The organism is Allocoprococcus comes, from assembly GCF_013300725.1.
Taxonomy (GTDB): domain Bacteria; phylum Bacillota; class Clostridia; order Lachnospirales; family Lachnospiraceae; genus Allocoprococcus; species Allocoprococcus comes_A.
In genome coordinates this window covers 57,672-115,342 of sequence record NZ_JAAIMM010000005.1, presented here as the reverse complement: position 1 = coordinate 115,342, position 57,671 = coordinate 57,672, and the positions used below count along the sequence as shown (strand labels likewise).

Sequence of the window (57,671 nt, the reverse complement as noted above, 5' to 3'; positions counted from 1 at the left end):
TCAAAAGTATGTACGGCATCTTCAGGATCGTAAGTCCAAAGAAGCAAAGCACTCCGATAATCATGGAATCAATAATCTTTCCAATAATAAATCCACCGAAAATCTCATTGCTTTTCTTTGTCAGATGCAGGATCATATTGGCATGATCTGTACGGAACACTGCATAGACGATCTTTTTACTCTGTGCGGAAAAAGTTTCCTTACTGAACAGAATATAGACTGATACAATAAGACCAATCAGAAAATTCAGGATCTCACTGACAAAATTGATTATCCCAACCGTCAGGTTTGACATCACTTCATTAACCTTGGTTAAAAGATCCTGTTTGATCCAGTTCTGTAACGCATCCGATCCCTTTTCTAACAGGTTACGTACCATGACTCCGGCCGGACTGGTATCTTTCTGGATACTTGTGATCTTCGTAACCATATCACTGATCTGTCCCGGCAGAGTCTGAACCATGTCACGGATACTTTTATAAAGTTCCGGAATCAGCATATTGCACAGTGCCAGAATCAAAGCAAGCAGCATAACCAACGCTGCAAAAACACCGACACTACGCGAAACTTTCTTCGCCTTTTCCAGAGACATTTTCTTTTTTAATTGTGGAATCAGCCACCGGTCAATCTGCTTTACGATCGGATTCAGCAAATATGCGATCACCATTCCGTATAGGATCGGCTTTAGCACATCAATTACTTTACTGACATCTACTGATATATCCTCTATTCGGAGTAGAAGAAAATAAAAGATCACACAAGCCGCAATTACAAGAAAAAAGGTAAGCCCCTTCCTGAAATGCAGCAAAATCTTTGATGGTCCTCTGTTACCAAATTCCGGACGCTTCTCATAATACGCTGCAGATTTCTTCGCTTCCGGCTTCTCCGAAACCCCTTTCTCTACATTGTCTTTTTTTTCCATTTAATTTCCCTGTCTTTCTTCAAAAGTCTATTTTTTATTATACCTTCTTTCTGACACCCCCGTCAACCTCCCCAACCATCCTTTTCACACCTTTTCTCTCAATCTTACTCCATCTTTTCTGAATCACACTCCCACTTGCATCTCCACAGCCCGAAGATGGCTGTGGAAACCATTCTCCTCCCAAATCATTCAACTCTCTTTTGTCTTGAAAAGCCAGAAGAAAATGGAAAACAAATCGATGGGGCTTACTTTTTGCACTACGTAAAGGAGACTCAGAGAATTGTGGAAGCCATTGCTGACACAATTCTCGCTTTCAGAGGCTCCTTGGAGTGGTTAGTGCAATGAAGCCCCATCGATTTGTTTTCCATTTTCTTCGTCCCTTCCTCAAAAACAAAAACAGGTGCAGGAGAAACTCTCCCACACCCATCAATCTCATCTACGCACATCCACAACTGAAAGTTGCACATTCTGTCTCATCACAGCTGCATGCCTGGCTGCCCTCCACACTGATCTTTCCTGCATGGCACTGGCATTTCTTATTATACTGGCACTCCGTGGCCTTGCAGTCGATCTTGCTTGTCGGACTCGCCTCACCGGTCACATTGCTGTAAGTTCCGCCTTTTCTTTCTTCAAAGCTGTCACAGCATGTCTCTGCAGCTTTCCGTGCAGATTTTCCTCCCACCGTAATTGCGTTCAGATCACAATAAAAATCTTTGTTGTGCATACATGTCTGTACTGTACATTTTAATTCAGGCATAATGTTACCTCCTTTTTGAAAATCAGTATCATTATGCCCGAAAATTTTATTTCTTATTCAGATTTTATTTGAAACTCTATTTGTCGTCTTCTTTTTTTACTTCTCTTGCTGTCTTGGCCTGGATCTCCATCTTGATTGCTGCAAGGAAGTCAGACAGTGTCTTCTGTCCTTCATCCCCTTCAAAACGGCTTCTTACAGATACCAGTCCGTCCTCTTCTTCTTTTGCTCCGACAACCAGCATGTACGGGATCTTCTTCATCTGCGCTTCACGGATCTTGTATCCGATCTTCTCTGCACGTGTATCAATCTCTGCACGAACACCTGAATTGTTCAGTTCATCCAAAACCTTCTGTGCGTAATCCATATATTTGTCTGAAATCGGAAGTACCTTAACCTGTACCGGTGCAAGCCATGTCGGGAATGCTCCTGCAAAATGCTCGATCAGGATACCGATAAATCTTTCGATCGATCCGAAGATTACACGGTGGATCATGATCGGACGATGCTTCTCACCATCTGCTCCTGTATATTCAAGGTTAAATCTAAGCGGAAGCTGGAAATCAAGCTGGATGGTTCCACACTGCCATGTTCTTCCGATAGAGTCTTCCAGATGGAAGTCGATCTTCGGTCCGTAGAACGCTCCATCTCCTTCATTTACTACATATGGAAGTCCCAGATCGTCCAATGCACCGCGAAGGGCTTCTGTAGCCATATCCCAGTCTTCATCGCTTCCCATACTGTCTTCCGGTCTTGTAGAAAGTTCTACATGGTATTTAAATCCAAACAGGCTGTAAACTTCATTGATCAGTTTTACAACGCCTTTGATCTCATCACGTACCTGCTCCGGTGTCATGAAGATATGTGCATCATCCTGTGTAAAGCATCTTACACGCATCAGTCCATGAAGCTGTCCTGATTTTTCATGACGGTGGACCAGTCCGAGTTCTCCCATACGAAGCGGAAGGTCACGGTATGAACGTGGTTCAGATTCATATACAAGAATTCCTCCCGGACAGTTCATCGGTTTGATAGCGAAATCTTCATCATCGATCACCGTTGTATACATGTTGTCTTTGTAGTGATCCCAGTGTCCTGATGTTTCCCAGAGATGGCGGCTTAACATGATTGGTGTCGAAATTTCAACATATCCGGCTTTTTTGTGGATCTCTCTCCAGTAATCAAGCAGCTGGTTCTTCAGTTCCATTCCTTTTGGAAGGAAGAATGGGAATCCTGGTCCTTCTTCTCTCATCATGAAAAGTCCAAGTTCTTTTCCAAGTTTTCTATGGTCACGCTTCTTTGCTTCTTCCATCATGTGCAGATATTCTTCAAGCTCTGCTTTCTTTGGATAAGAAGTACCATAAACTCTCTGAAGCATCTTATTTTTTTCACTTCCACGCCAGTAAGCTCCTGCAAGGCTTGTAAGTTTGAATGCTTTTACCGGTTTTGTGCTCATCAGGTGAGGTCCTGCACAAAGATCTGTAAATTCTCCCTGTGAGTAAAAACTGATAACAGAATCTTCCGGAAGGTCTTCGATCAGTTCTACTTTATATGGTTCATCTTTTTCTTTGAAATATGCAATTGCCTCAGATCTTGGCATTGTATACTGCTTGATCGGAAGATCTTCCTTGACGATCTTCTTCATCTCAGCTTCGATCTTTTCCAGATCTTCTGCTACAAGCGGAGTCTCACGGTCGATATCGTAATAGAATCCATCCTCAATAGAAGGTCCGATTGCAAGCTTTGTATCCGGGTACAGTCTCTTGATCGCCTGTGCCATAATGTGGGATGTTGTATGACGGAATGCGCCTTTTCCTTTTTCATCATTGAATGTAAGAATGTTCAGCTCGCAGTCTTTGTCGATCACAGTTCTTAAATCAACAACTTCTCCGTCAACTTCTCCTGCTGTTGCAACCCTTGCAAGTCCTTCACTGATATCTTTTGCAATATCAATTACAGACATGCTCTGTGCATATTCTTTGCTTGATCCATCTTTTAATGTGATTTTCATAGTCTTTTTGTTCCTCTCTTTATTTTATAAGTTCTGATTATACAACATTTTTCTGTGCAAGCTCCGGATCCGGATGTTCTCCTGACCATCCTGCCTGTGGCATAGTTGCCAGTCTGGATACATCCTCTTCGCTGATCTCAAAATGGAACAGATCCATGTTCTGTTTCATCCGTTCCATCGAAGATGACTTCGGAAGCGGAATGATATCATTCTGAAGTAAAAATCTCAGACACAGCTGTGCCGGTGAAACCTGATATTTTCCTGCAAGCTCCAAAATCAGCTTATCTTCCAGAATCCGCCGTCTTCCGATCGGGCTCCATGCCTGCATCTGGATACCATGCTCTTTACAATACTGCACAGCAGCCTGCTGCATATAACCCGGATGCAGTTCCAATTGGTTGACAACTGGTTTTACCGTTCCATTCTCCAGAATGTTCTTAATATGGTGCGGAAGGAAGTTGCTGAGTCCAAGTCCCCGGATCTTCCCTTCTTTCTGAAGCTCTTCCATCGCCCTCCAGGTCTCAAGATCCAGTTCTTTCCAGTTCTCACAGTCAGCCGACGGTCTTGGCCAGTGGATCAGATAGATGTCCAGATAATCGGTACCAAGTCTTTTCAGACTCTTTTCTAATGCATCCTTTGTCTGCTGATATCCCATTTCATCTTTCCACATCTTGGATACAAGGAAGAAATCCTCTCTTGGAAGATTGCTTTCACGGATCGCCTGTCCTACAAATTCTTCGGTCTGATAAAAGGATGCGGTATCAAAATAGCGATATCCTGCTTCTATGGCAGTCTTTAAAATCTCCACGTTATTCCCTTCTGCTGCTTTGTAGGTTCCAAAACCAACGCATGGGATTTTCATATCATTGTTCAGCTTGAAACAATCGTAAATACTTTCCATTAGATCATCCTTTCTGTAAATAAAAAACCTCTGCAACAGAAATATCTGCTGCAGAGGACGAGTTACTTTGTGTACCCGCGGTTCCACCCCGCTTGTCCTGATTTCCAGGACCTCTTTGTGGATGATAACGGTATCCAGCCGGACTGTTTTACAGCCGCTCGGAGGTGGTCTTCAAACGCTTCTGTAATAAGAGGCTCTCAGCCTAAGACCTCTCTCTCTGGGATTTTTCTGCGCTCTACTCTTCTCTTCATCGCATTTGCTAACATTATACCATGGGATTTTCATTTGTCAACACGTTCAAAAAAATGTATTGAAAATTTCTATCAGAACTTATTTGTTCTTACCACAGCATTTTTTATATTTTTTACCGCTTCCGCACGGACATGGATCGTTTGGATAAACTTTCTTTTCTACGTGGATTGTACGTGCGTTTTTCTGTTCTTTGTAAAGGACTTTTTTCTTTTCTTCTGTAAAGATCTTATCCCACTGTGGCAGTTCATACAGCCAGTCAGCTTTTGCATCTACCATGTTCTTGTAAAGCAGTTCTTTATCAAAAGCAAGACTTACCTCAGTGTCCTCATCCATTGTCTCAATTGGATTAGCCACTTTCAGGCTGTCATTGATTCCATCAAGGAATCCTGTCATTGTAAATACATTAATGCCATATTTTTCAGCAAGTTCCTTTACAGTTCCTTTTACTTCTTCGTCCGGATTCTCAAGCAGCTTTTCATAGATCTCTTTTTCAGTCTGGAAATAGGTTCCCCAGAACTTCTGCAGAGAAGCTTTATCCATCTCTTTCGAGTAAGCGGTATCTCTCCACTGTTCTAATAATGTACTCATACTGTAAATTCTCCTTTTTGTTCTTTATCACTCCATATATCATACAGCATTTTTCGACTGTTTGCAAAACATTTTCTTGTAGAAATTGTTTTTTATCTATATAATAGAGGGATTATCGAACTGGTTTATATTGTGTTACAAAGTGTTGTAAAGCCCGGAATTACAGGCTTTTTTAAAATTGACTTACATATAAAGTGTTATATTTATTTATCCTGATTTGACCGAAATTTGCCCCGAGATTCTTTGTTTGGATTTGTTTGAAAATAGTTTGATAAAAATAAAATAGAATGAAATATTTGAAATAAACATAAAAAAATATAGACAAAATAGGGAATAAGATATAATATTAAAGTAAATATATAATCTAAGGAGGAAGGATATTTATGAGAAAAATTTTTAAACGATTTGCTTCACTTTTGACAATCTTTATATTGACTATTATGTCAATAGTTCCTGTCCATGCATCGGAGAATACTTCTGTTGTAAATGTTACGGATGATTTGGCGATACAGATGGCAGAACGTTTTGCAAAGGGAATAGGAGAAAATAGCAATATTGTTGCTAATAATCCGAGAAAATTTTATGATACAACAGGTCAAGCTATTGGATATATTGTAAATTACAATTTAGAAAACAAACCATATGGATATGTAGTTTTTGATACTACGTGTGAATCTTTGATATCAGAATACTCATTTGGTAATAATTCAGCAAATCCATATGAGGTGATTTATCAAAGTGAAGCAAATGTATTTAGTGAAAAAGCAAATACCTCTGAAATATATAAAATAGCTCCGTTTGAATATGGTATTGTTGATAATTTGGGAAAGATTAGAACGAATTATGGTGAAACATTAGAAAAAACAGTACTGTCCTTGAATGAGAGTAGGGGAAAAGACCCAGCTACTTGGGATGAGGTTTTGCTAGATATTGATGAAGTTTATGAAAACTACACGCTTGTTTCAACAAATCATCTTCAAGAATTTATTTCCTTTAATGAGCCGTATATAGAAAGTGTAACAGGACATTATGCATGTGCAGTTAGTGCATTATTAGCATGTGGTGCATATTATAATGCTGTTGATTATACAGATATTGCAGGTGATTATATGGATATTTGGGATTCAACAGGAACGACAGTTTCATCGGAGAGTGGAGGAATAACATATGGTTCAACAACTATTGGCAATATTGGACCTGGATTTGTGGACTTTTGTGCTGGAAAGAATGTTTCTGTAACACAAAATACTGACTATAGTCCCAATTATAATTTTTTCACTAATTGCATTGATAGAGGAGATATAGCAGTTGTCCATTGTGGTATAATTAGCAGTGATACTGGAGAACGTGCGGGGCATTCAATGGCAGCAGAGGGATATGCAACTTTGCGAGCATATAATTCTGGAAATACAGTACATACATTGATGGTATTTGATGGATGGGGGGATACAGTACGTTATTTGAATTTTGATTTTGATAGTTGGACAGACATATCGGGGACTACATTTAATGGATAAGAAACGATTGATTTTGTTAATCATACTTTTGCTTGCAATAGTATTAATTGTGCTTGGCGTAAAAGGAAATGTTTTTAAGGAGAATCGTCAAAATATGGAGTTGCGTTCTAGTGGAGATGATAATTCTCATTGGTTTCATTTGAGTGGGGTTGTTGTAGAGAAAACTTTTGATACACTTTTAATAGAACTAAATGAGAAGGAAGAAAGTAGTCTATTTTTTGATACGACAAAAGTTAGTTTAGATTGTACTAAGTGTAAAGGTGATCTAGAACAAGTATCAGAAGGAAATGTTATTAAATTTTATTTTTTTAAGTATAATATTGATGGTGAAACGGTAAAAATTGAAAGAATAGTAAGATAAAAGTATAAGTAAGAGTTCTGCTATCAGAACATTATTATTAGTGAGGTAAAGGAACAAGGCGAAGCCGAGACGCCGTAGGGCAGTCCTTTACGGAACGGACACAGCCAATACCATCATGATACATAAGAGGACTTGAAAGGTCACAAACCTTGCAAGTCCTCTTGTTTATCTTATGGGTTACTTCTGTCGGATTGCATTTTCCGATAGACCGCTTCTTTCGTGGCTTCTCGGAAAAAGCTATCCTGTCTGGTATATGCCAGATGTTCATTCTGGATATAAGCGTCTGATTCGCAATCATATTCGTAAGGGATTACCTGTGTTGTTCCCTGTTTTTCATCAATTCCATAGATAATTACTTTGGAATCTCTCAATGCCAGTCCGAGTGTCAGAAAGCCGGAAGTGAAATAATTGTTGTTGTGTGGAGCGGTTATGCTTTTCAGTGCATGAAAGAAGTCTGCTACTTCCTCAGTCTGTCCATTCTCAAAAGCCGGAATGATATGTAAGGTGTTGTTTGCCTTATCTGCATATGCCCGGCAGACCAGAACGGAAGAATCCGCTTTTTGTATGATACCGTCAAAATAATCGCCGGAGTATGCAGTTGGCTGATAGAAAATGGCGGTTTCTTTTGTTGTAAGGTTATGATAAGTCAGAAAGCCGTTTACAAGCCGGACAATCTCGATATCATCCCCGTAGGTAAATCCGTTCTGCTCTAAAAGAGAATAGAAAGTTCTGGTAAATTCTTCCGGCAGTTCAATCCCCAGTTTTTCTGTGATAAGCATATCTACATATTCTTTAAATGAACCATACAGAAGTTCATTCAGCGTCATATTGCCCAACGTGGCAATCTGCTTCAAGCGTTTCTCATTGGGAAGATTCACACCCTTTTCCCAACTGTTTACAGAGCCTTTCGGGGCATTATCTATGATTTCCCCAAACTTCTGCATACTGTAACCGTATTTCTTGCGTATCTGTAAAATTCGTTTTCCTACTGCTTCTTTATTCACAAACATATGCACACCTCGTTTCTGTTTTCATCATAACACAAGATAAGGATAAATGTAAGGGTAAAATTATAATAAGTTATAAAAAGATATAGTTAAGCGTTTGAAATACAAAAATAAAAAGTAAGGGAAAAAGTAAAATAATTGTTGACAAGAAGAAAAAACAGGTCTATGATGAGGTTAAGAGGTAAGGAGAAAAGTAATGAAATAAATATAGACGTGGATATGAAAAGGACTTGTCACACTTACCAGACACTCATTCACCATGATTTCAAAAAAGGAGAAATGTAGCATGCAGATTACATTGAAAAAAGAACAGGTCAGAGAAGCGTTCGGGGAACTCCGTTACATGGGAGCAGACTACTGCTACAAGTATGATAAGGAAACCCGGAAGAAAACCGAGGAAGTGGAAGCATTGAAACTTCACCTCGGAAGCATGAAACTTGGAAACAGCGTAGATATCCGTCTGGAAGCAACAGAACTTCCAAAGGTAGAGCCTTACACAGTGGTAGAACTAGAAGAAGCGGTATATGCCCCTTATGTGCAGAGAGGAAACTTCCCGGTATTGGTGGACAGAATCTCCTGCAAGGGTATCCGTGTTGTTACCGGAAAAGGAAACGTGTAGAGACTGTTCCCGGAAATTCTCTGCGGACTGCTCCGTACAGCGTGAAAGGAGCAAAGGGAGTAGAGGAAGTTCCGGGAACGTGGCGAAAGCCACGGCATACTACGAAAGGCAGGGATGATGATAACAGAGGTAATGAAAATTTCAGAACCCCCCTATACTAACAGGGGGGTAACTCGTCAGAAAGAAGATTTGACAGCACTGATTGACTGGTGTCAGATTACTGTCAAAGGTGTAGACGTGTTCATAATCATAGAAGATATCTTGCGGATTCCACTGAGTTTTATGGAACTGCATGGTAAGGAAAAAGGAATTGCTGGACACGAACTGATAGCAAGATTTGACAATATCAAGATTCTGAAACCGACAGGAAATGCACAGTATGAGGGATTTCAGATTCTTATGAGTGGTTCGGGGTGCAGGAATTATGAAAATTTCCTTATGATGAATAAGGAAACATGGTTTGATTTTCTGGAAAGAGTTTGCAGATACCCGGTGAATTTTCCGAGGATAGACTTGGCAATCGACGATACAAAGCCTTATCTGTCTATCCCGGAATTGATTCGTCTGAAAAACGAGGGGCTGATATCTAGTCAGTTGCGTGATACAGCAGAGAATCGTTCTGATAGACTGAAAGAGGATGAAATAGAAGCGCAGGGAAAAACACTATATCTCGGCAGTAAACACAGTGATTTTCGGATTACATTCTATGAAAAGGGATATGAACAGGCAGAAAAGTTCGGAAAAGAACTCAACCCGGACTGGAACAGATATGAACTTCGATTCCGGCACAAAAAAGCGGTCAGATTAGTAGAAGAACTTCTGAAAGACAGGGATGTGGCACGGATTGCGTTGTCTGTATTAAACGAGAAAGTGCGGTTTTTACAGAAGCCGGAAAACAGCACGGTTACAAGAAAACGGCTTTATCCTACTTATCCCCCGTGGGAAGAATTCATGCAGGATGTAGGGAAGATAAAGTTGACCATGAATCCAGAGAAAAAGACACTGGAACGAACATGGCAGTGGCTGAACGTAGCAGTTTCGCCCTCTTTAAAGCTAATGGATAAAATCGGAAAACTGGATAACAGAGATTATATCCGCCAGCTAATAGAACGGGGGCAGATGAACGAAGAACAACAACGCATATATGAGGACTATAAAAAATCTTTCCTTTTGAGGGAAGAAGAAAGGAGAATCTTTGACAGAACATACACAGAACACGATACAGACAAAGAAAGCCCTTACAGTGAATGAAGCGTCAGAGTATACGGGAATTGGAAGAAATAATCTGCGAAAGCTGATTACATGGCAGAAGATTCCGGTCATAAGGATTGGAAATAAGATTCTTATACGCTCTGAGGTTTTAGACCAGTTTTTGAAGAAAAACGAAGGGCATAATCTGAAAAATAAATATGAAGTAATTGCAGTATAAACACAAATAAGCATATAATACTGTCAGACCAGTTCTGATAGTCCTTGCACGGAAAGGAGCGTGCAGATTGGGCAAGGACTTAAAAGGAAATCCATTACCGCCGGGAATTATGCAGAGAAAAAGCGGAATTTACAGAGGGCGGTTTTATTACAAAGGAGAAACGTATACAAAAGATAATGCGGACTTAAAAAAGTTAGTTCAAGAAATGGAAGATTTACGCTATGAAGTCAAGCATGGGTTGAAAGGAAAGGGCGATAATATCACTCTGGATACATGGTTTGATATCTGGCTGAATACCCATAAGAAGCGGACTATCAAGGAGAGTACACAAGTACGTTATGATGATTTTTACAGACGTTACATAAAGAAGCAGATAGGAAAACAACGTGTGGCAGATTTTAATCCGATTATTTTGGAACGTCTGCTTCAGAATATGGCAGATGATGATTACAGCACAAAGACTATACGGGATGTGTATAATATTCTCAATGCTATGTTCAAATATGCAGTGCATAACAGGATTCTTACATTCAACCCATGTGCAGGAGTGGAAGTTCCCAAAACAAAGACAAAACAGATACGGGTACTGACTGTGAAAGAACAACGGGAAGTATTGGAACACGCAAAGGAGAGAATACACGAGAATCTCATACAGGTAGCACTCGGAACGGGAATGCGTGGCGGAGAACTGCTTGGGCTTACATGGGATGATGTAGATTTTCGGAAACGGGAAATTTCTGTAAATAAAACGTTGGTGTATATCAAAGATAAGGAAACAAAGAAGTATGTATTCAAGTACCAGACACCAAAGACAAAGAACAGTATACGGACGATTCCCATGCAGGACAGTGTGTATAAGGCTTTAAAACGTCAGTGGATTCAGTTGAAAGAAATGCAGTTGTCAGCTAGTGAATGGCAACCATTAGAGGGATTTGAAAATCTTGTGTTTGTTGGAAAGAACGGAAAACCGATTACAGAACACACCTTTCAAGTGACGTTAGACTGGATAGAAAAATCTATCAATAAGGAACGAAAAAAGCAGGCAGAGAAAAACAAGACAGTGTTTATACCGATTCCGCATTTTTATCCACATGCACTTCGTCATACTTTTGCAACGCGTTGTTTTGAAGCCGGGATTGACGCAAAGGTAGTACAAGGATTCCTCGGACATTATTCCATAGCAATCACACTGGATTTGTATACGCACGTCACAGATGATAAAGCAAAATCGGAAATGGATAAATTACAGAATTTGTATAAGGAAATCATATAATCAGAACAAGAATAAGAAAGAGAATAGAAAAGGTGCAACATTTCTTTAGAAAATTATTTGACCGAGATTTGACCGAAGCGGATTTTGCAACAAGTACAGAACAGCGAAAACCCGCTAACCACAAGGGCTAACGGGCTTCGTTGTTTTATAGTTATCTAAAGGAATGAGATAAAGTACAGTACGAAGGTGGTTGTTATGAAAAAAATCAAGCGTTTTGCGGCTCTTATCTGTGCAATTCTTCTGTTCCTGATGTACGTCAGCACCCTGGTATTTGCATTTATCGACAAATCCAGATCATTAGGACTTCTGAAAGCATCTGTTGCCTGCACGATTCTTGTGCCGGTTATGAGTTACGCCTACATCCTGGTTTATCGTCTGATCCACAGGAATGATGACGACTTTCACAGTGAATATTAACATCTCATACATAAAGCTCTGCCATCATCCAGGCAGGGCTTTTTTCTTCGCTGAATCTGCCACCGAATCGTTTTTTCTCCTGTTCTCTGATCTTCTGTCTCTTATTTAGATATTCTTCCATGGAAATGACTTCCTGTGTGCTGATATTCTTCTCTTTCTGCATATCTTGTTACCTCCTGTCTACAGTTTTTTCGTCTGTCTGCCTTCTGGTATAAGCCTCATCCGGCATTTCCCCGACATCTTTAATATATGTTCTTATTTTCTGATTTATGACTTTTTTATGATGATACCAGGATCAAAAGGTCAGAAAGCCGATGCAAGCTTGCTTGCAAGAGGATTTTTGACCTCTTGACCCAACATCATTTTAAGAGTATAGCCATATTCTGTGACCTTACTATGGAGATTCTCTAAAAAAATCATAAGTTGTTTCTTAAGAAAATAAGTCGTTTCTTAAGGAAATATGATTGACAACACCACGTCAATTCACTAAACTAGACATAGTGAGTAGTAAGAAAGGAAGAACATCATGAACAATTTGCAGATACCGGAGAATTACCATTCTCCACTTACGATCCGCGAGACAGAAGTGGCAATCAAAGAAGTAAAAGACCACTTTGAACGCGCACTTGCCAAATCTCTGCATCTGACGCGTGTATCCGCTCCTCTTTTCGTCCGCCCGGAATCCGGACTGAACGATAACCTGAACGGAGTAGAACGCCCGGTTGCATTTGGCATCAAAGAACAGGAAGACCGCGAAGTTGAGATCGTCCACTCTCTTGCAAAATGGAAACGTTACGCCTTAAAGCGCTACGGCTTTCATTCAGGAGAAGGACTTTATACCGATATGAGCGCCATCCGTCGCGATGAAGATACCGACAATATCCATTCTATCTATGTTGACCAGTGGGACTGGGAAAAAGTAATTTCCAAAGAAGAACGCAACATGGAGACCTTGGAATACACAGTAGGAAAAGTATACAGTGCGCTCAAAGAAACCGAAGCATACATGGCACGCCGCTATAATTATATCGAAGAATTCCTTCCGGATGAGATCAGCTTCATCACATCCCAGGAACTGGAAACCATGTATCCGGATAAGACACCAAAAGAACGTGAATACCATTTTGCCAAAGCAAAAGGTGCTGTATTCATCAAACAGATTGGTAAGACTCTTGCATCCGGACAGCGTCACGACGGCCGTGCACCGGACTATGATGACTGGGAACTGAACGGTGACATCATCGTCTACTATCCGGTTCTCGATATCGCACTGGAGCTTTCTTCGATGGGTATCCGTGTAGATGAAGATGCTCTCCGCCGTCAGTTAAAAGAAGCCGGCTGTGAAGAACGCGCCGAGATGGATTTCCAGAAGGCATTATTAAAAGGAGAACTTCCGTACACAGTCGGAGGTGGAATCGGTCAGTCCCGAATCTGCATGTTCTATCTCCGCAAAGCCCACATCGGAGAAGTCCAGTCCTCCATCTGGCCTGACGACATCCTCGAAGAAGCTGCATCCCGCGGAGTATACTTACTGTAATATATAACCAACCGTTATCACAATTTGATAATTCGCCATGAAAATGAGGCAGGACTAAAAAAGTCCTGCCTCATTTTTAATTCCTATTTATTTCTGAAGATGATATCATGTCTTCCCGGTCCATTAGAAACCATTGTGATCGGATATCCGATCTCTTTCTCGATAAATTCGATGTAGTTTCTGCAGTTCTCCGGAAGATCTTCGTATTTCTTGATTCCTCTGATGTCGCATTTCCATCCCGGAAGTGTCTTGAGTACTGGTTTTGCTTTCTCAAGAAGATGTGTTGTCGGGAATTCTGTTGTAACTTCTCCGTCAATCTCGTATCCTACACATACCGGAATTTCATCCAGGTATCCAAGTACGTCAACAACAGTAAATGCTACATCTGTAGTTCCCTGCATACGGCATCCATATTTGGATGCTACACAGTCAAACCATCCCATACGTCTCGGCCGACCGGTTGTTGCGCCGAATTCTCCGCCGTCTCCACCGCGTCTTCTGAGTTCATCTGCTTCTTCGCCAAAGATCTCACTTACGAAGGCACCTGCTCCTACTGCACTTGAGTATGCTTTACATACTGTAACGATCTGTTTGATCTCATACGGCGGGATTCCGGCACCGATCGCACCGTAAGCTGCCAGTGTAGAAGAAGAAGTTACCATTGGGTAAATTCCATGATCCGGATCTTTTAATGTTCCAAGCTGTCCTTCAAGAAGAATTTCTTTACCTTCTTTAAGTGCTTCGTTAAGATACAGAGAAACGTTACATACATACGGTGCTACCATTTCTTTGTATTCCATCAGTTCATTATATAAATCATCAGGATTGATTAACGGTTTGTGATACAGATGTTCCAGCATGACATTCTTCTGTTCTGCTATACGGTTTACCTTATCTCTCAGCTCTGCTTCATCCTCGAAAAGCTCACTGATCTGGAAACCAATCTTTGCATACTTATCTGAATAGAACGGTGCAATACCAGACTTTGTAGATCCGAACGACTTGCCGCCCAGTCTCTCTTCCTCATATGCATCAAAATTCTTGTGATAAGACATCACCATCTGTGCACGGTCTGACACCAGAATCTTCGGCATCGGAACATCTCTGTCAATGATTGACTGGATTTCCTTGAAAAGAACCGGGATATCTACAGCGACACCATTGCCGATGATACTGGTTGTATGTCCGTAGAAAACTCCTGACGGTAATGTATGAAGAGCGAATTTGCCGTAATCATTGATAATTGTATGTCCGGCATTTGCTCCACCCTGGAAACGAATGATAATATCTGCTTTTTCGGCAAGCATATCTGTGATCTTACCTTTTCCTTCGTCTCCCCAGTTCGCACCTACTACTGCTTTAACCATAATAAATCCTCCTGCGTGTTCTTGGCTATCTGTGAAATACCTCCACAGTGTCATCCCTCTTTTCATCGGGATAACTCCTACTTATAAATATAATCAATGTCCCTTATAAAGACACCGATTGAATTATACTACATTTCAACTGAAAAGTACACTCTTATTTTCAGCCACTTCCCTAATTTTTCACGTTTTTTCTTATTTTTCTTCTTTCCGGATACACGACTACATCAGAGGAGCCACAAGTCTTAAAACCTGACCGTATATTTTCACAAATGTACTGCGGTTTTTCACTTCTGTCATCGTCACCTTCTGGCATTTTGCCAGTGTATCCTGGAAGTCCTTTTCAATATCACGCACAACCTGATTGCGGTAAATGAAAACGCCGCACTCAAAATGCAGATAAAGACTACGGTAATCCAGGTTGATACTTCCTACCGTCGCAGTATTATCATCCGATGTAAACACTTTCGCATGGACAAATCCAGGCGTGTACTCATAAATCTGTACCCCACCTGCGATCAGTTCTTCATAGTAGGTCTTTGCGAGGTAAAATGCATACGGCTTATCCGGAATATGTGGCATAATGATCTGCACTTCTATTCCACCTTTTGCAGCTCTTGTCAGCGCATCAATCATCTCATTGTCCAGGATCAGATACGGTGTCATAATATGCACATACTTCTTCGCATGATTCAGAATGTGGAAATACACTTCTTCTCCTACATTTTCATGATCGAACGGACTGTCTCCGTATGGGATGATATAACCATCTTTGCGGCTGAATCCCGGCTGCTTTTCTGTCAGATACTTTGCATAATCCTCCGGCTGTCTCTCCGTAATATTCCACATCTGCAGGAACATCATGGTAAAACTCTGCACGGCATCTCCTTCAATTTTGATTGCTGTGTCTTTCCAGTGTCCGAAACGGACTTTTTTGTTGATATATTCATCTGCCAGATTGACACCTCCGGTAAATGCAACCTTTCCGTCAACCACACAGATTTTCCGGTGATCCCGGTTATTCTGACTGGTAGAAAGGATGGGGACGATCGGTCCAAATTCCTTGCACTGGATTCCATATTCCCTGAGCTGCTTCGGATATTCATACGGCAGAAGGCTGATGCTGCAGGTTCCGTCATACATCAGACGTACTTCCACACCTTCCTTGACTTTCTTCCTCAAGACATTCAAAACCGAATCCCACACATATCCTTCCCCAATGATAAAGTATTCCATGAAAATAAACTTCTCTGCTTTATTCAGTTCCTCGATCAGCACCGGAAATTTATCATCTCCCAACGGAAAGTACTGCGCCTGTGAGTTCCCATAAGTCGGAAATCCCACCTGGTTATAAAGGAAATGTGACAAATTGGCGTTTGCAACCCTTCCACCTTTCATCGCATGGACGACATATTCATTCTGCTGCATATAAGGTTCAGTCTCCACTCGAAGCTTTTCCAGTCTGGCACCCAGATATTTGGTTCCGATCCCTGCTTTTGTAAACAGATAAAATCCAACTCCGACCACCGGGACAAGGAACACAAACAGGATCCACGTCATCTTAAACGCCGGATTCCCTTTTTCATTAAAAATATAAATCGCTGTGATAAAAGAAAGAAGCGATATCACTCCGTTCATATAGGTACTGTAATTTCCCAGATATGTAAAAGTGAGAACCATAATACCAATCTGAAGAAGAATCAGCAGAAGAATAATCGCGGTATGACTGTACACTGCACCAAATACTTTGGTCTTGGCACGTTCTTTGACTGACTTGCTGGTATCATGATATTTTGTAAATTCTCTCATTCGCGGTCTTCCTCTCTTTAGATACTATTCTATATCGTAACACAATTTTTATTCTTTCACAACATTCCAGCTCTTTATAATCATGCAACACTTCCTTATTTTTGTTGTTTTTCCGCCACTTTTATAAATATTTTACTTCCCCTTTTCAAGCAAAAGTATTACAATAAAATTATTCATGTATACTATATTTCATGACGAACTATCTCATCTGCCATATCTGACAGTCTGAGATTAAGAAAGGAGCAGCACATGGCTAAAAAATTTGGTAAAATCCTGCTCGGACTGACTGCCGCAGGCGCAGCTGGTGCCGGTGCATATTACTGGTTAAAGAACCGACATAATGAAGAACCGGAAGACGAGTTCGATGATGCTTTTGAAGATGACGATTTTGAACTGGATGATGATCTTGGCGAAGTGCCAGAGCGTGGTTACACAACTCTTACACCAGCTTCTGCAAAAGAAGAAACCTCTGAAGAGTCTGAAGAAAAAACTGACGATGCAGAAGCCGCTTCCCAGACACCGGAAACTGATTCCGAAGAATCCGATCCGGCTTCAGAAGAAGTTTAAGAAAGAACTTTTCTTACAGCTTATCATTTTCTGCATAAAACCAAAACCCGGAAGAATTTTTCATTCTTACCGGGTTTTTCATTGCCATTTCTTTTCAAAAACTGTCGACTGACACATTATTTGCAATTAAATTCTGATCAAGACTGCTTTCTTTATTTTGGCAGCTTGAATGAACTCTTCAGCGAAACGATTCTGTTAAATACCAGATGTTCCTTGGAAGAATCATGAGAATCCACGCAGAAATATCCCTGACGCACAAACTGGAAGCTTTCATATGCTTTTACATCTGCAAAGTTTGATTCTACAAAGATTTCTTTCTCTGTAAGAGAATTCGGATTCAGGTTCAGGGAACCATCTTCTTTATTATAAACACCTTTTTCTTCATCGATCAGGTTCTCATACAGTCTTACGGTTGCCGGAAGTGCTGTACTTGCCTCTACCCAGTGGATCGTTCCTTTTACTTTTCTTCCTGTGAATCCGGAACCACTCTTTGTCTCCGGATCATAAGTACAATGTACAACAGTTACATTACCGTCTTCATCCTTTTCAAATCCGGTACAGGTTACAAAGTAAGCATTCATCAGACGCACTTCATTGCCTGGGAACAGACGGAAATATTTCTTCGGAGGCTCTTCCATAAAGTCTTCTCTCTCAATATAAAGCTCTCTTCCAAACGGAAGCTGACGGCTTCCGAGTTCTTCATTCTCAAGATTATTCGGTGCATCCAGATATTCAATCTGTCCTTCCGGATAGTTATCGATCACAAGCTTGATCGGATCAAGGACTGCCATCATACGTGCTCTTTTAAGCTTCAGATCCTCGCGGATGCAGTACTCGAGCATTGCATAATCTACAGAGCTCTGTGCTTTGGAAACTCCACACAGGTCAACGAACATCTTGATAGATTCCGGTGTGAATCCACGGCGACGAAGTGCTGCGATGGAAACCAGTCTCGGATCATCCCATCCGTCTACGATCTTATCTTCTACAAGTTTCTTGATATAACGCTTTCCTGTAACTACGTTAGTCAGGTATAATTTTGCAAATTCGATCTGACGCGGTGGATTTGCAAATTCACATTCTCTTACTACCCAGTCATAAAGCGGTCTGTGGTCTTCAAATTCCAGTGTACAGATAGAATGTGTGATTCCTTCGATCGCATCCTCGATCGGATGTGCAAAGTCATACATCGGGTAGATGCACCACTTGTCACCGGTATTGTGATGTGTCATACGGGCTACACGGTAGAGGATCGGATCTCTCATGTTGATATTCGGTGATGCCATATCGATCTTCGCACGGAGAACCTTCTCTCCGTCTGCATACTTGCCTGCACGCATATTTTCAAAAAGCTCCAGGTTCTCTTCCACACTTCTGTCACGGTACGGGCTGTCTTTTCCCGGCTCTGTCAGCGTTCCCCGGTACTCACGGATCTGATCTGCTGTCAGGTCGCAGACATAAGCTTTACCTTTCTTGATCAACTTGATCGCATACTCATACATCTGATCAAAATAATCGGATGCAAAGTAAAGGTGATCTCCCCAGTCAGCACCCAGCCACTTGATGTCAGCTTTGATGGATTCTACGAACTCTGTCTTTTCTTTTGTCGGGTTTGTATCATCAAAACGCATATGGAATGTTCCATTATATTTCTGTGCAAGTCCATAGTTTAAAAGGATGGACTTTGCATGTCCGATGTGAAGATATCCGTTCGGTTCCGGTGGAAAACGGGTACATACATGATCGTATACGCCTTCTGCAAGATCTTTTTCAATTTCCTGTTCTATAAAATTCTTTGATACAGCTTCTTCTGCCATTGAAGTTCCTCCTCGCGTCTCTCTATTACTTCAAAATCTGCCGGTATGTGGCAGTCTTTTTCATGTCATGTATCTCAATCATTGCCCTGTAGACAACTTTTGATTCATGTTCTTTAGTTTATCACACTTTCTATACATGAACAAGTACAAAAAAAGCAGACATCGTAATCTCCAACCGGAAATACAACTCTGCTTCTTAAATAAGCTGCCTAGCGGAATCGAACCGCCGACCTCCGCCTTACCAAGGCGACGCTCTACCGACTGAGCCAAGGCAGCCTGCGCATTTTCGCGACTCATTTAATATAGCACATCACTGCTTTGCTTGTCAATATTTTTAATTTTTTATTTTTACTTTTTTTCAGACCGGCGTTTTTCTTCCAGAAGCCGACGTGCTTTGGTTTTGATCCGCTGCAGGGCATTGTCGATCGTCTTTGGACTTTTGTCCATAAATTCTGCGATCTTCAGATACTCCATTCCCTGCAGATGAAGATACAACACCTTTCGCTCCAGCTTACTTAATTTTTCTTTCAGCTCCTCTTCAAACGCATTCGTATACTCTTCTCCAAGGATCATCAGCTCCGGATTACTCTCTTTCCCCGCTTCGATCGTATCTACTATGGAAAGCCCGTTCTCCTCCGGATTGTCACTGGCAGATGCGTAAATCGACACATAGGAATTCAGCGGCAGATGTTTTTTCCGCTGTGAAGCCTTGATCGCCGTATACATCTGGCGTGACACACAAAGTCCGGCAAAACTTGAGAAGCTTGCACCTTCTTTCGGATCATAATCCTGCACCGCTTTAAAAAGACCGATCATCCCCTCCTGGATCAGATCGTCATTTTCTCCACCCCACAGATACATGGCACGCGCTTGTTTGCGTACCATGTCTTTGTATTTTTCCATCAGATAATCCGTGATCTCGGTCTTACCTTCCCGAAGCAGTTCGATCAGCTGCTCATCTGTCATTTTCCCCAGATCCATTTTCATTCTCCGTTTTTCCTAACTCATGCGCTGACGCACGATCTCATAAGCAAGGACACCTGCTGCCACAGACGCATTCAGGGAGTCAATATCTCCCTTCATCGGAATGGACGCCGTCATATCACAGGTTTCTTTTACCAGACGTCCGACACCTTCGCCTTCGTTTCCGATCACCAGACCAATTGGTCCTTTCAGATTCACGCGGTACATCACATCCCCATCCATATCTGCGCAGACGAACCAGAGTCCCTTCTCCTTCAGTTCTTCCATGGTTTTCACCAGATTGGTAACTTTTGCTACCGGTGTGTAATTCAGCGCACCTGCTGATGTCTTTGCAACGGTTGCAGTAAGACCTGCTGCGCGGTGCTTCGGAATGATCACACCATGCGCGCCCGCAAGATTGGCAGTACGGATGATCGCGCCGAGATTATGCGGATCCTCAATATTGTCCAGAAGGATCAGGAACGGATCTTCCCCTTTCTGTTTTGCAAGCTCCAGCATATCTTCCACCTGCGCATACTCGTAAGCCGCTGCCTGCGCAATGACACCCTGATGTCTTCCGGTCTCTGAAATCTGGTTCAGACGTTCTTTGGTTACAAAATTCAGGATCGTATCATGCTTTTTTGCTTCTCTTACGATACTTCTGATCGGTCCATCCTGACATCCGTCAAGAATATAGACCTTGTCAATCGGTTTTCCGGAGCGGAATGCTTCCATTACCGCATTTCTTCCCTCGATCTGCTGACTGTTCATTTTCTTTTCTTCCATTCTATTTCTCCTGATTCTTTTCTTCTTCACATTCGCTTAAATGGTCCAGACCAATCTTGACCAGATCTGCCATTCTCTTCCATTCTCTTTTCAGATAAAGCCATCCCATCAGCGCTTCAAATCCGGTCGCACGGCGGTAATCGGTCAGTGACTGGTTCTTTGCCGGAGACACCGATTTGGCATTTCTTCCTCTTCGGTAAACGGCATGCTCTTCTTCGGTAAGAAGTGGCTGCAGAACACGCATCATCTCAGACTGTGCCGATGCCTGCACCATGCTGCTTGTCTCCTGATGTAATTTTTTTACCTGTTTATTGCCTTCGCTGATCACCTTTGTCTTGATGATCAGATCATAAATGCTGTCCCCTATATAAGCCAGAGTAAGAGGTGAATAGCCTTCCGGCTCCACCTCTTTCATTTCAAGCACTTCTCTTATATAGTCAGCGATTTCAAATTCTACGCTTTTTTCCATTGTACTCCTTCTCTGGTATCCTTCAGGATAATTCCCTTTTCCAGAAGCTCGTCACGAATCGCATCGGCTCTTGCAAAATCTTTTGCTTTTCTTGCAGCCTGACGCTCTTCGATCAATTTTTCAATATCTGCATCCAGAAGCTCTTCCTTTTTATCCAGGATCAGTCCCAGGACATCACCCAGTTTTACGATTCTGTCAAGCAGGCTCTGGAGATATTCTTTTGAGCTTTCTGCGGTTGCAGTGGTATTTGCATATTTTACAAGGTCGAAGATTGCCGCAATCGCGTCTGCTGTGTTGAAATCATCATCCATTGCTTTTTCAAATTCTTCCACATATGCATCCGTCTTTGCAAATGCCTCTTTTTCTTCTACGCTCATTTCTTCTACAGTAGCTGCACCGAGAAGATGTTTCAGATTATCGGTTGCATTGATGATTCTTTCCAGACCATTCTTGGATGCTTCCATCAGCTCTGCGCTGAAGTTCAGCGGGCTTCTGTAATGTGCGCTCAGCATGAAGAAACGAAGCACCTGGAGGTCATACTGCTCGCTGATCTCTCTTACGGTACGGAAGTTTCCAAGTGATTTGGACATCTTGCGATTGTCAATGTTCAAGAATGCATTGTGCATCCAGTATCTTGCAAATTCTTTGCCGTTGGCAGCTTCACTCTGTGCGATCTCATTCTCATGATGTGGGAACACAAGATCTTCTCCACCAGCATGAATATCGATCTGTTCGCCAAGATATTTTCTTGACATGACAGAACACTCAATATGCCATCCCGGACGTCCGTCTGACCATGGTGATTTCCAGAAAGGCTCCCCTTCTTTTTTCGGTTTCCAGAGTACGAAATCCAGCGGATCTTCTTTTTCATCTTCTCCACTTACCAGAAGAGAACGTCCACCGGAACGGAGATCATCCAGATTCTTGTGGGATAATTTTCCATAGTCTTTGAATTTTCTTGTGCTAAAATAAACGGTTCCGTTCTTCTCATAAGCATAACCTTTTTCGATCAGCTCGGAAATCATCTCAACCATGCCGCAGATTTCTTCTGTTGCAAGCGGATGCTTGGTTGCAGGCTTTACATTCATTCCTGCCATATCTTTTTTGCACTCTGCGATATAGCGCTGTGAAACTTCCTGCGCGGATACCTGTTCTTCGATTGCCTTTTTGATGATCTTATCATCAACATCCGTGAAGTTCGATACATAATTGACATCGTATCCTTTGTATTCAAAATAACGGCGGACGGTATCAAATACGATCATCGGTCTTGCATTACCGATATGGATATAATTGTATACGGTTGGTCCGCAGACATACATTCTTACCTTTCCTTCTTCCAGAGGAACGAATTCTTCTTTCTTTTTCGTAAGTGTGTTAAATACTTTCATAAAGCTACTCCTTCTTTTTTCTATGCTTCCTCGATTATTTTTTCTTTCGCGAGTTTTTCTTTCAATGCTTTCAGTTCTTTCTTCAGACGGATATTGTCAGTCTGAAGCTGACGGATATCATTCAATACCGGATCTGGCAGATGGATCTGATCCAGGTCAGCGCTCGGAACTTTCTGGTCTCCCATGCGTACAATTCTTCCCGGGACACCGACAACGGTACAGTTCGGAGGTACTTCCTCGATAACAACAGATCCTGCTCCGATCTTGGAATTCTTTCCGATCGTAAAGGAACCGATGACCTTCGCACCGGCACTGACCATGACGTTGTCTTCCAGCGTTGGATGGCGCTTGCCCTGCTCTTTTCCTGTACCACCCAGGGTTACTCCCTGATACAGTGTAATATTATCGCCCAGGATTGCAGTCTCGCCGATGATAACGCCACTTCCATGGTCAATGAAAAGTCCTTTTCCAATGGTTGCTCCCGGATGGATCTCTATTCCTGTCTTTCTGACACCACGCTGTGACACCCACCGTGCCAGAAAATAGTGTTTTTTCAGATATAGCTTATGTGCGATCCTGTAATGAAGCATTACCTTAAAGCTTGGATACAGAAGTACTTCTATATCCGATTTGATTGCCGGATCTCGTTCTTTTACAACTTTGATTTCTTCTTTGATATAGGAAATAACTCCCATTTCATTCACCTCTGATTTGGAATTTCCTGTGAAATTAAAAAACTCCGTCTCACAAAGAGACGAAGTTTCCGCGGTTCCACTCTAAATTAAAAGCAGTTATCCTGCTTTTCTCTCACGGCCTGTAACGTCTGCCACACGTACCCGGCTACTTGTAAAATCTTCACTTTCACGTTCGCCCGGTCAACTCCCGAATGCACTTCATCATCCCTGCTCCCGGATCTGCTTTCAGCCGATGACAGATCCTCTCTGATAGAACTCTGAGGATAACTACTCTTTTCGTTCTCCGTCTTTTCAGTTTCATTCATATCTAGTACATATAGTATGCGATTTTTTCTTTTTTGTCAACCCGCTTATCAGACAATCTCGTTGATAAAAACAGGAGAAAACGGAATCAGTTTACTGATTTCTTTTTTAAATTCTGCTGAAAAGATCTCTTTTTCTTCCTCTTCAATCTCTTCCAGCTCTTTATAAGCAAATACGATCGATGTAAGCGCATCAATACTGATCTTCTGCACAGCATCATCTTTGCCGGTGTGTGCTGTCCTTGTCCGGACTACAAGATGTTCTTCATTGCCTTTTAGCATAAACAGACAGTTATTTTCCCGGATAACCGGATCGTAGAGAACAAACTCCAGATCCATCTCTTCTTTGCACACCATTGCAGACAGAAGACTTTCTACATTCAAAAGACGCGCCATGATCAAAGGTTTTTTCTTTTCTTCTTTTTGGAGGATGACTCCTGCCTTATCAAAAATATCTCCATATCCTTTCCCGATCAATGGTTCTCTTACTGCAAACCCGTCTTCTTCATCAAAAACAAGGATTCCTCGGATTTCCCCATCCTGCTCTGCGATCAGGATTCCGCCTTTTTCACTTTCCTGTTCCTTCAGAAGGCGCATATAATAAGCTGCATCCCGTTTGGTATATACCTGGATTTTCTGTTTTTCCAGAACTTCTTCCGCAAAATACCCCAGCTTTTTACAGTCTTTTTCCTCTGCCTTTCTGAGTTTCACGCCGGAATCGTTCTGTAATTCCACAATCTTCTGTATTGTCAGTTCTTCTCCGTCTGTTTCTTTTGCACTCCACACATCAGCTGCATAGATAAACCGGTAATTATGTGGATAGTAAATTTTCTCACTTGCGGGCATCAGGAAAAAGAATGGCATTTTTTGCTGATACAGATCTCTTGCTGTCTTGCTTAATAATTCCGCCATATAACCTCTGTGCCGGTAAAGAGGCTCTGTTGCAACTGCAACAATGTATCTGCTCTCTACTGCCTTTTTCCCCATCTGTATTACATAAGGATTCAGCTGCATCATCGCCCGGATATCGTGATCCGTCTCGATCACATAGATTTCATTATTCTTCGTCTTTTCTGTGTAATAATAGTCCAGAAATTCTTTCGTATCTTCTGTAAATACCTGTTCCCACAGTGTTCTTGTAAGCCCACGTTCTTCCGGCTTCAGTTTTTTCAGTATCTTCATTTTACTTTTTCGCCGTACCTTTCCATTCAGACTTGATCTACATCTGTCTTGCTGCACAACCTCCACAGCCTGCGCAGCCACCTGCAGGTGCTGCTACGTCTACACTGCTGAAATTAGTCAGCTTTTCAATTGCACAGATTGCCTGGGAAGAAATTCCTTCCCCACTTCCGGTAAATCCAAGACCTTCTTCCGTCGTTGCCTTGACATTTACCTGATCCGTTTCAATATGCAGCGCTTCTGCAATATTCTTTTCCATCTGCTCGATGTGCGGGCGCATCTTCGGTCTCTGCGCAATGATCGTCGCATCAATATTCTCAATTACATACATATGGTCATCCAGCAGCTTTCCTACATGCTCCAGAAGCTTAATACTGGAAATTCCTTTGTATGCAGGATCTGTATCCGGGAAATGCTTTCCGATATCTCCAAGTGATGCCGCTCCAAGCAGGGCATCCATGATCGCATGCAGAAGTACGTCTGCATCCGAATGTCCAAGAAGCCCCTTTTCGTATGGGATCTCCACCCCACCAAGAATCAGCTTTCTTCCTTCTGTTAGTTTATGAACATCATATCCCATTCCAACACGCATCTTCTACACTTCTCCTTCCTGTCTGGCATCTGCTTTTTTGTCGCTCTTTTCTTCCGGCACATCTTCCGCCTTTTTATCTTCTTTATCCGCCACAGTTTCCTTTTCTTCGTCTTTTACCACTTCTGTATCATCTTCTGCTTTCTTTTTCTCTTTTTCACCGTCTTCCGCTTTTTCTTCAGCGGCTGCTTCTTTCTTTTCCTCTTTATCTGCAGGCTTCTTTTCTTCTTCTGTATCAGCTCCTACATGAACGTCTACAACTTCTTTTCCTGAAGAAACCTTTTTTTCTGCTTCTTCTTCGTCATCTTTGTTTTCTTCTGCTCCTGCAGTTGTACCCTGAATTTCTGTCTTTGTCTCTTTTACGATTATTCTTATATTCCAGATAATCGTAGCCAGTCCAAACAGTGCAAAAAATATTCCGACCAGAATAAAAAGGATCTGGTTTTTCGGTTCCCCGGCAATTGTGTCCTGCACAAGTGATATGCCGGTATATACCAGATATGCGCCGATTGCAGCCATGATGATCTGCTTTGTCTTAGATGTCATATGAAAATTCCTCCGTTTTGTCGTAATCTAGGGATATTTTATCACATCTTGGGGGGATTGCATAGGTTTTGTTGGGAGGCAGGCGAAATGGTGAGAGGGTTCAGAGGGGACGCAGGAGGAGAAAAAATATCCCACCGGATTCCTTTGTCCAAACCATTCCGATAAGCCTCTGAGAGCGAAAATTGTGTCAGCAAAGGCTTCCACAATTTTTGAGTCTTATCTCCATTGGACAAACATGGAATCTGGTGGGATATTTTTTCTCCTCCTGCTGACTTTCTCCGAAAAGACGGCAGCGCTTGGAAGCGGCTGCCTGGGGAATGTTGTGTTTAAGTACCTATGCAATTGGGGATTTATCAATGGCTTTTGTGTGGGGAACTTTATTTGGAAATTTTGAGGTAATAGGCTACTTACCGTTTCGTAAACGCTGTAAAGGGGCATGATTCAAAGAATCACACCCCAAGCACTTGACTTAGAACCTATAAGCTATAACGCAAAAAGAAGCCCCACACAAGGACTCCTTCTTGTAGTAGCGGGAACTGGATTTGAACCAGCGACACCGCGGGTATGAACCGCGTGCTCTAGCCAACTGAGCTATCCCGCCATATGATATGTTTTTGTGCCAGCTCTTCAGAGCTGTGTGCATCGCACGAATTGCACTTCACATTTCGCGTTCAATGCTTTCGACTTAAAAAAACTTTCTCGCGAAATGGGACCAATAGGGCTCGAACCTATGACCCTCTGCTTGTAAGGCAGATGCTCTCCCAGCTGAGCTATGATCCCATATGTTCGTCTGTTTCACAACCGACTTCGTTATTATACAATCATCTTCTCACAAATGTCAACTGTTTTTTTCATTTTTTTGCTTTATTTTTTACAATTTCAAGAAGCTTTCATTCGATACCGTTGAATGGGCGGTCTCTGGAAAAAGAATCGTTTGGATTCTATTTTTGCGCAATGGAGAGGAGACTTAAAAATTGTGGAAGCCATTGCTGACACAATTTTCGCCCCAAAAGGCTCCTCGGAATGGTTTGCGCAACTTGAATCCAAACGATTCTTTTTCCAGAGACCGCCAACACAACCTGTATCATTCAACGTTTTTGCACAAATCAAAAAATCTCCGGATTTCTCCGAAGATTTTCTGATTATATTTTACATAGAGGATATGTCTTATACAATTCCCTGAGCCTGCATTGCATCTACAACTTTTTCAAATCCGGCAATGTTAGCACCTACTACATAGTTTCCTTCTGCTCCGTAACGTTTTGCTGCGTCTGCTGCGTTATGGCAGATATTTACCATGATGTTCTGAAGTTTTGCATCAACTTCTTCGAATGTCCAGCTGAGACGTTCGCTGTTCTGTGACATCTCAAGTGCTGATGTAGCAACACCACCTGCATTAGAAGCTTTACCAGGTGCGAATAATACACCGTTCTCCTGCAGATACTGTGTAGCTTCCAGTGTGGTAGGCATGTTAGCTCCTTCTGCTACTGCGATGCATCCGTTTGCAACAAGCTGTTTTGCATCTTCAAGATGAAGTTCGTTCTGTGTTGCGCAAGGAAGAGCGATATCAACTTTTACTGACCATACGCCGCGTCCTTCATGATATTCTGAATTCGGACGGTAGTTCTTGTATTCTGTAAGTCTTGCTCTCTTCACTTCTTTGATTTCTTTCAGAGCTGCAACATCGATTCCTTCCGGATCATATACCCATCCTGTAGAGTCGCTGCATGTTACAACTTTTGCACCCATCTGCTGTGCTTTTTCGATTGCGTAGATTGCAACGTTACCTGCTCCGGAAACTGCAACTGTCTTGCCAGCAATGTCTTTTCCTGCAAGTTTGAGCATCTCGCGTGTGAAATACAGAAGTCCGTATCCTGTTGCTTCTGTACGTGCAAGGGATCCGCCGTAGCTGAGTCCTTTACCTGTCAGAACACCTTCTGATAATCCACGGATTCTCTTGTACTGTCCGTACATGTATCCGATCTCTCTTGCACCTGTTCCGATATCTCCGGCCGGTACGTCTGTGTCTGCTCCAATATATTTGCAAAGCTCTGTCATAAAGCTCTGGCAGAATGCCATAACTTCACGATCTGATTTTCCTTTCGGATCGAAATCGGATCCACCTTTACCTCCACCGATCGGAAGACCTGTCAGAGAGTTTTTGAAGATCTGTTCAAATCCAAGGAATTTGATAATTCCGATATTTACTGAAGGATGAAGACGTAATCCTCCTTTATATGGTCCAATTGCACTGTTAAACTGTACACGGTATCCTGTATTGACCTGAACCTGACCTTTATCATCTACCCAAGGTACGCGGAATTTGATCTGTCTTTCCGGCTCAACAAGTCTTTCAAGAAGAGCGTCTCTTCTGTATTCTTCTTCATGAGCTTCTACAACTGCACGAAGAGATTCCAGAACCTCTTTTACTGCCTGATGAAATTCTGGTTCATCTGGGTTTTTCTTTACTACAAGTTCAATTACTTCATCAACATAAGACATACTACTCAATACCTCCTAAATGTTCTTTTACAAAAAATGTGTGATTCCACATTTCTCTTTCAAAAAAATAAAGGGGCAAACAAATGTCTGCCCCTCCGGAACACCTTTGTTCTTTAACAGAGTAAAGCATTCAGGCGCCCGTGTCAAGATTTTTTTACATATTTTTTAAATTTTATGAATTTCCACCACATTTTTTTTTCAAATACAGTTGATTTTCATTTTTTTTCTTGATACTTCTTCTCTTTTTTGCAAGTTCGTGTCGACAATCTTGCATTTTTCGTCTCATTCAAAGCATTTTATGCCCGATTTCCCGTCTTATTTGAAGTATTTCACACCAGATTCAAAGATCTTCATATCCTGCTCACCATAAATATTGATTGCCACGGAATCTGCACGACGCTCTGAATGTGCCATCTTACCAAGCACACGGCCATCCGGACTTGTGATACCTTCAATTGCGCGATAAGAGCCGTTGACGTTCCATTCTTCATCCATAGATACATTTCCGTCAAGGTCACAGTACTGTGTTGCAACCTGTCCGTTTGCAAAGAGCTTGTCAAGCCATTCTTCGCTTGCAACGAAACGTCCTTCTCCGTGGGATGCCGGGTTGGTGTAGACTCCGCCAAGCTCTGCTCCCTGAAGCCATGGTGACTTGTTGGTGACAACCTTTGTGTAAACCATCTTGGAAATATGGCGTCCGATGGTATTGTAGGTCAGTGTCGGAGAATCCGGTGTCTGTCCCACAACTTCTCCGTAAGGAACCAGGCCAAGTTTTACCAGTGTCTGGAATCCGTTACAGATACCAAGCACAAGGCCGTCTCTCTCATTCAGGAGCTTCTCTACCGCTTCTTTGAGTTTTGCATTCTGGAATGCAGTTGCAAAGAATTTTGCAGAACCATCCGGTTCGTCACCGGCTGAGAATCCACCCGGGAACATGATAATCTGGGATTTTGCAATTTCTTTTTCAAATGTATTCACAGAATCTACGATATCTGCTGCATCCATGTTACGGAATACTTTTGTGATGACCTTTGCACCTGCTCTTTCAAATGCTTTTGCACTGTCATACTCGCAGTTTGTTCCTGGAAATACCGGGATAAATACAGTCGGCTGTGCAATCTTGTGTCCGCAGATCACAATGTCTTTTGTATCGTAAAGCGGAGATTCTACCTTTTCGTCAGAAGTTTCGTCAGATACTGTACGGAATACCTGTTCCAGAGTTCCTGTCCATGCATCTTCTGCTTCCTTCAGTGTGATTTCTGTATCTCCAAATGCAAATTTCGCATCATCTGTCACTTCACCGATCACAGTGTAAGAGATGGAGAGTTCTCCTACCTTGTCTGCCGGAACTTCTGCTACGATATCACCGAATGCAGGTGCAAAAAGTTCTCTTGCATCCATGCTGTGTTCGATCTTCACACCCATTCCGTTACCGAATGCCATCTTGCTGACAGCTGCGATCACTCCATGGCGGTCAAGTGCGTAAGCAGATACGATCTTTCCGTTGTGGATATCATCAGCGAACTTACCGTACTGATCCATTACCTGTTCATATACCGGCAGCTCGTATTCATCTTTTTCAATCTTCATCCATACAAGCTTATTACCTGCTTTTTTCAGTTCCGGAGTAATGATATCTCCTTCTTTGGCAATATCAACTGCAAAGGATACCAGTGTCGGCGGTACATCGATATGTTCAAATGTTCCGGACATACTGTCCTTTCCTCCGATTGACGGAAGTCCATAAGCGATCTGTGCCTTATATGCACCAAGCAGTGCTGCAAATGGCTGACTCCATCTTTCTGGATCCTCTGTCATTCTGCGGAAATATTCCTGGAATGTAAAACGGATCTTGCTGTAATCTCCACCGCAAGCTACGATCTTAGCCATAGACTCTGTGACAGCATAGACAGCTCCGTGATACGGGCTCCAGCTTGACAGATACGGATCAAATCCATAACTCATCATCGTAACGGTATCGCATTTACCATGCATAACCGGAAGCTTTGCAACCATGCTCTGTGTCTCTGTCATCTGGTATTTTCCACCGTGAGGCATGAAGACCGAGCCTGCTCCGATGGATCCGTCGAACATCTCAACCAGACCTTTCTGCGAGCATACATTCAGGTCTTTCAGAGTATCCAACCATTTTTCTTTTACATTGCCAACCTCAACCTGTTTCTTAAGGATGGTATCTTCTCTTGAAGGAATATCAACTTTAACCGTTGTCTCCTGGTGTGCACCGTTGGTGTTCAGGAAGGCACGGGAAATATTTACGATCTCTTTTCCTCTCCATGAAAGGACAAGTCTCGGATCTTCGGTAACAACCGCAACCTTTACTGCCTCCAGGTTCTCTTCTTTTGCATAGCCAAGGAATTCATCTACATCCTTCGGATCTACCACAACAGCCATACGCTCCTGGGATTCAGAAATCGCAATCTCTGTTCCGTCAAGACCTGCATATTTTTTCGGTACTTTGTCCAGATTGATCTGAAGACCATCTGCAAGCTCTCCGATTGCAACAGATACTCCGCCTGCTCCGAAGTCATTACACTTCTTGATCAGCTTGCTGACTTCTTCTCTGCGGAACATTCTCTGGATCTTACGTTCGGTCGGCGCATTACCCTTCTGAACCTCAGCTCCACATGTTTCGATGGATTCTTCGGTGTGAACTTTGGAAGAACCGGTTGCTCCACCACAGCCGTCACGTCCGGTACGTCCGCCAAGAAGAATGATGATATCTCCCGGATCCGAATTTTCACGGATAACTGCACGTCTCGGAGCAGCACCCATAACCGCACCGATCTCCATTCTCTTTGCTACATAATCCGGATGATAAATCTCTTTTACCAGTCCGGTTGCAAGTCCGATCTGGTTACCATATGAGCTGTATCCATGTGCTGCACTACGCACCAGTTTCTTCTGTGGCAGTTTTCCTTTCATCGTCTCTTTTACAGATACGGTCGGATCTGCTGCACCGGTTACACGCATTGCCTGGTATACATAAGTACGTCCTGACAGCGGGTCACGGATTGCTCCGCCAAGGCAGGTAGCCGCACCACCAAATGGTTCGATCTCGGTCGGATGGTTGTGTGTCTCGTTCTTGAAGTTGACAAGCCACTCTTCTTCCACGCCATCTACTTCAACCGGGACAACGATACTGCAGGCATTGATCTCATCGGATTCTTCCTGATCCTGAAGTTTGCCTTCTTTTTTCAGCTTCCGCATTGCCATCAGTGCAAGATCCATCAGGCATACGAATTTGTCTTCGCGTCCTTTAAAAATCTCACTGTGTGTCTGAAGGTATTCTTTATATGTGTCTTCCATCGGCTTTCTGTAATCACCATCACCGAAGGATACTTCTGTAAGTTCTGTTGAGAATGTGGTATGACGGCAGTGGTCAGACCAGTAGGTATCCAGAACACGGATTTCTGTCATAGATGGATCTCTGTGTTCTTCCCCTTTGAAATAATTCTGGATGTGCTGGAAATCCTTGAATGTCATGGCAAGTCCAAGGGAACTGTATAATTCCTTCAGTTCAGCTTCCGGCATATCTTTGAATCCGTCAAAGATCTTTACATCGGCAGGTTCATCAAATTTTGTAACCAGTGTCTCCGGTTTCTCAAGTCCTGTTTCTCTGGAATCCACCGGGTTGATGCAGTGTGCCTTGATAGCTTCCATCTCTTCTTCGCTGATCTCGCCTTCGATCACATAAGTGGTCGCTGTCTTGATAACCGGCAGTTCATCCTCTTTGATAAACTGTACACACTGAACAGCAGAGTCTGCTCTCTGGTCAAACTGTCCAGGAAGAAATTCTACAGAAAAAATGTGGTCACTTTCTTCGTGCGGGAAGTCCTCTCTGTAAAGCACATCTACCGGCGGTTCTGCAAACACACCGTTGCATGCCCTCTCAAATGTTGAATCGGAAAGATTCTCCACATCGTAGCGGATCAGTACACGTACATTCTTCACCGTCTTAATTCCAAGATAGCTTTTCACCTCATGGCGAAGCTCTTTAGCCTGTACTGCAAATTCTGGTTTTTTCTCCACATATACACGTTTTACGCCCATAATTTCCTCCATTAGCTTTGGTAGTAATATTGAAACCGCATGCCTTGATCCGGCATAACGGCAGTTTCCTCGATTTTTATTTTACCACATCATCTTTTATAAGTACAATAAATATAACTAAATCTTTTTATAAGTATATCTAATCGTTACTGTTCACTCCCGTGAACCGCATCTCTTATTTATCTTCTTCTGGACAATACTGCATACAAGAGACACGATCAAAAACGCTGCAAAAATACCTCCGATCCGCATCACCATATCATAGAAAAAGCCCTCCGGAAGCATCCGGATCATATAGTCTTCTGCCGGATCAAGGATCCATAAGTTATTGCTAAAGAAAATATGATGAAAGATCACGAAATATTTGTTAAAGTCTCTTGAGAACAGAAATCCTGCCACCGCGGTAAGTGCCAGAAATACCGCCAGCACCCGCTGATACATCTGCGGGATCAGCCTCCGCCAGTCTGCTTTCATCAGCACAAGTGCCGCCATTGAAAAAAGCAGTACAAGGATCGCTCCCCTCCGGATTGCAAGTCCGCCAAGAAAAAGCCCCTGCACATCTGACATATGAAGCCGGTCCTTCTCATTGAAAAAATCCTGTATATTTCCTTCCACTTCCGTCTCAATACTCAGTTTCTTCTCGTTGCCCCGCAAATAAGACATCATGAATTTTGTCACCTTCATAATATCCGGCATCTCCATATAAAGTTCATCCGCTACCTTATATTTTTCGTATTCTTTTTCATAAAAATTCCAGTCTCCGTATGCACCGATTTCAAAACTGCTGATCAGCAGGATCACGATCAGTGAAATACTCGGTAAAATCGCCAGGATTTTATGCAGCCATTTCTTTTTTGCCATCCTTTTCCTCCTTCTCTTTTTTGTTTATAGTTTAGCAATCCTGTCTTCATTTGTCAAAAATGGTTTTCTCTTGAAATTTCATTTTTTATCACTTATAATACTAATAGGTTTTATAAGGAGGACTAATAATGGATATCAACTATGAATTATATAAAGTATTTTATTATGTTGCAGACACGCTCAGCTTTTCTGAGGCTTCCAAGCAGCTCTTTATTTCACAGTCCGCTGTCAGCCAGTCCATTAAAGCACTGGAAAAGAAACTGGATCAGGTTCTTTTCATCCGAAGCACAAAAAAAGTACAGCTCACCCCGGAAGGCGAGATCCTTCTGCGCCATATTGAACCGGCGATCAACCTGATCAAGCGCGGGGAATCCCAGATCATGGAAACAGCCTCTACCGGCGGTCAGATCCGCATCGGTGCCAGCGACACCATCTGCCGCTATTTTCTAGTTCCTTATCTGGAACGCTTCCACAAGGCTTTCCCTAACGCACATATAAAAGTGACCAATGCCACTTCGATCAAGTGTACCGAACTTCTGGAGAACGGTCAGGTAGATCTCATTGTCGCTAACTATCCGAACGTTTACCTTGGCAGCCTTGCCTCCTTCCGCAAGATCCGTGATTTTCACGATGTCTTTATCGCAAACCAGTCCTTCGCGGAACTGCAGGGGAAAAAGCTTTCCCTCAAAGAACTGCAGCGTTATCCGATCATCATGCTGGACAAAAAAAGTACCACCAGTGAATTTCTGCATTCTCTCTTCCAGCAGCATCAGCTGGATCTGGTCCCGGAAATCGAGCTGAGCAGTAATGATCTTCTGATCGATCTCGCACGGATCGGACTTGGCATCGCTTTTATTCCGGACTACTGTGTACCAAAGAACTCCGACCAGCTCTTTGTCGTCCAGACCGAAGAACAGCTGCCAAAGCGTCAGCTGGTTGCCGCATGGAACGGACATGTTCCTGTTTCCCGCGCGACACAGGCATTTCTGGATTACTTTAATGCATAAGAAGTTTCTTAATTATCCGTCTGTTTTTCCCAGAACAGACGGATTTTTTCTTCCACAAAATCTAACCGGCATCTTTCACAGTCTGCCCATTCTTTCGGGAAAATCTCTTCCCCCTTCTCCCTCTGGAAACGTTCATCCAGAAGAAGGATCACTCCACGGTCATCCTCTGTGCGGATCACCCTTCCTGCCGCCTGCAAAACCTTGTTCATCCCCGGATACCGGTAGGCATAGTCAAACCCGGAAAGTCCCTTCTGGTCAAAATAGCTTTTCAGGATTTCCCGCTCATTGCACACCTGCGGCAGACCTGTTCCGATGATCAGTGTCCCGATCAGCTTCTCATTTGTCAGATCGATTCCTTCTGAAAAAATCCCGCCAAGAACTCCAAAACCGATCAGACTTTTCTCTCTTCCCATTTCAAATGCACGCAGGAAATTTTCCCGTTCTCCTTCATCCATGTGCTGCTGCTGAATAACCAGTTCCATCTCTTCTTCATCTGACGCAAGAAGCTGTGTAAATTCCTGATACACATCTTCCATAAACCGGTAAGATGGGAAAAAGATCAGATAATTTCCCATTTTTGCTTTCACTACCCGAAAAATGTATGCCGCATATCGTTGATACATTTCCCTGGAACGCATGGTGTAACGGGTACTCACATCCACACCATTCATAAGCAGTCTCTTCTTCGTATCAAACGAAGAATCAATGTAGACCGCATAGTTGTCTTTTTCCGTACTCAGAAGTCTTTTATAATACCGGATTGGCAGAAGTGTTGCCGAAAAGAATACTGCACTGTTCCCCTTATCCAGACATTTCTGCAGATTTGCCGCCGGATTAACGCAAAACAGCTTCAGGACAAATCTTCCATCCTCCCGATACTCCGTATAAACCACATAGTTCTCATCCAGCCCATCATAAATATTCAGAAAAGACCTCACCTGAAAATAAAAATCCAATACGTTTTCCCGGACTTCTTTATCCACACATTCCTCCAGATACCGGTCCGCCTCAGACAGTACATTCATAAGCTGGATTCCAAGATGCGAAATATTGTCCAGCACCTTATAGTTTTCACACTCTTTTTTCATCGCCAGAAGGATCTTATTGCATGCCTCCAGTCTTTTTGCAAACCACGGTGCTTCTCCCTTTACCAGTTTCTTCACCGCAAGAAAGTCCTCCTTGCATAGCTCCGCACTGTACATCTGCCGTCCACGTTCTACCAGATTGTGTGCCTCATCGATCAGAAACAGATATCCTCCAGCGCCACCTTCTGCAAAGAAACGCTTGAGCCTGGCATCCGGGTCAAACACATAATTATAATCGCAGATCACACCATCCCCCCAGGTCGACACATCCAGTGCCATTTCAAACGGACAGACCTTATGCTTTCTTGCCTGCGCTTCCAACACTTCCCGGCTCATCACATCTTCCTGCATCAAAAGCTCATAGACCGCATCATTTACCCGGTCAAAATGCCCTTTGGCATATGGGCAGTCATCCGGATTGCAGCTTGTCTCCTCACAGAAACAGATTTTTTCTTTTGCCGTTAAAGTGATCACCTTGAACTTCAGATTCTGTTCCCGCAAGGTTTCGAATGCCTGCTCCGCCACCGTCCGGGTGATTGTTTTTGCCGTCAGATAAAAAATCTTCTCACCCAGTTCTTCTCCGACCGCTTTCACAGCCGGAAATACCGTTGAAATTGTCTTCCCCACTCCGGTTGGTGCCTGGATGAACAACTTTTTCTTCCGAAGAATCGTCCGGTAAACAGATACCGCAAGATCTCTCTGCCCTTTACGATATGGAAACGGAAATTCAATCCCTTTAATAGATGCATTTCTTGCCTTTCTCCATTCAATCTGGAACTTTGCCCATTTTTCATACTGTCGGATCACTTCATCGAACCAGGCTTTCAGTTCATTACTCTGATAAGAATACTGAAACCTTTTCACCTCTTCCGTCTCCATCTGGCAATAGGTCATCTGTACCCCGATCTCATCCAGCCCTTCCTGTTCTGCTACCATGCTGGCATAACATTTTGCCTGTGCCAGATGAATGCCTGCCGGCTCCTGCACCCGGTCAAGTTCCCGCAGAACACCCTTGATCTCATCCACCATGACCTGCTCTTTTGTATGAATCAGTCCGTCGGCGCGTCCTTCTATTTTCAAAGTAAACCCATCACAGGCGATCTCTGTCTTAAGAGGTACCTCCGCCTGATAATCCGATCCCATCTGTCTCTGGATCTTCCGGTGGATCCGGCTTCCCATCTGCATATTCTCCGGATCTGGTCCGCCTCCTGTTCGATTGTCAATATCCCCTTCTCTTAAAATAAACTCCACAAGGTTTCGCACCGAAATCCGGATCACCGGGAGATTCTCGTCCATGTTCTTTCTGCCTCCGCTTTTTTACTACCTGTTATCATACCATAAACGCATGTTCTTTGCCAATTGTATCCGTCCTGTCAAGATATGGTCTCTCACATTTTCCATGCCTCTATAGCTAAAAAGCCCCGGCGATCATCATCTCGCCGGAGCTTTCTTCTTAATTGAACTTGTCAATGATATTTTTAAGATACTGGTTGTCTGCCTCATAGAACTTCTCCTGTTCTACGATCTCGGCAAGCTTCGGATCGATCGGCATCTTTCCGAGTACTTCTACCCCAAGTTTTTCTGCAATCTCGTCAATGTGGCTTTCCCCAAATACAGATATCTTCTTTCCACAGTCCGGGCATTCCAGATAACTGTAGTTTTCCACCAGTCCGAGAACCGGTATGTTCATCTTCTTTGCCATATTGTAAGCTTTCTCTACGATCATCTGTACCAGATCCTGCGGAGAAGTCACGATCACAACGCCGTCTACCGGAAGTGACTGGAATACCGTAAGAGGAACATCCCCTGTTCCCGGCGGCATATCAACAAATAAGAAATCCAGATCTCCCCACATTACATCTGTCCAGAACTGGGTTACTACTCCTGCGATCACCGGCCCTCTCCAGATGACAGGATCTGATTCGTGTTCCAGAAGCAGATTGACCGACATGATCTTCGTGCCGTCTTTTGCAACGCACGGAAACATTCCCGCCTCGCTTCCGACTGCACTTCCATGCACTCCATACATCTTCGGGATAGATGGTCCTGTGATATCCGCATCCAGAATACCAACTGCATATCCCTGCTGTACCATCATACGTGCAAGAGATGCTGTCACCATTGATTTGCCGACTCCACCTTTACCGCTGACTACTCCAATTACTTTTTTTACCTGTGAATACGGATTTGCCGGTGCTTTCAGATCTTTCTTCGCACTGCTGCATGAACCCGCATGCGCACAGGAAGAACATGATTCCGGCGAACATCCGCTGCTTTGTTCTTCTGCCATAACGCCAAACCTCCTACTTTTTCAGGATATCTCTCTATCCTATTCTTCTACTGCTGCGATCACTTCAATTTCGCAAAGAAGGTTCTTTGGAAGTGTCTTAACAGCAACACAGCTTCTGGCTGGTTTTGATGTGAAATATTTCGCATAAACTTCGTTAAATGCGGCAAAATCTCCCATATCAGCAAGGAAACAGGTTGTCTTTAATACTTTGTCAAAAGAAGTTCCCGCTTCTTCAAGGATTGCTCCGATGTTCTTGCATACCTGATCAGCCTGTCCTTCAATGGTATCAGCTTCTACAGTATCTGTAGCCGGATTGATCGCAATCTGTCCTGCCGAATAAAGGATTCCCCCATGTACATATCCCTGGGAATATGGTCCAAGTGCTTTTGGTGCTTTCTCTGTTGATACTAATCTCATGTTGTAAATCTCCTTTTCAAATATATTCTTTCTCTAGCATATCACATCTGCCTCAAAATTCCAAATTTATTTTCGCATACAATGTTATGCCAGCTCTGCTTTTTCTCTCGTCACATTCTGAATCCATTTGTAGCTTCGGTAGCGCATGACTGTGATCGGTACTTTGATCACCTCATCACTCATCAAAAGGATATAAACAACCTGCACCGGCGCATGAAAGACAAAGGCAGCGATCATCCCCAGCAGAATAGAGCATCCCCACATGGTAGACACATCCAGGATCAGGCCAAACCTGGTATCTCCTCCTGCCCGGAATACCCCCACTACAAGTGTCGTATTGATCGCCTGACAGAGTGTAAAGTAAGACATAACAAAAAACATAAAAGAAAGATACCCCTGCGCTTCCTGTGAGAGTGTCATCACATGATTTGCTATCGGAGCAGCTATCAGAATGATGCCGCCTCCTACCGCACCGGTAATAATACTCAGCCACAAAAATCTTTTTCCATACTCTTTTGCCAGATGAAACTCTTTTGCACCGATGGTCTTACCAAGATAAATGGCAGTCGCATTGGATACACCAAAGGCTACCACCGTTGCCAGCTGTCTTGCAACCTGAGCAACAGAATTTGCTGCCACCGCAGCACTTCCCAGATGACCGATCACTGCTGTGTTGGCTGTGGAACCCAGTCCCCACATCATTTCATTCAAGATCACCGGACTCGCATAAATCAGAAAGTCTTTTAGAAGCAGCTTGTCGATCTTACGCATATAGACCGGGTGAAATCTAACGTCATGATTTTTTACTTTTGCATACCAGATCACAATGATAAGTTCTACGATCCTTGCTGTCAGAGTTCCGATTGCCGCACCCATAATTCCCATCTTCGGTAAACCAAATAAACCAAAAATAAGAAGCGCATTTACCAGGACATTACAAACCAGTGATGCACTGTAGACGACCGTTGCGATCACAACCTGCTCAATACTCCGCATAATGTAAAGATAGACCTGCGTTGCCGCCATCAGGACATAGGAAAGTGCCACGATCCGCAAATATTTCACACCTTCTGCGATCACAGCCGGGTCACTGGTGTAGATTCGAAGCAGTACTTCCGGGATGATTTCTGCAACAATGGTAAAAAGAGCTGCACAGCTGACACCGATAGTCATTCCCATTCCAAGGATTTTTTCAATCGTCTGTGTATCTTTCTTTCCCCAGTACTGTGCGGTCAAAACCGTTGCACCCGATGTTGTACCAAAAAGGACCAGTGTCATGACAAACTGTATCTGCCCTGCAAGGGATGCACCTGAAAGAACTTTTTCACTGACTCTTCCAAGCATCAGCACATCCGCCGCCGTCACTCCTACGTTGATCAGATTCTGAAGTGCCATAGGGATTACAAGTGCGAACACTTGTCTGTAAAATTTTTTCTTATTTATCTCCATCTTATTTTCCTGCTGCTTTCCGGAAAATCTGGTATACATCTTCGGCAGTAAGTTCTTTAATCTTTGAAAGTTTTACAGTATCATTTAATGTCGCCGCCATAGCAAGTTCCCGCAGATCTTCCTCTGATACTTCTCCGATCTCCAGTTCCTTTAAATTTGTCGGCATATGAATTTCACGGAAATATTCTACCGTTCGGCAAATTCCCTCTTTTGCGGCTTTCGCTGCATCTTCTTCCTCTACGCCCCATACTTTTTTTGCGTAATGTGCAAATCTTTCTTCATCGTTTTTATAGACATATTCCGCCCAGGATCCCCAGACAGCGGAAAGGGTTGCACCATGCGCCTTATCATATTTTGCACCAAGTGCATGTCCGAGTTTATGTACAGAAAAATCTTTTGCTCTTCCGAGACCTGTCAGACCATTATGGGAAAGGCTTCCTGCCCACATGATTTCACTCATGGCATCGTAGTCTGTCGGATTCTCCAGACCTTTCTTTCCATTTTCAATCACAACCCGCAGAAGTCCCTCTGCAATCTCATCTGTCATCTGATTTCTCGTATTTGGAATAAAATATCGCTCCAGTGTATGCATCATGATATCCACGATTCCGCATGCAATCTGGTATTTTGGAAGCGTATAGGTAAGAACCGGATTCATGATCGCAAACTTCGGGCGGTTCAGACCGGTGCTGATTCCTCCCTTTTTCCCTGTTTCTTCGTTTGTCAGAACTGCGGAATCGCTGGTTTCACTTCCTGCTGCCGCAATCGTAAGTACGCATCCTACCGGTGTCGATCTGGTAAGTGTGATTTCACCACCCCAGATCTCTTCCAGAGACCAGTCCGGGTTTGCCACACCATGCGCGATTGCCTTTGCTGTATCAATAGAACTTCCACCGCCTACTGCAAGAAGAAAATCCGCACCGAATTCAATTGCTTTCTCAACGCCTTCCTGTGCATATGCCATCCGTGGATTTGGCTTTACTCCGCCAAATTCCGCATAAGCAAGTCCTTCTTTTTCCAGTGCTTCTTCTACCTGCGCAAGAAGTCCGCTTTTCTTTACGCTTCCACCGCCATATACGATAAATACACGGCTTCCACCCCATTTCTTAACTTCTTTCCCAACTTCTGCCTGTGTGTTTTCTCCAAATAAGATTTCTGTCGGGGTATACTGTATAAACTTTTGCATTTTACCTCTCTCCTTAAAAAAATCCGAACCGTTCAATAAAGATTGCGGTTCGGACTAAATCCTTTAGTCTTATCTTATAACCATACTTTTCCGGTATGTTCACCATTGATTACATAGTATACTGCATAATCTTCCGGTTTTACATAAAGCTCAATACTCTTGATCTCGGAAATTTTATGTTTCTGTTTCGTCCAGTCTTTTTTTACTGAAGCAATCATATCTTTTGTGTTTACTTCTTTTTCACCATACTGAAGAACAACTTCTGTTTTGATTTCTTTCTTTGCCGCAGATTTTTTAGCTGTTGTTTTTGGTGCAGCTTTCTTTACTTCTTTTGTAACTTTCTCTGCAGTTTTCTTCACTTCTTTTGCAGCTTTTTCAGCTGTTTCTTCTACTGTTTTTTTCACTTCTCCTGCAGCTTTTTTCACTTCCTGCGCTTTCTTTTCAACAGTAGCCTTTACTTCTTTCGGCTGTGCTTCTTTTTTAGCAGTTTCTTTTACTTCTTCTACTTTTTCGCTAACTTTATCTTCTGCTGCTTTAACTGCTGTTTTTACTTCTTCTTTAGTTTCTGCCGCTGCCTTTACCTCTGCTGCCTTTGTTTCTTTTGTCTGTTTTTTCAGTGCCATATTGGTTTGCCCTCCTTAACCGTTAAGCCTTACTATTTTAAATCCGCAAAACTGACAATACACTATATTATCATTTGCTCTTTGACATTATAGCATACTAAATGAAAAAAGTCACATTTTTTCATTTAATTTTACATGCCTCCGTGTTATACTATAAAAAGACGAGAAAAGGAGGTACGTGTTATGGGTATTTTAGTAGCACTGATCGGTGTAGTAATCATCGCCGCTGTCGTTGTTGCTTCTTTCACTGCCGTTCTCGGAGGTGTCATCGGAGGAGAACTGGAAGACGAAGAAGAATAGTAAAAAAGTGGCTGTGAAAAATTCAATCGAGTTTTTCACAGCCACTTTTTTATTATTCTTCAAATGTTTCTTTTAACTTATCCATGAACCCTTTTTTCTTAGCTTTACCCTTCGATTCGGAAGCCGGCTCTTCCTGGTTCAGTGTATTTCCTGTCAACTGATCAAAATGTCTAAGCGCTTCTTTGGCTTCCGGACTTAATTTTTCCGGTGTCTGAATAACCAGCGTCACATAATGATCACCTCTGACCTGAGGATTTCTCAAAGAAGGTACCCCTTTTCCTTTCAGGCGTACTTTTGTATCAGTCTTTGTTCCCGGTTTTACGGTATAGATCACATCGCCATCAACCGTCTTGATTCGTACATCACCACCAAGTGCTGCCTGTGCAAACGAAATTGGTGCAGTTGAGAAAATATGAACATCCTGTCTCTGGAAGATCGGATGTCTGGAAACCGTAACTTCTACCAGAAGGTCTCCCCTTGGTCCGCCATTTACACCCGGTTCACCTTTCTCACGGATCCGAACGCTCTGACCATTGTCAATACCTGCCGGAATTGTGACTTTGATCTTCTTGCGGCTTGAAGTATAACCTGTTCCACCACAATCCGGACATTTCTCACGAATGATCTTACCGGTTCCATGACAGTCCGGACAGGTCTGTACATTCTGCACGGTTCCGAAGAACGACTGTGATGTATAGACAACCTGACCTTTTCCACCACATTTTGAACAGGTCTCCGGACTTGTTCCCGGTTTTGCTCCTGTTCCGTTACACTTTGTACATGGATCTTTCAGAACGATATCCAGTTCCTTCTCACATCCAAAAATTGCTTCCTCAAATGTAATCCGGACACCTTTTCGGATATTGGCGCCCTTCATCGGACCATTGTTCGCACGTCCGCCTCTTCTGCCACCGCCAAACAGATCACCGAAAATGTCACCAAAAATATCACCAAAGTCTGCCCCGTTAAAATCAAAACCGCCATATCCACCGGCTCCGCCTGCACCGCCTTCAAACGCTGCATGACCGAACTGATCGTACTGACGCCGTTTGTCTGCATCACTCAGAACAGCATAGGCTTCCGAAGCCTCCTTGAACTTCTTTTCGGCTTCTGCATCTCCTGGATTCATATCCGGGTGATACTTTTTCGCCAAAGCTCTGTATGCTTTTTTCAGAGTCGCATCATCCGCATCTCGTGATACGCCCAGGACCTCATAATAATCCCTTTTTGCCTCTGCCATAATCCTACCTCACTTAGATATTTCTCAAAGTATTTTAATACAGAATGTACCCTGGCACATTCTCACGCCCGCGTCGGCTCTCCGCAGCATCTTCTTTGCATATGCTGTTCACCTGACCGGAGGCTTTTTATGTCATAATAAGTATGTCATAATAAGTATCTTTCATTTATGACACAGGAAATCTGCAAGACGGTATAGTGCCGCCTTGCAGTCTCTCATCTTATCTTACGGATTAGACTTCTTTGTAATCTCCGTCAACTACATCGTCTCCGTTAAATCCTTCCGGAGCCGGTCCTGCTTCTGGTGCAGGTCCAGCCTGTGGTCCTGCCTGACCAGCCTGTGCGCCTGCCTGTTCGTAAACCTTTGTGAACAGTTTCTGAGCGCTTTCCATCAGTTTTTCTTTTCCTGCTTTGATTTCTGCAACCTGAGCATCTGTAAGTTCTTCTGTATTTGCTTTTGCAAGCAGATCTTTCAGAGCCTGTACGTCAGCTTCTACTGCTGCTTTGTCTGCTGCATCGATCTTATCTCCAACTTCGCCAAGTGCTTTCTCTGTCTGGAATACCATAGCGTCAGCATCGTTCTTAGCGTCGATTGCTTCTTTACGTTTCTTGTCCTGAGCTTCAAATTCAGCTGCTTCTTTTACAGCTTTGTCGATATCTGCATCAGACATATTAGATCCTGCTGTAATTGTGATATGCTGTTCTTTTCCTGTTCCCAGATCTTTTGCAGATACATTTACGATACCGTTTGCATCAATATCGAATGTAACTTCGATCTGCGGGATTCCACGTGGAGCCGGCGGAATTCCATCCAGTCTGAACTGTCCGAGGGACTTGTTATCTCTTGCGAACTGTCTTTCACCCTGTACAACGTTGATATCAACGGCTGTCTGGTTGTCAGCTGCTGTAGAGAAGATCTGGCTCTTCTTTGTCGGGATTGTTGTATTTCTCTCGATCAGTCTTGTAGCTACACCACCCATTGTTTCGATAGAAAGTGAAAGTGGAGTTACATCAAGAAGAAGGATGTCACCTGCACCTGCATCTCCTGCAAGCTTACCACCCTGGATAGAAGCACCAAGTGCTACACATTCATCCGGGTTAAGGGATTTGCTAGGTTCTTTACCTGTCAGACGTTTTACTTCTTCCTGAACTGCCGGGATACGTGTAGATCCACCAACAAGAAGTACCTGACCTAAGTCTGCTGCTGTAAGTCCTGCATCAGAAAGTGCACGTCTTACCGGTTCCTGTGTCTTTTCTACAAGATCACGTGTCAGTTCATCGAATTTAGCTCTTGTAAGAGTCATATCAAAATGCTTCGGTCCTTCAGCTGTTGCTGTAATGAACGGAAGGTTGATGTTTGTTGTTGTTGCAGAAGAAAGTTCTTTCTTTGCTTTTTCAGCTGCTTCTTTCAGTCTCTGAAGTGCCATTCTGTCTGTTGACAGGTCTACGCCTTCTTTTGCCTTGAAATCTGCAAGCATATAGTCTGTGATCTTCTGGTCGAAGTCATCTCCACCAAGTCTGTTGTTACCAGCTGTAGAAAGAACTTCGATAACGCCGTCACCGATCTCGATAACAGATACATCAAATGTACCACCACCAAGGTCGTATACCATGATCTTCTGTTCTTTTTCATTGTCAAGTCCATATGCAAGAGCTGCTGCTGTAGGCTCGTTGATGATACGTTTTACATCAAGACCTGCAATCTTACCTGCATCTTTTGTAGCCTGACGCTGGGCATCGTTGAAGTAAGCCGGAACAGTGATAACTGCTTCCGTAACTTTTTCTCCAAGATATCCTTCTGCATCTGCTTTCAATTTCTGAAGGATCATAGCTGAAATTTCCTGTGGAGAATATTTCTTTCCATCGATGTCTACTTTATGATCTGTACCCATCTCACGTTTGATAGATGAGATTGTCTTTTCTGCATTTGTTACTGCCTGACGCTTTGCAGGTTCACCTACAAGACGTTCTCCTGTCTTTGTAAATGCTACTACAGATGGTGTAGTTCTTGCTCCTTCTGTATTTGCGATTACGACCGGCTGTCCACCTTCCATAACCGCTACACAACTGTTTGTTGTACCTAAGTCAATACCAATGATTTTGCCCATTATGAAGACCTCCTGTTAATATTATAAAAATTGTATTTTGCTTTGTTATTTATATAAAGTGTATCGGAAATACGGTACACGGTATATCTTAGTTTGCTACCTTTACCATGCTGTGTCTTACGACTGAGTCACGGTACATATATCCTTTCTGGAATTCCTCGGCTACTACATTTTCACCAAGTTCTTCATCCTCTACATGCATCACTGCATTGTGGAAATTCGGATCGAATTCCTGACCAACTGCTTCGATCGGTTTTACTCCGATTCCTTCCAGTGTGCTCATCATTTGTTTATAGATCTTATCCATTCCATCTACGAACGGATCGTCTTTCTTATCTTCCGGTACGGACTGAAGTCCGCGTTCAAAGTTGTCTACAATCGGAAGGATTTTCTCTACGACATCTTTGGCTCCAATCTCATACATCGCTGACTTTTCTTTTTCAGTACGCTTTCTGTAATTATCGAACTCAGCCATGTGTCTGGTAAGTTTGTCTGTCAGATCTGCGATCTGCTCATCCTTTTTATCTTTTTTATTCTTCTTTTCAAACAGCTTCTTTTTCTTTGGCTCTTCAGCATCTTCGGAATTCGTCTCTTTACCGGCAGCTTCTTCCTCTGTTGCTTCGGTTTCTTCCGCGTCTTCCGGTTCCTGCCCTTTTGCCTCCTGCTCTTTGGCTTCTGCCTCCGCAGCTTTCTTTGCTTCTTCCACTGCTTCTTTTACCATTTCTTCATTGCTCATCTTTTTATCCAATGGTTCTTCCACCTTTCTTACTTCTTATTCGAGCTTTTTCGGCTCATCCCTGTGGAATATGTCATCCAGCTCTGCCATCAGTGTCTTAAGCGTCTTCATGACATGTTCATAATCCATTCGCTTCGGTCCGATGATTCCGATAGTTCCCTGCATGCCCTCGCCCAGCTCATATGTTGCCGTGACTACGCTGCAGTCTTTCATGTTCTCCACATTCGATTCATCTCCGATGTATACCTGGATGTCTCTGTCTTCACCGCCGCTTGCCATTGACTTTGTAACCAGGGCGGCAAGCTGCTGCTTTTCTTCAAAAGCACTGATGATCTCCTGTGCGCTCTGCTTATCACTAAGCTCCGGATACTTGAAAATATTCGTCGCGCCACTGGTGTAAATCTCCATGTCGTCATCCAGCTGGATCACATTCGCTACTGCATCCATGACACTGCTCATCACACCACTGTGAATCCCTGCCTGTTCTTTCAGTCTTGCGATCACTCCCAGATTGATCTGCTCTAGTGAAGTTCCGTTCAGCGAAGTATTCAGAAGCATATTCAGCTTCAATAGTGCTTCATTGCTGAGCGGTTCATCCAGTGTCACGATCTGGTTCTTTACAATGTTGCCTTCCATCACGATCACAACGATCAGCTGATGGTCATCAACCTGTGAAAGCTGGATAAATTTTAATTTGTTCCCGTTGTAAGTCGGAGTCGAAATCATCGTCGCATAATTCGTGTTGTTCGCAAGAACCTTTGCAACCTGCTTCAGAAGTTCTTCCATCTTGTCAGCCTTCTCAAGCATCTGACCTTTGATCTCGGTAATCTCCTGTTCCTTCTGGCTCATCAGCATATCTACATACCATCTGTAACCTTTATCCGACGGAATCCTTCCTGCTGATGTGTGAGGCTGCATGATATAACCAAGCTCTTCGAGATCTGCCATCTCATTCCGGATCGTTGCCGAACTTAAATTCAGATCTGTATACTTGGAAATCGTTCTGGATCCCACAGGCTCTCCGGTCTCAAGATAGTTCTTAATGATCGCATGTAAGATCTTCGTCTTCCGCTCACTAAGTTCCTGTATGGCTTCCATATGCTACCTCCTTTTTTGTTATTAGCACTCATTATATCTGAGTGCTAACATTTTCTACGCTTATAAATGTACCACTTACCATTCACTTTGTCAACAGGGTTTATGATTTTTTTATTTTTGAGGTCCGATTCCACCCGGATATGCTGTCGGATTCCAATTCAATCGGCAAACCATTCCGATGAGCCTCTGAAAGCGAACATTATGTCAGCAAAGGCTTCCATAATGTTCTGAGTCTCATCTCCATTGCCTCAAATGAATTGGAATCCGACAGCATATCCGGGTGGAACCTCACTCAAACCTCTAAAAATCGACTTGATTTGGGTGCTTACGGAACATACTATAAAGGATTTACTTGCTTCTTTAACAATACTGTATTGCGTGGGGCGGGACTTAATGGCTGCGCCATTTTCGTCCGCAAACTTTGGAGCTGGCTGTTTGAAGATGATATATTTTTTACTTTCCGGGGCTGCGCTGTTTTTTCCCTCGAATTTGGGGATTAGGTTGTTTTGAAGATGATATATTTTTTTACTTTCCGGGACTGCTCCTCTCCCACTTAACCTCCAAGTGGCTGGAGCAACTGGTTTTTTTCCGCACATCATCAGACTGGGGCGTCCCATCTGTATGTTTTCCGTCTTCTGGGAAGAGGGTGGGGGGGGTTGGGAGGAAGGGGCGGGCGACCAGGCAGAAAAGAAGGGATTCCAATTCATTTGAGGCAATGTAGATGAGACTCAAATCATTGTGGAAGCCATTGCTGACACAATGATTGCTTTCGGAGGCTCATCGGAATGGTTTGCCGATTGAATCGGAATCCCTTCTTTTCTGCCTGAGCCGCCTGCTCCCTTCCTCCCAAACTCCCCACCCGACCGTCAAACAAAAAAATACACACCCCAGCCTCCCGGTCTGATGGTGTGCATTTCTTCTATTATATATAGTACATATCCTGACTGTATTCACTGTATTCCTGATATTTTTGTTCGAGATCAGAGAGAAACAGATTCTCAAGGATATCCTGAAGTCCTCTGTTCAGACGTTCGATGACTTCACTCTGTACCGCCTGGGCTGCAGCTCTTCCGTTCTCGGCGTCTTCTACATCCTCTTCTTCGATGAGATAATCACCTTCCAGCGCACGTAAAATTTCCGCAACCGAAATTTTTGTGGCAGGCTTCGCCAAAAGGTATCCCCCCTGCGGTCCTTTCACGCTTTTGATGATTCCGGCTTTTCTGAGTGCCGCAAATACCTGTTCCAGATACTGCGGTGAAATACTGTTACGCTCTGCGATTGCTGCAAGTGCAACATGGGATTCTTTCGAGTATACGGACAGGTCGATCAGTGCCCGAAGTCCGTATCTGCTTTTCTTTGAAAAATTCATATTCTACTCCGTGAAGAGCGGTGTGGAGTAATATCTGTCTCCGGTATCCGGAAGCAGTGCCACAATCGTCTTTCCTTTATTTTCCGGACGTTTTGCAAGTTCGATCGCTCCGTAAAGTGCAGCTCCCGAAGAAATTCCTACCAGGATTCCTTCTTTCTTTGCAAGCAGCTTTCCTGTTGCAAAAGCGTCATCATTTTCTACAGTAAATATTTCATCATATACAGTTGTGTTGAGTACATCCGGTACAAATCCTGCTCCGATTCCCTGAATCTTGTGAGGACCACCTTTTCCTGTAGAAAGTACCGGTGAGCTTGCAGGCTCCAGTGCAATGATCTTCACATCCGGATTCTGGGATTTCAGATATTCACCGACACCGGTCAGTGTTCCACCTGTACCAACACCTGCGATAAACAGATCTACTTCTCCGTCTGTGTCCTTCCAGATCTCTGGTCCGGTCGTCTTTCTGTGTACTTCTGGGTTAGCCGGGTTAACAAACTGTCCAGGAATATAGCTACCCGGGATCTCTTTTGCAAGTTCCTCTGCTTTTTCAATTGCACCCTTCATTCCTTTTGCACCTTCTGTCAGAACAATCTCTGCTCCGTATGCTTTCAGGATGTTTCTTCTTTCTACACTCATTGTCTCCGGCATAGTAAGAATGATACGGTATCCTTTGACTGCTGCAATCGATGCAAGACCGATTCCCGTATTTCCCGAAGTAGGCTCAATGATAACAGAACCTTCTTTTAATAATCCTTTTTCCTCAGCATCCTCAATCATTGCTTTGGCAATTCTGTCTTTTACACTTCCGGCCGGGTTAAAGTATTCCAGTTTCACAAGGATCCTTGCCTCTAATCCTAATTCTTCTTCAATATTTTTCACCTCTACAAGAGGAGTATTTCCAACAAGTTCTAAAGCACCATTATAAATTTTTGACATCGTAAGTTCTCCTTTCTTTTCCTACTATTTCGATAGGTTTTACTTGATGATGTCATTATATGCCTATAAAACCTATTTGTCAAGTATACTTTATATTTTTCTGATTTTCCAAATTTTACCCTTCCAGCAGAAACTCTACAAACACACTGTTGCTGACATCGATCCCCCGTTTTGTAAGCCATACTCTGTCATCATCTTGCTCAAGAAGCTTTAAGCTTTCCAGTTTGCAGATTGCTTCACCGTAAATGTCCTCCAGACTTTTCCCAAAATACTCTGAAAATTCTTTTTTTGAGATTCCGTCCATTTTCCGCAGTCCAAGAAACATAAATTCCTCCATCTCCTCAGTTTCTGTCAGAAGCTCTGCCTGAAATTTGTTCCGGTAAGAATGTGCATACTCCCTTAACTGATCCGGATTCGTGTAGCGACCCATTTTTCCTTCCAGCTTCCTGCATTTTCCAATCAGCTCCCCGGGAACCAGAGATGCCGCACCAATTCCAAATCCCAGATACGGAATTCTCTCCCAATATCCCAGGTTGTGCCGGCAGGCATATCCCTCCTTAGCATAATTGGAAATCTCGTAACGGTGATAACCGTTCTTCTCCATCAGCGTTTCCGTATCCCAGTACATCTGACGCTCCGCATCCTCATCCGGAAGCTTTGGTCCTTCTTTCGCCTCGTCTTCTACATATTTTTTATAGAAAGGTGTTCCCTCTTCCAGGATCAGACTATACGCAGAAATATGCTCCGGAGAAAGTGCCATTACCTGCTCCAGTGTACGCCTCCAGCTTTCCACCGTCTGCCCCGGAATTGCCGAGATCAGGTCTACATTGATATTTGAAAAACCATTGGCTCTCGCCAGATGATATGCTTCCAGAAATTCTTCATAAGTATGGATTCTTCCAAGCAGACGAAGTTCCTCATCATTGACCGACTGCAGACCGATACTCAGGCGGTTCACCCCTGCCTGTCTGTACCTTCGCAGTTTTTCTTCCGTTACCGTTCCCGGATTCATTTCCATAGTGATCTCTGCATCCTCATCCAGCGTAAATATTTCCCTGACCGTATCCATCAGCCGCCCGATCTGCTCACCGGTAAGAAGAGACGGGGTTCCACCTCCGAAAAAAATGGAAACCACCCTGTAATCCTGCACTGCATCCGGACAGTTTCTGATCTCATCGACCAGCATTTTCACATATTCCTCTTTTTCCTTTTCTCCGGTCGGACCGGAAAGGAAATCACAATATGCACATTTTTTCACACAAAACGGAATATGAATATATAGTTCTAAAGGCTGCATCTGCTTTTCTCCTTTTCTGTGCAAAAGGCAGGAACCTTTCCCTCGGAAACCGCTCCTGCCTTTTTGTATCTTTTCTCTGTCTATTTGTCGTCCAGTTTTAATACACTCATAAATGCCTTCTGTGGAATTTCTACATTTCCAACCTGGCGCATACGCTTCTTTCCTTCCTTCTGCTTTTCCAGAAGCTTCTTCTTACGGCTGATATCACCGCCATAGCACTTGGCAAGTACGTCCTTGCGCATGGCTCTTACTGTCTCACGGGCAATGATCTTGCTTCCGACAGCTGCCTGGATCGGAATTTCAAAAAGCTGTCTCGGAATCTCTTCTTTGAGCTTCTCACACATCTTTCTTCCTCTCTCATAAGCACTTCCCGCAAATACAATAAAGGAAAGGGCATCCACTTCTTCTTTGTTGATCAGGATATCCAGCTTGACCAGATCGGATTTGACATAGCCGAGCATTTCATAATCAAAAGACGCATAACCGCGGGATCTGGATTTGAGCGCATCAAAGAAATCATAGATGATCTCATTCAGAGGCAGGTGGTATTTCAATACCGCTCTGGTCTCTTCGATGTATTCCATTCCCTGATATTCGCCACGTCTTTCCTGACACAGATCCATGATCGCACCGATAAATTCGGATGTCACCATAATCTCTGCTTTTACCATCGGCTCTTCCATAAAATCAATTTCTGACGGATCCGGAAGATTAGACGGATTGGTCAGGTCGATCACTTCTCCGTTGGTCTTGTGCACCTTATAGATAACGCCCGGCGCAGTTGTCACCAGATCCAGATTATATTCTCTTTCCAGTCTCTCCTGAATGATCTCCAGATGCAAAAGTCCAAGGAAACCACAGCGGAAACCAAATCCCAGCGCAAGAGAGGTCTCCGGTTCAAACTGAAGTGCCGCATCGTTGAGCTGCAGCTTTTCCAGTGCATCTCTCAGATCCGGGTATTTGGAGCTGTCTGCCGGATACATTCCGCAGTACACCATCGGATTGACCTTTTTATATCCCGGAAGAGGCTCAGCACATGGATTTTCCGCACCTGTTACGGTATCCCCCACACGGGTGTCCTTTACATTTTTCAGGCTGGCCGTAAAATATCCAACCATTCCTGCCGAAAGTTCATCACAAGGAATAAACTGTCCGGCACCAAAATATCCAACCTCCACAACATCAGCAGTTGCACCTGTCGCCATCATACGAATCGGCATTCCTTTCGTTATACATCCTTCTTTGATACGGCAGAATACGATAACGCCTTTATACGGATCATAGAGGGAATCAAAAATCAGCGCCTGAAGCGGTGCATCCGGATCTCCTGTCGGAGAAGGGATCTTAGTCACGATCTGTTCCAGAACCTGATCTACATTAAGCCCTGTCTTTGCCGAGATCAGTGGTGCATCCTGCGCTTCAATTCCGATCACATCTTCAATCTCTTCGATCACACGCTGCGGCTCTGCGCTTGGAAGATCGATCTTGTTGATAACCGGCATGACATCCAGATCATGATCCAGTGCCAGATATACATTTGCCAGTGTCTGTGCTTCTACGCCCTGTGCCGCATCAACGACCAGAATCGCTCCATCACAGGCTGCAAGGCTCCGTGACACTTCATAGTTAAAGTCTACGTGTCCCGGAGTATCGATCAGGTTAAAGATATATTCCTCTCCGTCCTTTGCCTTATAAACCGTGCGGACTGCCTGTGATTTGATTGTGATACCACGTTCTCTTTCCAGATCCATGTTATCCAGCACCTGTGCCTGCATCTCTCTGCTGGTCAGAAGACCTGTCTGTTCGATAATACGGTCCGCCAGTGTGGATTTTCCATGGTCAATATGTGCAATAATACAAAAATTCCGAATCTTTTTCTGATCCATATGCATGTTTTCAGTCTCTCCTTTTTCCTTCTTATCTATATCTGATTACTTTTCCCGTTTGCTACTGTACTGCACCAGAAAGAGTTCCACCGAGAGGATATCTCCCATCTTTCCGGTTTTTACATCTTCTTCCGTCTGTACGCCGGCTTCTACGATCCCGCGCAGCTCTTTCCTGGTAAATGCCTTCGCCTGTGCCCGGTACTTTCCTACCAGGAATGGCATGATCCCCACCTTGGCGGCAATCTCTTTTGGCGGGATCCCAGTACGGTCCATCTCTTTGACTTCCATTAAAATACGGAACTGCCTGGTCAGCAGATACAGGATCCGCATCGGCGGTTCCTTCAGTGTCAGAAGATCATAATAATAATCCAGCGCTTTTTTCTGCTCTTTTGCTGCAACCGCGTCTACCATATCAAAAATATGGTTTCCGATCTGCGTAGTGCAGATCTCATCAATATCTGCTACCGTGACCTCCGTGTGGTTCATGCAGTAACAGAATAATTTTTCCAGCTCCTGCCCGAGATTCTCCATGTCATTGCCGGTCTTTGCAAGCAGATAGCGCACTGCTGCCTCCGACATCTGAAGTTTCTCCTTTTTCGCCATCCCAAGGATCCAGCGGATCAGTGTCTTTTCATCCTGCCGCTTCAGTTCTACAATATGACCTTTCTCCTTGATCGCTTTGTAGAGCTTTCCTCTCTTATCCAGCTCTGACTCCACAAAGATCATATAAGTGGTCTCCGGCATCTCCTTCAGATATTCTGCCAGCTCCGGTGTCGCGTTTTTCAGGAAGCCGGTATTTTCCAGAACGATCAGCCTGCGCTCGGCAAAAAAAGGTAAGGTCTCGGCAAGGTCGATAATATCCTTCGGGTTCGTGTTCTTTCCCTCAAAATAACGGTAATTCATCGTGTCACCTTCCGGAACCATCGCTTTGATGAAACGGTTTTTATATAATTTTTTCAGATAAGCTTCTTCTCCGTACAGAAGATAAATCTGCTTAAACTGTCCTGTTTTTAAATCTTCATTCAAACTTTTCATGGACTTTGGATACCATATTTCCTTCCATCTGTATACATACTGACAGCACCTCTGTCTTTCGTATTATATAGGCTTACGCCCCATTTTGCAAGTCTTTCCAGTGTTTCCGCATGCGGATGTCCGTAACGGTTTTCTTTTCCGGATGAACAGAAGGCTGCCCGTGGCCGGATCACTTCCAGAAGCTCTTCGCCGGTCGCATTTCTTGATCCGTGATGTCCGACTTTCAGCAGATCATAGCACGCCGGAAGTTCTCCTTTTTTCCGGAGATTCTTTATCCTCTCTGCCACCAGCTCTTCTCCGGTATTTTCCAGATCTCCGGTAAAAAGCATGGTAATTTTTCCATATTGCAGGTGAAGTACCAGAGAATTTTCATTTCCATTTTCAGATGGCTCACCTTCTCCAGGCCAGAGACAGCGCATCTTCAATTTTCCGGACTGAAAAATGGTATCCATCTCCATTACTCGAACCTTCGTTCCTGCCTCTTCTGCCAGATTACATAATTCGATAAGCTTTTCATCCCAATATTTCTGTTCCGGGAAAATCAGATACTGGATTTCTACTCCATACTTTTTCCGTTCCAGAAGTTCTTCCACTGCATTTAAGTGATCCACATCCCCATGCGTCACCCATACATAATCCAGTTTCTTCACGCCCCGGAATTTTAAAAATGGTTCCAGCCGGTATCTTCCTGCTGCATCTACCGAACTGCTTCCGCCATCGATCAGGTAATTTTTTCCGTTTCCATCCCGAAAGAAAAAGCAGTCGCCCTGTCCCACGTCCAGCATAGTCAGCTCCATCTGCCCTCGTTTCCACTTTGGAATCCCGAGCAGGATGAGCAGGATCCCAGCTGTCACAAGCTGTCTTACCACCTGTTTCCCGATTTGCCTGCCCACTTTCTTTTCCTTCCTTTTTCTCCACAAATAAAATAGAAAAATCCCATAATAACAGGCAATCTGCCAGAGCCGTGGTCTTCCCGGAATCCACCTTGCCCCCGGAAGTTCCAGGAGCAGACCGCTCCCTTTTTCATAGAAAAGCAAAATCCACTCTGTTATTTTCCAGAGTACGCTCTGCATTATATCTCCTGCCCCACATGGAATCAGCATGACTGCCATCCCTGCACTCCCGCAAAGCAGAAGCACGGATGCCATCGGAATTACCAGAAGATTCCAGGCTGGCGCATACATGCAGGTTTCGTAATAGTGCCAAAGCGTAGCTGGCAGCAGAAAAAACCAGAGTTCCACCGACATCCGGACACTGTCTGAAAATCTGCCTTTTTTCTTTCCCGGATCAATCAGATAGATACCGAGAACCGCAGCAAAAGATAGCTGGAACCCTGCCGTAAAAAGCCGCAATGGATTTGCCAGAAGCAGACCACTTTCCGCAATCCCAAGTGCCGTCAGTCCATCATATTCCCTCCCTGTCAGCTCTGCTCCCATCCGAATCAGAAACATGGTAAACGCCCGCAGTGCCGAAACACTCATTCCGGTCATCACCACATAGCTCCCAAGAAGCAGACTTCCCGCTACACCGGCCTGCAAAATAGAAAATCCGCTTTTCCTAAGCCCCCGGTAAAGTCCGGTACCCAAAAAAGAAATATGCAGACCGGATATGGCAAGCAAATGCCCGATCCCTGCCACCCGGTAAAGTTCTTTCACTTCCTCTTCTGTATAAAAAGAATCTCCCAGAAGAACCGCACACAAAATACCTCCTCGCCGTTTTCCTATCCGTCTGCAGATCTCATCTGCGGTCCGGTTTCTAAACTGCCACAGCTTTTCCCGGAAGGAAGTCTTTTTTACCTGTTTTTCCAGAACCTTCCCTTTCCATAAGACTGCCTGGATATTCTGCTGTTTATAATAATTTTTCTGGTCAAAATTGCCCGGATTAGCCGACGGATCAAAAAATCCCACACTGCCTTTTACCAGGATCCGCTGTCCGATTTCCGGACCATTTCCCTTTTCATCCAGATAGACAAGCAGCCGCTCGTCAGCGACTGCCTTTCCATTTCCCATCTCTCTGATCTGTATTTTTTTCAGATACAGGATCAGTTTTTCTTCTTTTCTGGTTTTCTGATAAACCTCTCCTTCCACTATCACTTCTTCCGACTCTTCCCAAAGCTTTTCACACCTTGACGCACCGAGTCTTCCAAAAATCTTTTCTCCCCCTGTCAGATACAGTACCAGAATCAGCCCTGCCAGAAGTATTCCGGCAAAACCAAGTCTTCGCTTGATCAACCGATCAATCCTCCTTTATCATTTCCTGGTTTCTGCTCAGAGGTTCATCCAGCTTTATACTCTCCTGATATACAATACTGCTGTCTCCGTTGATTGAAATCTGTACTTCAGCGACATTTCCACCATCGATCACTGAATTTACGATGGAATAGATCACTGCCTCCGGACTGACTCCCGGAGCACTGTTTCGAAGTCCTTCATCAAAATTCAGATAGCAGATATGATCTTTGATCGACACACCCAGCAGCTTTGTTCCTTTTGGTATGGTAGCAACCAGTCCGTTATTGGATGGTCCTCGCATCAGTTGTTCCACCACAACCCGTTCCTTCGACTCATTGCTGTTATACCGCACCGTATCCTCTTCCTTTTGCAGCTTTTCTCCGGATGAATCTGCATAATACAGCGTAAGCTTCATCTCCTGGAAAGAGTTAATAGAAGATCCTGTGTTCTGTACAAAATCTTCTGCCTGCTGGTATCCATAGGCATTCCCTTTTTTATCCGTAAGTGGCGTTCCATCTACACAGATCATCACCAGATCTACTCCATTGATCTGCGTCAGCGAACGGACAAGTGCCGCCCTACACAGAACCTCTCTTACCGTATCCATCTTTCCGTAAGCAGCATTATAGTACAGGATCAGCTTTTCATCCTCCAGAGTGTATCTCTCCAGTTTTACCTTTTTCGGCAGTGCTGCCTGTGCCTTCACCTCGTCATCACACTTCTGCAGCGCAGACAGCATTCCTTTTACTTCTTCGTCCACCGACTTTCCTGTTCCATCGTAGCCCTTCGGGACCAGCGCCGTTCCGCTCTGGTTGATCTGGTAAATCGTGTATTTTGCATCTGCTTTCTGCTCCTTTTTCCTGCATCCCACAACGCCTGTAAGAAGACACACCGCAAGAAGAATGCTTATGATCTGGTAAATTTTTTTCATTCTTCTCACCCTTCCCTTTTGATATAAGTAAGCGGGATCCGGACTGTAAATGTCGTTCCCTCACCCGGCTCGCTGTAGACTTTGATCGCGCCACGATGCATGACAACCGCATTTCTTGCAATCGAAAGTCCAAGACCGGTTCCGCCGATCTCCCGCGAATGGGATTTATCCACCCGGAAAAACCGCTCAAATATATGATCTGTATCTTCTTTCGGAATCCCGATTCCCGAATCCGCAACCTTCAGATAAAAATACTTGTGATCCGCATTTAAGGATACATGTACCCATCCGTTTTCTTTGTTGTACTTGATCGCATTTTCTACAAGATTTGTGATCACAAGTGCAATCTTTACCTCATCGATCTCCGCTGTCACCGGACGGAAGCTTTCAAATACCAGCTCAATATTGCTTTTTGCCGCAAGCGGCTGAAGCCTTTTGAGGATCCGCTCTACCAGTTCATTGACATCCCGGCTTTTGATATTCAGATTTGCCCCTTTCTTGTCCAGTTTTACCAGATCAAGAAGATCATTGATGATCTTATTCTCCCGCTCGATCTCTTCAGACAGATCCCCCATAAATTCCCGGTAAAGCTCTGTCGGTGCATCCGGCTGCATCAGCAGGGAATCTGCCAGTACCTTCATGGATGTCAGCGGTGTCTTCAGCTCATGGGATACATTTGCCACGAACTCTTCTCTCGATGCATCCAGTACTTTATAACGGTCCCACAGCTTATTAAATGCATTGGAAATCCGTTCCGTTTCATCGTAAGCATTTTCATGGAGATAATTATCTCCATAGCCTCCTGCCATCTCCTCGATCGATTGAGACATCCTTTTCAGCGGCCTTACAAGCAGCATACCGATGATTGCTGATAAAAAGATCCCGATAATACTGATCGTAACCGTTGCAATTCTTGCCTTTGACTGCAATGCCTCTACATTGTCACGCA

The 57,671-nt window shown here is 43.5% G+C and carries 51 protein-coding genes, 3 tRNA genes and 2 other annotated features (2 of these 56 cut by a window edge); of the genes, 10 read left to right on the top strand and 44 right to left on the bottom strand.

Annotated elements, in window-relative coordinates; genetic code table 11:
- From G4407_RS04225 to G4407_RS04200, 6 genes are all read right to left on the bottom strand, one after another.
- Nucleotides 1-922: the 5' portion of an AI-2E family transporter gene (locus tag G4407_RS04225; protein WP_173687869.1), read on the bottom strand. 461 nt of this gene lie to the left of the window's left edge; the window shows 922 of its 1,383 coding nt (coding positions 1-922); it begins with the start codon at nt 920-922; the stop codon falls past the left edge of the window.
- 37 nt (nt 923-959) lie between these two features.
- Nucleotides 960-1,106, bottom strand: a complete 147-nt coding sequence (locus G4407_RS04220; protein ID WP_173687868.1) for a hypothetical protein — start codon at nt 1,104-1,106, stop codon at nt 960-962.
- 252 nt (nt 1,107-1,358) lie between these two features.
- On the bottom strand, nt 1,359-1,679 hold the full coding sequence (locus G4407_RS04215; RefSeq protein ID WP_173687867.1) for a DUF1540 domain-containing protein: 321 nt from the start codon (nt 1,677-1,679) through the stop codon (nt 1,359-1,361).
- A 76-nt stretch (nt 1,680-1,755) separates the two neighbouring features.
- Entirely contained in the window at nt 1,756-3,687 is a 1,932-nt protein-coding gene (gene thrS, locus G4407_RS04210) for a threonine--tRNA ligase (protein ID WP_173687866.1), read from the bottom strand.
- Between the two features lie 37 nt (nt 3,688-3,724).
- Nucleotides 3,725-4,588: an aldo/keto reductase gene (locus G4407_RS04205; protein WP_173687865.1), complete on the bottom strand. Its 864-nt coding sequence runs from the start codon at nt 4,586-4,588 to the stop codon at nt 3,725-3,727.
- Nucleotides 4,589-4,638: 50 nt separating this feature from the next.
- Nucleotides 4,639-4,848, bottom strand: a binding site (T-box leader).
- A 70-nt stretch (nt 4,849-4,918) separates the two neighbouring features.
- Nucleotides 4,919-5,428, bottom strand: a complete 510-nt coding sequence (locus G4407_RS04200; RefSeq protein ID WP_022220547.1) for an SEC-C metal-binding domain-containing protein — start codon at nt 5,426-5,428, stop codon at nt 4,919-4,921.
- 383 nt (nt 5,429-5,811) lie between these two features.
- Here G4407_RS04200 and G4407_RS04195 point away from each other — a divergent pair, with 383 nt between their 5' ends.
- Nucleotides 5,812-6,945: a hypothetical protein gene (locus tag G4407_RS04195; RefSeq protein WP_004844113.1), complete on the top strand. Its 1,134-nt coding sequence runs from the start codon at nt 5,812-5,814 to the stop codon at nt 6,943-6,945.
- Entirely contained in the window at nt 6,938-7,306 is a 369-nt protein-coding gene (locus G4407_RS04190) for a hypothetical protein (protein WP_004844112.1), read from the top strand. The genes G4407_RS04195 and G4407_RS04190 overlap by 8 nt, the downstream gene beginning before the upstream one ends.
- A 170-nt stretch (nt 7,307-7,476) precedes the next feature.
- Here G4407_RS04190 and G4407_RS04185 read toward each other — a convergent pair whose 3' ends face one another.
- Nucleotides 7,477-8,316: a helix-turn-helix domain-containing protein gene (locus G4407_RS04185; RefSeq protein ID WP_005333717.1), complete on the bottom strand. Its 840-nt coding sequence runs from the start codon at nt 8,314-8,316 to the stop codon at nt 7,477-7,479.
- 283 nt (nt 8,317-8,599) lie between these two features.
- On the opposite strand from G4407_RS04185, the gene G4407_RS04180 reads away from it, so the two are divergent.
- The 5 genes from G4407_RS04180 (at nt 8,600) to G4407_RS04160 (ending at nt 12,051) form a co-directional block, all read left to right on the top strand.
- Nucleotides 8,600-8,932, top strand: coding sequence for a hypothetical protein (locus G4407_RS04180; RefSeq protein ID WP_173687864.1), 333 nt, complete (start codon nt 8,600-8,602; stop codon nt 8,930-8,932).
- A 114-nt stretch (nt 8,933-9,046) separates the two neighbouring features.
- On the top strand, nt 9,047-10,183 hold the full coding sequence (locus G4407_RS04175; RefSeq protein WP_173687863.1) for a replication initiation factor domain-containing protein: 1,137 nt from the start codon (nt 9,047-9,049) through the stop codon (nt 10,181-10,183).
- A complete protein-coding gene (locus G4407_RS04170) occupies nt 10,128-10,361 on the top strand; it encodes a helix-turn-helix domain-containing protein (protein WP_021865324.1) in 234 nt (77 codons plus the stop codon). The genes G4407_RS04175 and G4407_RS04170 overlap by 56 nt, the downstream gene beginning before the upstream one ends.
- Before the next feature lie 67 nt (nt 10,362-10,428).
- The gene (locus G4407_RS04165; protein WP_009244191.1) at nt 10,429-11,634 is read left to right on the top strand and encodes a tyrosine-type recombinase/integrase; all 1,206 of its coding nucleotides are present in this window, start codon (nt 10,429-10,431) and stop codon (nt 11,632-11,634) included.
- Nucleotides 11,635-11,829: 195 nt separating this feature from the next.
- Nucleotides 11,830-12,051, top strand: coding sequence for a hypothetical protein (locus tag G4407_RS04160; protein ID WP_055260855.1), 222 nt, complete (start codon nt 11,830-11,832; stop codon nt 12,049-12,051).
- 4 nt (nt 12,052-12,055) lie between these two features.
- Here the strand turns inward: G4407_RS04160 and G4407_RS04155 are convergent, their stop codons facing one another.
- Entirely contained in the window at nt 12,056-12,214 is a 159-nt protein-coding gene (locus G4407_RS04155; protein WP_173687862.1) for a hypothetical protein, read from the bottom strand.
- Between the two features lie 363 nt (nt 12,215-12,577).
- On the opposite strand from G4407_RS04155, the gene asnA reads away from it, so the two are divergent.
- A complete protein-coding gene (gene asnA / locus G4407_RS04150) occupies nt 12,578-13,588 on the top strand; it encodes an aspartate--ammonia ligase (RefSeq protein ID WP_173687861.1) in 1,011 nt (336 codons plus the stop codon).
- An 83-nt stretch (nt 13,589-13,671) separates the two neighbouring features.
- Here asnA and G4407_RS04145 read toward each other — a convergent pair whose 3' ends face one another.
- Together G4407_RS04145 and cls are read right to left on the bottom strand one after the other, a co-directional pair.
- A complete protein-coding gene (locus G4407_RS04145; protein WP_173687860.1) occupies nt 13,672-14,955 on the bottom strand; it encodes an adenylosuccinate synthase in 1,284 nt (427 codons plus the stop codon).
- Between the two features lie 219 nt (nt 14,956-15,174).
- On the bottom strand, nt 15,175-16,761 hold the full coding sequence (cls, locus tag G4407_RS04140) for a cardiolipin synthase (RefSeq protein WP_173687859.1): 1,587 nt from the start codon (nt 16,759-16,761) through the stop codon (nt 15,175-15,177).
- 249 nt (nt 16,762-17,010) lie between these two features.
- Between cls and G4407_RS04135 the strand changes: the two genes are divergently transcribed.
- Complete coding sequence (locus G4407_RS04135; protein ID WP_173687858.1) at nt 17,011-17,328, top strand: hypothetical protein; 318 nt, start codon at nt 17,011-17,013, stop codon at nt 17,326-17,328.
- A 152-nt stretch (nt 17,329-17,480) separates the two neighbouring features.
- On the opposite strand, the gene G4407_RS04130 is transcribed toward G4407_RS04135, so the two are convergent.
- From G4407_RS04130 to G4407_RS04060, 15 genes are all read right to left on the bottom strand, one after another.
- A complete protein-coding gene (locus G4407_RS04130) occupies nt 17,481-19,145 on the bottom strand; it encodes a glutamine--tRNA ligase/YqeY domain fusion protein (protein WP_173687857.1) in 1,665 nt (554 codons plus the stop codon).
- 203 nt (nt 19,146-19,348) lie between these two features.
- Nucleotides 19,349-19,421: transfer RNA gene (locus G4407_RS04125), tRNA-Thr, on the bottom strand.
- Between the two features lie 72 nt (nt 19,422-19,493).
- Complete coding sequence (sigH, locus tag G4407_RS04120) at nt 19,494-20,132, bottom strand: RNA polymerase sporulation sigma factor SigH (protein WP_173687856.1); 639 nt, start codon at nt 20,130-20,132, stop codon at nt 19,494-19,496.
- Between the two features lie 12 nt (nt 20,133-20,144).
- Entirely contained in the window at nt 20,145-20,894 is a 750-nt protein-coding gene (rlmB, locus tag G4407_RS04115; RefSeq protein WP_173687855.1) for a 23S rRNA (guanosine(2251)-2'-O)-methyltransferase RlmB, read from the bottom strand.
- 1 nt (nt 20,895) lies between these two features.
- Complete coding sequence (locus tag G4407_RS04110; protein WP_173687854.1) at nt 20,896-21,363, bottom strand: Mini-ribonuclease 3; 468 nt, start codon at nt 21,361-21,363, stop codon at nt 20,896-20,898.
- Nucleotides 21,348-22,754 (bottom strand): cysteine--tRNA ligase, encoded by a 1,407-nt coding sequence (cysS, locus tag G4407_RS04105; protein ID WP_173687853.1) that lies wholly within the window; start codon nt 22,752-22,754, stop codon nt 21,348-21,350. Before cysS ends, G4407_RS04110 begins: the two co-directional genes overlap by 16 nt.
- A gap of 20 nt (nt 22,755-22,774) precedes the next feature.
- Nucleotides 22,775-23,449: a serine O-acetyltransferase EpsC gene (gene epsC / locus G4407_RS04100; RefSeq protein WP_008374760.1), complete on the bottom strand. Its 675-nt coding sequence runs from the start codon at nt 23,447-23,449 to the stop codon at nt 22,775-22,777.
- Nucleotides 23,450-23,501: 52 nt separating this feature from the next.
- Nucleotides 23,502-23,742 (bottom strand) — a binding site (T-box leader).
- A gap of 60 nt (nt 23,743-23,802) precedes the next feature.
- Nucleotides 23,803-24,933 carry a GNAT family N-acetyltransferase gene (locus tag G4407_RS04095; RefSeq protein WP_173687852.1) on the bottom strand — a complete coding sequence of 377 codons (1,131 nt, stop codon included), beginning with the start codon at nt 24,931-24,933 and terminating at the stop codon, nt 23,803-23,805.
- Between the two features lie 37 nt (nt 24,934-24,970).
- Complete coding sequence (gene ispF / locus G4407_RS04090; protein ID WP_173687851.1) at nt 24,971-25,522, bottom strand: 2-C-methyl-D-erythritol 2,4-cyclodiphosphate synthase; 552 nt, start codon at nt 25,520-25,522, stop codon at nt 24,971-24,973.
- Nucleotides 25,523-25,525: 3 nt separating this feature from the next.
- Complete coding sequence (locus G4407_RS04085; RefSeq protein ID WP_173687850.1) at nt 25,526-26,065, bottom strand: hypothetical protein; 540 nt, start codon at nt 26,063-26,065, stop codon at nt 25,526-25,528.
- A 527-nt stretch (nt 26,066-26,592) separates the two neighbouring features.
- Nucleotides 26,593-26,666 (bottom strand) — tRNA-Met (locus G4407_RS04080).
- A 106-nt stretch (nt 26,667-26,772) separates the two neighbouring features.
- Nucleotides 26,773-26,845, bottom strand: a tRNA-Val gene (locus G4407_RS04075).
- 387 nt (nt 26,846-27,232) lie between these two features.
- Complete coding sequence (gene gdhA, locus G4407_RS04070) at nt 27,233-28,567, bottom strand: NADP-specific glutamate dehydrogenase (protein WP_055297119.1); 1,335 nt, start codon at nt 28,565-28,567, stop codon at nt 27,233-27,235.
- Between the two features lie 315 nt (nt 28,568-28,882).
- Nucleotides 28,883-32,641, bottom strand: coding sequence for a phosphoribosylformylglycinamidine synthase (locus tag G4407_RS04065; RefSeq protein ID WP_173687901.1), 3,759 nt, complete (start codon nt 32,639-32,641; stop codon nt 28,883-28,885).
- Nucleotides 32,642-32,791: 150 nt separating this feature from the next.
- Nucleotides 32,792-33,499: a TIGR01906 family membrane protein gene (locus G4407_RS04060; protein ID WP_173687849.1), complete on the bottom strand. Its 708-nt coding sequence runs from the start codon at nt 33,497-33,499 to the stop codon at nt 32,792-32,794.
- Nucleotides 33,500-33,627: 128 nt separating this feature from the next.
- Here G4407_RS04060 and G4407_RS04055 point away from each other — a divergent pair, with 128 nt between their 5' ends.
- Nucleotides 33,628-34,506, top strand: coding sequence for a LysR family transcriptional regulator (locus G4407_RS04055; protein ID WP_173687848.1), 879 nt, complete (start codon nt 33,628-33,630; stop codon nt 34,504-34,506).
- Nucleotides 34,507-34,514: 8 nt separating this feature from the next.
- Here G4407_RS04055 and G4407_RS04050 read toward each other — a convergent pair whose 3' ends face one another.
- From G4407_RS04050 to G4407_RS03960, 19 genes are all read right to left on the bottom strand, one after another.
- On the bottom strand, nt 34,515-36,887 hold the full coding sequence (locus tag G4407_RS04050; protein WP_173687847.1) for an ATP-dependent DNA helicase: 2,373 nt from the start codon (nt 36,885-36,887) through the stop codon (nt 34,515-34,517).
- A 157-nt stretch (nt 36,888-37,044) separates the two neighbouring features.
- On the bottom strand, nt 37,045-37,881 hold the full coding sequence (locus G4407_RS04045; protein ID WP_055260996.1) for an Mrp/NBP35 family ATP-binding protein: 837 nt from the start codon (nt 37,879-37,881) through the stop codon (nt 37,045-37,047).
- Between the two features lie 39 nt (nt 37,882-37,920).
- Nucleotides 37,921-38,298, bottom strand: coding sequence for a RidA family protein (locus G4407_RS04040; protein ID WP_173687846.1), 378 nt, complete (start codon nt 38,296-38,298; stop codon nt 37,921-37,923).
- Between the two features lie 84 nt (nt 38,299-38,382).
- On the bottom strand, nt 38,383-39,747 hold the full coding sequence (locus G4407_RS04035) for an MATE family efflux transporter (RefSeq protein WP_330585960.1): 1,365 nt from the start codon (nt 39,745-39,747) through the stop codon (nt 38,383-38,385).
- Nucleotide 39,748: 1 nt separating this feature from the next.
- Nucleotides 39,749-40,933, bottom strand: coding sequence for an iron-containing alcohol dehydrogenase (locus tag G4407_RS04030; RefSeq protein ID WP_173687844.1), 1,185 nt, complete (start codon nt 40,931-40,933; stop codon nt 39,749-39,751).
- A gap of 74 nt (nt 40,934-41,007) precedes the next feature.
- Complete coding sequence (locus tag G4407_RS04025) at nt 41,008-41,556, bottom strand: DUF6465 family protein (RefSeq protein ID WP_173687843.1); 549 nt, start codon at nt 41,554-41,556, stop codon at nt 41,008-41,010.
- 352 nt (nt 41,557-41,908) lie between these two features.
- Entirely contained in the window at nt 41,909-43,096 is a 1,188-nt protein-coding gene (dnaJ, locus tag G4407_RS04020; protein WP_173687842.1) for a molecular chaperone DnaJ, read from the bottom strand.
- A gap of 232 nt (nt 43,097-43,328) precedes the next feature.
- Nucleotides 43,329-45,203, bottom strand: a complete 1,875-nt coding sequence (dnaK, locus tag G4407_RS04015) for a molecular chaperone DnaK (RefSeq protein ID WP_008374721.1) — start codon at nt 45,201-45,203, stop codon at nt 43,329-43,331.
- 88 nt (nt 45,204-45,291) lie between these two features.
- Nucleotides 45,292-45,939 carry a nucleotide exchange factor GrpE gene (gene grpE, locus G4407_RS04010; RefSeq protein ID WP_173687900.1) on the bottom strand — a complete coding sequence of 216 codons (648 nt, stop codon included), beginning with the start codon at nt 45,937-45,939 and terminating at the stop codon, nt 45,292-45,294.
- 36 nt (nt 45,940-45,975) lie between these two features.
- On the bottom strand, nt 45,976-47,037 hold the full coding sequence (gene hrcA, locus G4407_RS04005) for a heat-inducible transcriptional repressor HrcA (RefSeq protein WP_173687841.1): 1,062 nt from the start codon (nt 47,035-47,037) through the stop codon (nt 45,976-45,978).
- Between the two features lie 248 nt (nt 47,038-47,285).
- A complete protein-coding gene (locus tag G4407_RS04000) occupies nt 47,286-47,654 on the bottom strand; it encodes a hypothetical protein (protein ID WP_173687840.1) in 369 nt (122 codons plus the stop codon).
- Nucleotides 47,655-47,959: 305 nt separating this feature from the next.
- A complete protein-coding gene (locus G4407_RS03995) occupies nt 47,960-48,406 on the bottom strand; it encodes an RrF2 family transcriptional regulator (protein WP_173687839.1) in 447 nt (148 codons plus the stop codon).
- 3 nt (nt 48,407-48,409) lie between these two features.
- Nucleotides 48,410-49,342, bottom strand: a complete 933-nt coding sequence (cysK, locus tag G4407_RS03990) for a cysteine synthase A (RefSeq protein WP_173687838.1) — start codon at nt 49,340-49,342, stop codon at nt 48,410-48,412.
- 115 nt (nt 49,343-49,457) lie between these two features.
- On the bottom strand, nt 49,458-50,639 hold the full coding sequence (gene hemW, locus G4407_RS03985) for a radical SAM family heme chaperone HemW (RefSeq protein WP_173687837.1): 1,182 nt from the start codon (nt 50,637-50,639) through the stop codon (nt 49,458-49,460).
- Nucleotides 50,640-50,719: 80 nt separating this feature from the next.
- Nucleotides 50,720-52,531 (bottom strand): translation elongation factor 4, encoded by a 1,812-nt coding sequence (lepA, locus tag G4407_RS03980; RefSeq protein WP_173687836.1) that lies wholly within the window; start codon nt 52,529-52,531, stop codon nt 50,720-50,722.
- 39 nt (nt 52,532-52,570) lie between these two features.
- Complete coding sequence (gene holA, locus G4407_RS03975) at nt 52,571-53,560, bottom strand: DNA polymerase III subunit delta (RefSeq protein ID WP_173687835.1); 990 nt, start codon at nt 53,558-53,560, stop codon at nt 52,571-52,573.
- Nucleotides 53,557-55,791, bottom strand: a complete 2,235-nt coding sequence (locus tag G4407_RS03970) for a DNA internalization-related competence protein ComEC/Rec2 (protein ID WP_173687834.1) — start codon at nt 55,789-55,791, stop codon at nt 53,557-53,559. The genes holA and G4407_RS03970 overlap by 4 nt, the downstream gene beginning before the upstream one ends.
- 4 nt (nt 55,792-55,795) lie before the next feature.
- Entirely contained in the window at nt 55,796-56,722 is a 927-nt protein-coding gene (locus G4407_RS03965) for a GerMN domain-containing protein (RefSeq protein ID WP_173687833.1), read from the bottom strand.
- Between the two features lie 5 nt (nt 56,723-56,727).
- Nucleotides 56,728-57,671, bottom strand: the 3' portion of a protein-coding gene (locus G4407_RS03960) for a sensor histidine kinase (RefSeq protein WP_173687832.1). The gene runs 544 nt beyond the window's last position; only the last 944 of its 1,488 coding nucleotides appear in the window; the start codon falls outside the window, past its right edge; its stop codon occupies nt 56,728-56,730.

What these genes read in the sequence shown, in the direction of transcription:
- sigH (WP_173687856.1), bottom strand. Translation starts at nt 20,132, where the DNA reads ATGAAAATGGATCTGGGGAAAATGACAGATGAGCAGCTGATCGAACTG.
- G4407_RS04180 (WP_173687864.1), top strand. Translation starts at nt 8,600, where the DNA reads ATGCAGATTACATTGAAAAAAGAACAGGTCAGAGAAGCGTTCGGGGAA.
- G4407_RS04160 (WP_055260855.1), top strand. Translation starts at nt 11,830, where the DNA reads ATGAAAAAAATCAAGCGTTTTGCGGCTCTTATCTGTGCAATTCTTCTG.
- G4407_RS04205 (WP_173687865.1), bottom strand. Translation starts at nt 4,588, where the DNA reads ATGGAAAGTATTTACGATTGTTTCAAGCTGAACAATGATATGAAAATC.
- G4407_RS04095 (WP_173687852.1), bottom strand. Translation starts at nt 24,933, where the DNA reads ATGAAGATACTGAAAAAACTGAAGCCGGAAGAACGTGGGCTTACAAGA.
- G4407_RS04195 (WP_004844113.1), top strand. Translation starts at nt 5,812, where the DNA reads ATGAGAAAAATTTTTAAACGATTTGCTTCACTTTTGACAATCTTTATA.
- cysS (WP_173687853.1), bottom strand. Translation starts at nt 22,754, where the DNA reads ATGAAAGTATTTAACACACTTACGAAAAAGAAAGAAGAATTCGTTCCT.
- G4407_RS03995 (WP_173687839.1), bottom strand. Translation starts at nt 48,406, where the DNA reads ATGAATTTTTCAAAGAAAAGCAGATACGGACTTCGGGCACTGATCGAC.
- G4407_RS04030 (WP_173687844.1), bottom strand. Translation starts at nt 40,933, where the DNA reads ATGCAAAAGTTTATACAGTATACCCCGACAGAAATCTTATTTGGAGAA.
- G4407_RS04040 (WP_173687846.1), bottom strand. Translation starts at nt 38,298, where the DNA reads ATGAGATTAGTATCAACAGAGAAAGCACCAAAAGCACTTGGACCATAT.
- G4407_RS04085 (WP_173687850.1), bottom strand. Translation starts at nt 26,065, where the DNA reads ATGACATCTAAGACAAAGCAGATCATCATGGCTGCAATCGGCGCATAT.
- G4407_RS04060 (WP_173687849.1), bottom strand. Translation starts at nt 33,499, where the DNA reads ATGGCAAAAAAGAAATGGCTGCATAAAATCCTGGCGATTTTACCGAGT.
- G4407_RS04175 (WP_173687863.1), top strand. Translation starts at nt 9,047, where the DNA reads ATGATGATAACAGAGGTAATGAAAATTTCAGAACCCCCCTATACTAAC.
- G4407_RS04055 (WP_173687848.1), top strand. Translation starts at nt 33,628, where the DNA reads ATGGATATCAACTATGAATTATATAAAGTATTTTATTATGTTGCAGAC.
- G4407_RS04155 (WP_173687862.1), bottom strand. Translation starts at nt 12,214, where the DNA reads ATGCAGAAAGAGAAGAATATCAGCACACAGGAAGTCATTTCCATGGAA.
- hrcA (WP_173687841.1), bottom strand. Translation starts at nt 47,037, where the DNA reads ATGGAAGCCATACAGGAACTTAGTGAGCGGAAGACGAAGATCTTACAT.
- G4407_RS03965 (WP_173687833.1), bottom strand. Translation starts at nt 56,722, where the DNA reads ATGAAAAAAATTTACCAGATCATAAGCATTCTTCTTGCGGTGTGTCTT.
- G4407_RS04000 (WP_173687840.1), bottom strand. Translation starts at nt 47,654, where the DNA reads ATGGGACGCCCCAGTCTGATGATGTGCGGAAAAAAACCAGTTGCTCCA.
- asnA (WP_173687861.1), top strand. Translation starts at nt 12,578, where the DNA reads ATGAACAATTTGCAGATACCGGAGAATTACCATTCTCCACTTACGATC.
- G4407_RS04045 (WP_055260996.1), bottom strand. Translation starts at nt 37,881, where the DNA reads ATGGCAGAAGAACAAAGCAGCGGATGTTCGCCGGAATCATGTTCTTCC.
- cysK (WP_173687838.1), bottom strand. Translation starts at nt 49,342, where the DNA reads ATGTCAAAAATTTATAATGGTGCTTTAGAACTTGTTGGAAATACTCCT.
- G4407_RS04145 (WP_173687860.1), bottom strand. Translation starts at nt 14,955, where the DNA reads ATGGTTAAAGCAGTAGTAGGTGCGAACTGGGGAGACGAAGGAAAAGGT.
- G4407_RS04135 (WP_173687858.1), top strand. Translation starts at nt 17,011, where the DNA reads ATGGCTAAAAAATTTGGTAAAATCCTGCTCGGACTGACTGCCGCAGGC.
- thrS (WP_173687866.1), bottom strand. Translation starts at nt 3,687, where the DNA reads ATGAAAATCACATTAAAAGATGGATCAAGCAAAGAATATGCACAGAGC.
- G4407_RS04050 (WP_173687847.1), bottom strand. Translation starts at nt 36,887, where the DNA reads ATGGACGAGAATCTCCCGGTGATCCGGATTTCGGTGCGAAACCTTGTG.
- dnaJ (WP_173687842.1), bottom strand. Translation starts at nt 43,096, where the DNA reads ATGGCAGAGGCAAAAAGGGATTATTATGAGGTCCTGGGCGTATCACGA.
- G4407_RS04035 (WP_330585960.1), bottom strand. Translation starts at nt 39,747, where the DNA reads ATGGAGATAAATAAGAAAAAATTTTACAGACAAGTGTTCGCACTTGTA.
- G4407_RS04130 (WP_173687857.1), bottom strand. Translation starts at nt 19,145, where the DNA reads ATGGCAGAAGAAGCTGTATCAAAGAATTTTATAGAACAGGAAATTGAA.
- grpE (WP_173687900.1), bottom strand. Translation starts at nt 45,939, where the DNA reads ATGAGCAATGAAGAAATGGTAAAAGAAGCAGTGGAAGAAGCAAAGAAA.
- G4407_RS04110 (WP_173687854.1), bottom strand. Translation starts at nt 21,363, where the DNA reads ATGGAAAAAAGCGTAGAATTTGAAATCGCTGACTATATAAGAGAAGTG.
- lepA (WP_173687836.1), bottom strand. Translation starts at nt 52,531, where the DNA reads ATGCATATGGATCAGAAAAAGATTCGGAATTTTTGTATTATTGCACAT.
- holA (WP_173687835.1), bottom strand. Translation starts at nt 53,560, where the DNA reads ATGAAAAGTTTGAATGAAGATTTAAAAACAGGACAGTTTAAGCAGATT.
- G4407_RS04185 (WP_005333717.1), bottom strand. Translation starts at nt 8,316, where the DNA reads ATGTTTGTGAATAAAGAAGCAGTAGGAAAACGAATTTTACAGATACGC.
- dnaK (WP_008374721.1), bottom strand. Translation starts at nt 45,203, where the DNA reads ATGGGCAAAATCATTGGTATTGACTTAGGTACAACAAACAGTTGTGTA.
- gdhA (WP_055297119.1), bottom strand. Translation starts at nt 28,567, where the DNA reads ATGTCTTATGTTGATGAAGTAATTGAACTTGTAGTAAAGAAAAACCCA.
- hemW (WP_173687837.1), bottom strand. Translation starts at nt 50,639, where the DNA reads ATGCAGCCTTTAGAACTATATATTCATATTCCGTTTTGTGTGAAAAAA.
- G4407_RS04215 (WP_173687867.1), bottom strand. Translation starts at nt 1,679, where the DNA reads ATGCCTGAATTAAAATGTACAGTACAGACATGTATGCACAACAAAGAT.
- G4407_RS04190 (WP_004844112.1), top strand. Translation starts at nt 6,938, where the DNA reads ATGGATAAGAAACGATTGATTTTGTTAATCATACTTTTGCTTGCAATA.
- rlmB (WP_173687855.1), bottom strand. Translation starts at nt 20,894, where the DNA reads ATGGAAGAAAAGAAAATGAACAGTCAGCAGATCGAGGGAAGAAATGCG.
- cls (WP_173687859.1), bottom strand. Translation starts at nt 16,761, where the DNA reads ATGAGAGAATTTACAAAATATCATGATACCAGCAAGTCAGTCAAAGAA.
- G4407_RS04025 (WP_173687843.1), bottom strand. Translation starts at nt 41,556, where the DNA reads ATGGCACTGAAAAAACAGACAAAAGAAACAAAGGCAGCAGAGGTAAAG.
- ispF (WP_173687851.1), bottom strand. Translation starts at nt 25,522, where the DNA reads ATGCGTGTTGGAATGGGATATGATGTTCATAAACTAACAGAAGGAAGA.
- G4407_RS04200 (WP_022220547.1), bottom strand. Translation starts at nt 5,428, where the DNA reads ATGAGTACATTATTAGAACAGTGGAGAGATACCGCTTACTCGAAAGAG.
- epsC (WP_008374760.1), bottom strand. Translation starts at nt 23,449, where the DNA reads ATGGGAGTTATTTCCTATATCAAAGAAGAAATCAAAGTTGTAAAAGAA.